The sequence below is a fragment of the Streptococcus sp. oral taxon 061 genome (genome assembly GCF_013394695.1).
Classification (GTDB): Bacteria; Bacillota; Bacilli; order Lactobacillales; family Streptococcaceae; genus Streptococcus.
Genome location: NZ_CP058258.1, coordinates 1,650,001 through 1,706,170 on the forward strand (window position 1 = coordinate 1,650,001; position 56,170 = coordinate 1,706,170).

The window sequence follows — 56,170 nt, forward strand, 5'->3', positions numbered from 1 at the left end:
TTGAATGTTTGATATTTCATTGGGAAGTGTTTTGGGGCTTTTTAGGATATAAAAAAGGCAAGAGTTTTGCTCTTGTCTTTTAAAAATTTATTGGAACAAATCTACAATTGTATCCCAGACAGTTTTTGCCTTTTCTTTAATTTTTGCATCTGAAATAGCTTTTTCTGCTTCATCAATAAGATTCTGGGCTCGATCTCGGATATCAGTTATAGAATCACTTGATTGCACACCACCATTGTCGGTTGCTTGATTTTGAGAATTTCTAGGAGCTATACCGTTTAGTTCATAAGCATTCTCAACAGTAAAGGTACTTCCTGGCGTATAAGGAAGAATTGTTTCTGCCATACTTCTAAAAATATGAGCGGCGCCATTTGATGTCGAACCTGCTAGATAATGGTTTTCATCGGTAGTTGGGAAACCAAGCCAGTGACTAATGACTACATCAGGTGTATACCCAACAACCCATTGGTCACTCGTATATTCTGGGTTAAAAGCAGTCTCTGTCGTTCCAGTTTTTCCGGCCATAACATAACCATCAGGCGAAGAACTTATTCCTGTACCATTTGTGAAGGTTCCTAACATCATGCTAGTCATTTTATCAGCTACAGACTTGTCTATCACACGTTTTTGAGAATTCTTATGTGTAGCAATGACTTGACCACTTGCATTTTCAATACGTGTAATAAAATGCGCTTCAGGCATCAAACCTTCATTTGCAAATGCTGCATAAGCTTGTGCCATTTGTAGTGGACTAGTTTCCACACCACCACCCAGGGCAACACCCAACACACGATCCACATTCGTTAAATCAAGTCCAAATCTTTCACCTGATTCAAAAGCCTTGTCGATGCCAAGTTGTTTAACTGTTGCTACGGCAGGGAGGTTTAGGGACTCAGCTAAAGCTTGGTACATTGGAACTTCAGGAGATGTTTTGATTCCTGCGTAGTTATCGACCTTGTAATCACCATACTCCATAGTATGATTATCCAACTCTTTATTTAGAGCCCAACCAGCTTCGACTGCTGGGGTATAGACAACTAAGGGCTTAATAGTTGAACCTGGACTTCTTTTTGATTGAGTTGCGTAGTTGAAATTTCGGAAGCCCGCTTTATCATCTCCTGCTACACGACCAACAACTCCTCGAACTCCTCCTGTTTTTGGTTCTAGAGCAACACTGCCAGACTCAGCATGAGTTCCATCTTCTGCGGTTGGAAAGAGAGCTGTGTTTTCATAAATGACTTGCATATTAGCCTGGTAATTCTGATCTAATTCCGTATATATACGATAGCCGTTGTTCACAATTTCTTCTTCAGTTAAATTATACTTTTCAATTGCTTCATTAACAACAGCATCAAAATAGGATGGATATCGGTAGTCTGAAACTTTACCTTTATAAGCATCCTGCAGTTGAGATGCCATATCAACACCCGAAGCTTCCGCTTCTTTGTCCTTATCAATATAGCCAGCAGCGACCATGTTTTGTAAGACGGTGTCTCTACGGTTAGTAGAATCTTCAATAGAATTCAAAGGGTTGTATAATTCCGGTCCTTTCAGCATTCCTGCTAAAGTCGCAGCTTCATCAAGCGTCAGTTGAGAAGCTGAAACCCCAAAGTATTTTTTACTTGCATCTTCAACACCCCAAACCCCATTTCCGAAATAGGCATTGTTCAAGTACATGGTTAGGATTTCCTTCTTGCTATATTTTTTGGTTAATTCTAGAGCTAAGAAGAATTCTTTGGCTTTTCTTTGAACAGTCTGATCTTGAGAAAGATAGGCATTCTTTGCCAACTGCTGAGTAATCGTAGAACCACCACCCGAGCGACCTGCTGTAAGAATGGCCAGGAAAAAGCGTCCATAGTTAATTCCACTATTTTTATAGAAACTTCTATCTTCTGTCGCAATAACAGCATTCTGCAAATCTTCACTAATATCCGAAAGTTCGACATAGGTGCCTTTTTGACCTGACAGGGCGCCTGCTTCTTTTTCTTCTCTGTCAAAAATCAGAGTACGTGTTTTTAAAGCATTTTGTAAGTCTGTAACATTCGTCGATTTTGCTAGCGCAAATAGATAGACCCCAACAAAAAGGCTGGCACTTAGTCCTATAATCAGAAAGATTTTTGTCAAATGATAACGGCGCCAGAATTTTCGAATAGGACCAACTGCCCCAGATTTCTTTCGCCCTGCTCTTGAACGTCGTAAGTTGCTCGACACATTTTCTTCTTGTTCGACTTCATTCATTTCTGTTTCTTCAATTTCGGATTCTTCCTTTTTAAATAAAGAAAGAAATTTTTCAAATAAGGTATCTAATTTCATGCGTATATTTTATCATCTTCCCCATAGGAAGACAAGAATTTTGCTAGTTCCCCTGTCCAAATAAACTGATTTTTGTTACAATATCAGTATGAAATTTACCTTTACTATCCCTGAGTCTCTACCTGAAATGACAGTTAAACTTTTTCTGGAGGAACAGCTGTTAATCCCTCGAAAAATAAGGCACTTTTTGAGAACCAAGAAACACATCCTCATTAATCAAGAAGAGGTGCATTGGCATCAAACGATCAAGTCTGGGGATGAATGTCAATTGATTTTCGATGAGGAAGATTATCCTACAAAAGAAATTGCTTTGGGCAACCCCAAACTTGTAAATGAAATCTATCAAGACCAACATTTAATTATCGTAAATAAACCCGAGGGCATGAAAACACATGGGAATCAGCCCGATGAGATTGCTCTTCTTAATCATGTCAGCGCCTATGTTGGTCAAACTTGCTATGTTGTCCATAGACTAGATATGGAAACAAGTGGTCTCGTATTGTTTGCTAAGAATCCATTCATTCTTCCTATCCTTAATCGCTTATTAGAAAAGAAAGAGATTTCCCGAGAATACTGGGCTCTAGTTGACGGAAAAATAGAGGCTAAAGAGCTTGTCTTCCGAGATAAAATTGGTCGCAATCGTCACGACCGTAGGAAACGGGTAGTGGATCAAAAAAATGGCCAATACGCTGAAACCCAAGTAACTCGTTTGAAACAATTTGCAACGAACAAAACTAGTCTTATTCGTTGCAAATTAAAAACGGGACGAACCCATCAGATCCGAGTTCACCTATCTCACCACGGACATCCAATTCTTGGAGACCCTCTCTACAACTCACATTCAAAAGTTAGCAGACTGATGCTGCACGCATTTAAACTATCCTTTATCCACCCTCTAACTTTAAACAAATTAAGCTTTACTGCACTTTCAGATACATTTGAAAGAGAATTAAAACAAAATGGATGATAAAATCATCCATTTTTCTTCACTAATACTAAAAAAGCAAGACCAATAGGTCTTGCTTTTTCGACTCAGAAATTATTTAGCAATTTTTGCGAAGTATTCAAGAGTACGAACAAGTTGTGCAGTATAAGACATTTCGTTGTCATACCATGAAACAACTTTAACCAATTGTTTACCGTCAACGTCAAGAACTTTAGTTTGAGTTGCGTCAAACAATGATCCGTAAGACATACCTACAACGTCTGAAGAAACGATTGGATCTTCAGTGTAACCGTATGATTCGTTAGCTACTGCTTTCATAGCTGCATTTACTTCATCAACAGTAACGTTCTTTTCGAGAACAACTACCAATTCAGTAACTGATCCAGTTGGAGTAGGAACGCGTTGTGCAGCTCCGTCCAATTTACCGTTCAATTCAGGAATAACCAAACCGATTGCTTTAGCAGCACCAGTTGAGTTAGGAACGATGTTTGCAGCACCAGCACGAGCACGACGAAGGTCACCTTTACGGTGTGGACCGTCAAGGATCATTTGGTCACCAGTGTAAGCGTGGATAGTAGTCATCAATCCTTCAACAACACCGAAGTTATCTTGAAGAGCTTTAGCCATTGGAGCCAAGCAGTTTGTAGTACATGAAGCACCTGAGATAACTGTTTCAGTACCATCAAGAATATCGTGGTTAGTGTTAAATACGACTGTTTTAACATCTGATCCACCAGGAGCAGTGATAACAACTTTCTTAGCACCACCAGCATGCAAGTGTTTTTCAGCAGCTGCTTTAGTAGCAAAGAAACCAGTTGCTTCAAGAACGATTTCTACACCGTCGTTAGCCCAGTCGATTTGTTCTGGATCGCGTTCAGCAGAAACTTTAACGAATTTACCGTTAACTTCGAATCCACCTTCTTTAACTTCCACAGTACCGTCGAAACGACCTTGAGTTGTGTCATATTTCAACAAGTGTGCAAGCATAACTGGATCTGTAAGGTCGTTGATGCGAGTAACTTCAACACCTTCTACGTTTTGGATACGACGGAAAGCAAGACGACCGATACGACCGAAACCGTTAATACCAACTTTAACTACCATTAGTGATTTCCTCCTTATGAAAATCATGAAAATTTTATTGTGAAAAGAGTAACTTGAATCACTACAAATCACCTTTCAACAAACCTATTATATAACTATTTTAGTTTTATTGCAAGTGCGGGCGTTGATTTTCACTTTAGTTTTATACTTTTCAATTCCTCTTATTTTACTAAGACACCTTAGTAAAAGCCTTCACTCTATCCACATCATGATTCCTTATAAAATTTTGGTTCCATGAAAAATCAAAAAAGAGACAGGATAACTCCTGCCTCTAGGCTGATAATCTATTATTTTCGACGTCCTGGACGTTCTGCATAACCATAGTAAGCATCTGCCATGATTTCTTCCATGTCAGCTACCATTGGCAAGCGTGGGTTCGCAGGTGAACATTGGTCTTCATATGCGAGCAAGGCAATTTCATGCAAGCTGTCTTTCCAAGCTTTTTCATCAATTCCTTGATCCTTGAAGTTCATCTTGATACCTACTGCAACACCAAGGTCGTAAACAGCTTTAGCGTATGCTTCAACTGCTTCTTCTGGAGTTGAGTGAGGCAAGCCAAGCATTTTCGCGATATCTTGGAATTTCTCATCAGCTTTCCAGTAGTTGTATTTAGGCCATGTAGTAGTCTTAGATGGACGAGTTCCATTGTAACGGATTACGTATGGAAGCAAGATTGCATTTGTACGTCCGTGAACAGTGTGGTGAACCGCGCCAATCTTATGGGCCATTGAGTGACTCATCCCAAGGAAGGCATTGGCGAAGGCCATACCAGCCATTGTAGAAGCATTATGCATTTTTTCGCGAGCTTCTGGATCAGCTGTCTTAACTGATTTTTCTAACCATTCGAAGACAAGCTTGATTGTTTGAAGAGCGATACCATCTGTATAATCATTAGCAAAGTTTGAAGTGTAAGCTTCGGTAGCGTGAGTCAACACGTCCATACCTGTATCGGCAGCGATGAAGTCAGGAACTGACTCAACCAAAGCAGGGTCAACAATCGCAATAGTTGGTGTCAATGAGTAGTCAGCCAATGGATATTTACGGTTGTTTTTCTTATCAGAGATAACGGCAAATGGTGTTACTTCTGAACCTGTACCTGAAGTTGTTGGAATACCGATGTATTTCGCTTTCTTGCCAAGCGATGGGAAGCGGAAGGCACGTTTACGAATATCCATGAATTTTTGAACCAAGTCACGGAAGTCGATTTGTGGTTGTTCGTAGAAGAGCCACATTACTTTAGCCGCATCCATTGGAGAACCACCACCAAGTGCGATAATTGTGTCTGGTTCAAATTTTCGCATCACTTCAGTTCCACGTTCTACAGTTGTGATATCTGGATCTGGTTCAACATCTGAGAAGACTTGGACAGTTACACGGTTGCTACGTTTGTTCAATTGGTCGATAATGCGTTGAACAAAACCAAGTTTTTCGATAGATTTGTCTGTAACAATCATTACGCGTTCAATATCTTCACATGTTTGAAGGTATTGGATAGAATTGCGTTCGAAGTAAATTTTTGAAGGAACTTTAAACCATTGCATATTATTTCTACGTTTCCCTACTTTCTTGATGTTTAGAAGGTTAATTGCACTCACGTTATCACCGACTGAGTTGTGTCCATAAGAACCACATCCAAGTGTCAATGATGGAATGAAGGCATTGTATACGTCACCGATACCACCGAAAGTAGATGGAGAGTTCCAGATAATACGCATTGCTTTGATTTCTGTACCAAAACGTTTAGCAAGTTCTTCGTCTTTTGTATGGATAGCTGCTGAGTGACCAAGTCCATTGAACTCAACCATTTGACGAGCTTTTTTAAGACCATCTTCAGTATCTTCAGCTTTAAGAACTGCAATAACTGGTGATAATTTTTCACGAGTTAATGGTTCTTTTGGTCCTACTTCTGCACATTCTGCTGCCAAGATATTTGTTCCTTCTGGAACAGAGAATCCAGCTTGTTCAGCAATCCATGCAGCTGGCTTACCAACGATGTTTGCGTTTAGTTTAGCACCAGCACAGTTTTTGCTGTTAGCTTTCACACCGAAACAGAATTCTTCAAGAAGAGCTTTTTCTTTCTTGTTTACAAAGTAAGTGTGATATGACTTGAATTCTTCTACAAATTCATCATAAACTTCTTTATCAATGATAACTGCTTGTTCTGACGCACAGACCATACCATTATCAAATGATTTAGACATAACGATATCATGAGCAGCTTGACGGAGGTCAGCAGATTTTTCTACATAAGCAGGAACATTCCCGGCACCTACCCCAAGTGCTGGCTTACCGCATGAGTAAGCAGCTTTAACCATGGCATTACCACCAGTTGCGAGGATAGTCGCAACGCCTTCGTGGTTCATAAGTGCTCCAGTTGCTTCCATTGATGGTTCTGTAATCCATTGAACACAGTTTTCAGGAGCGCCAGCTGCGATTGCTGCATCACGAACGATTTGTGCTGCGTGAGCTGATGATTCTTGAGCTGATGGGTGGAAAGCGAAAACGATTGGATTACGCGTTTTCAAAGCAATCAATGATTTGAAAATAGCTGTTGAAGTTGGGTTTGTTGTTGGAGTGACACCGCAGATTACACCTACAGGTTCTGCAATTTTAGTCAGACCTGTAATTGGGTCCTCTTCAATAACTCCAACTGTTTTAACGCCACGCATATTGTTTACTACGTGTTCACAGGCAAAAAGGTTTTTTGTTGCCTTGTCTTCGAATACACCACGCCCAGTTTCTTCAACTGCATGTTGTGCAAGAATTCCGTGTGCATCAAGAGCAGCAACAGATGCTTTTGCTACGATGTAGTCAACTTGCTCTTGGTTCAACTTGCGCATTTCGTCAAGTGCAACCAAAGCTTTTTGTACTAATCCATCTACATGCTTTTCAGCAGCGAGTTGTTTTTGCTCAGGTGTCAAAGTTTTTTTATCAGCCATATTTTCCTCCATAGCCTTAAAGGTTTAAACCTTTGTTAAATTTTTCACAAGTATATTATAACTCTTTTTTTTTACTTTGTAAACAGTTTCATAGATATTTCACAAAGAATTTTCATATTTTTGTGATTTTTTTCTCAAATTCGCGTTATAATGCATTCTTTCCCCGAGGTTTGTGAAAATCTTATTATATTTTTTTTTTTCACAAACTTGTTTTTAGTTTATTTTTCCACTCTTAAATCAAGGAAGCGTTTTCTTTATTTCTTGAGAAAAGACCTCCTTGTTAGGAGGTTATTGTGCCTGTTGGAAGAGTCCTTGTTTAAAGTCGCCTTCATAGACAACTTCTTGCTCGGTAGTTAGTTTCCCTTTTCCTTCAGCTTGGCCATTCACAAAATCACCTTCATAAACCCATCCATTCTTAGCTTGGTAGGTTCCTTTCCCATTAAATGCGCCATTTTTAAACTGTCCGGTGTAGGTATCTCCATTAGAGAAGGTCATTGTTCCTTGGCCGTTCATCTTCCCACGAACAATACTTCCGTCATATACTAGTGAATCGCCATCCAATTTTAAAACTCCTTGCTTAGGCATATTCCCCACAAATACAAATATAGCACAAAGAGCTATGACTACTATCGTTGCAATTTCCAAACGAGGACGCGTTATATAGACACTGTATTTATCATAGAATTTCTTTAAATTATCCATTTTTTGCCTCATTTTCTAAACGTGTTAGCCAAGCTTGGCAACCAGTTAAAACTCGATCATAAGTTTCATCAAAATCACCTGTATACCATGGATCAGGAACATCCTCAGAAGCAAATGCCTCTAGCTTATGTAGTTGATCTTGAGGACACATCTGATGCAAATCAGCGAGATTAGACTCATCCATCCCAATGATATAGTCAAAATACTCAAAATCTTTTTTAGAAATTTGTTGGGAAGTTTTCGAAGTATCATAAGGAACGCCATGACTTCGAAAGATGCCTTGCGTCCCTTTGTGGATTGGATTACCGTGTTCCCAAGAAGAAGTTGCTCTACTTTCAATCTCATAATCATCGGTTAAAGATTTCATAACAAATTCTGCCATAGGACTTCGGCAAATATTACCAAGGCAAACAAAAACAACCTTTTTCATCATTGCTCCTCATTATCATAGAAAAACGGGAATGAGATTCACCCCGTTTTATTCTTCAATAGCACTGCCTTCTTCGATAACAGCGCCTTCAGGTGTGACAGCTTCTTTGACTGGCAAAACTGTTCTAATTGCGCCTAATTCAAAAGTCAAGTATACTCCGTCTACATCAAGTACAATCGTTTTGTTTTCAGTATCAACTTCGTCGACTGTACCGTAGAGACCACCGATAGTGATTACTTCGTAGCCTTTTTGAAGTTTGTTGAGGCTCTCCATGCGTTTTTCAGCTTGTTTCTTTTGAGAACGTTGCATGAAGAACATCAAACCAAACATCAAAACAAGCATAATCAAGAATGTTAAATTCCCACCCATTATTTTTTCTCCTTTGTAATTCAGATAAAACTACTATATCAAATTTCACTTGTTTTTACAAGATTGCACCTTGATTTTAGGTCAATAAAAAACCAGAGCAAATGCTCTGATTTTTCTTACTTCAAGTTGTTTACAATTTCAACTAATTTTTCAACTGTAAATCCATACTCTGCTAAAACTTTTGGTGCTGGGGCAGATGCTCCAAAGGTATCAATACCGAGAACTGCTCCATCAAGACCAACGTATTTGTACCAGTTTTGAGTCGCTCCCATTTCAACCGCCACACGGTGACGAATCGCATTTGGTAGGATTTCTTCTTTGTAGGCTGCATCTTGTGCGTCAAAGACATCCGTAGATGGCATGCTGACTACGCGAACTTTTCCACCTTGACTTGCCAATTCTTTAGCAGCTGCAACAGCCAGATTAACCTCTGAACCTGTTGCAATCAAAATAGTGTCAAAGTCTGCTGCATTTTCATAGACAACATAAGCACCTTTGGTAACCTTATCAAAGTCTGTTCCTTCCTCAACAGTCAAGTTTTGACGAGTCAAGACGAGGGCAGTTGGTGTTTTCTCACTCTTCACTGCAAGGTACCAAGCTGCTTGAGTTTCACGCGCATCTGCTGGACGGAAAACATTGAGGTTTGGAATTGCACGAAGACCTGCCAAGTGCTCTACTGGTTCGTGAGTTGGTCCATCTTCACCAACTGCGATTGAATCGTGAGTAAAGACATAGGTTACAGGAAGACCTTGTAGAGCTGACAAACGAACTGCTGCTTTAAGGTAGTCTGAGAATACGAAGAAAGTTCCACCGTAAACTCGAAGTCCACCGTGAAGAGCCATTCCGTTCAAAACGGTACCCATTGCAAATTCACGAACACCAAATTGGATATTACGATTCAAGCGATTTGCATCATCTTGGAGTCCATCTGTTTTGATATAAGTCATATTTGAATGAGCAAGGTCTGCTGATCCACCAAGGAAAGTTGGCAATTTAGCAGCCACTACATTCAAAGCATCTTGACTTGAGTTACGAGTTGCTTGAGAGAAGCCATTCTCTAAAGCCGGGAAGTCTTCTGGAGTCACCTCAACTGGATCACGCCCTTCGATGATTGCTTCCACTTCTGCAGCAAGTTCTGGGTGAGCTTCTTTATAATCTGCGACTAGTTTTGTCCATGCTTCATATGCCGATGCACCACGATCTGCAACATTTTCTTTGAAATCGGCATAAACTTCCGCTGGAATTTCAAATGGTTCATAGTTCCAACCAAGTGCTTGGCGAGTTGCTGCAGTTTCATCTGCTCCAAGAGGGGCACCGTGTACGGCATTGGTTCCTTGTTTGTTTGGAGAACCATAACCAATAACAGTTTTCACTTCGATCAAAGATGGTTTTCCTGAAGCCTTAGCTTCTTCGATAGCAGCATGAATCGCTTCTAAATCTGTTCCATCTTCTACCAAAGCTGTATGCCAACCGTAGGCATTGTAACGATCGCGAACACTTTCTGTGAATGAATCTTTTGTCTCACCATCCAAGTTGATATCATTTGAGTCATAAAGAACAACCAACTTGTCAAGCTTTTGCAAGCCTGCATAAGAAGCAGCTTCACTTGAGACACCTTCCATCAAGTCGCCATCTCCACAGATAACATATGTGTAGTGATCAAAGATGTTATAACCTTCACGGTTGTACTTAGCTGCAAGGAAACGTTCTGCTTGTGCAAAACCTGTCGCAGTCGCAATCCCTTGTCCTAGAGGACCTGTAGTTGCATCAACCCCTGCTGTATGACCAAATTCTGGGTGACCTGGAGTTTTAGAACCCCATTGACGGAAGTTCTTCAGTTCATCCATACTCACATCTTCAAATCCAGAAAGGTGAAGAAGGGCATAGAGAAGCATTGACCCATGACCTGCTGAGAGAATAAAGCGGTCGCGGTTAATCCAGTTTGGTTGAGCTGGATTGATACGAAGTTCTTTAGTGAAAAGGCTGTATGCCATCGGTGCAGCTCCCATAACCACCCCTGGGTGACCTGAGTTCGCTTTATTGATAGCGTCAATACCTAGAAAACGAATCGCATTAACAGATAGATTTGACATAGAATTTCCTTTCTCTTTGAGGTGATAAGTATACCACTCATCCTATTTTACTATTATATGAAAAAATACCTAGAATAGCAATAAAACAATTTACTATAAAATGACTCAGCCGATTAGATTAATTTCTGGTCGCTTGATAGTAAGGCAAGAATTTTTCAAAAGCCCTATCCAGTTCATCTAAAATCTTATCTAGAGTTTCTTCATCAGTCACTGGAACATCAGCTTTTATTAATACTTTGCGAATCTCTTGGTTAGATAACTGTTGTCTCAAAAGTTGTCTATTCTCCTCAGTAGCCTGCACTCTATAACTCTCATCGTTTTTCTGAACCCAATAATAGATTCCCTCAACCACTGGCACATCCAAAACTTTAGCCTGTTTTGATAAGGTAGCTTCATCTTTCTTTCTCTCTATAAAACTAACTTCTAAAGAGATTCCCCAATTTTTCTGACTTCCATACAAACGAAGAGCCATCATGGGTTCCGCAACTGAACCTTCTGCCTGTAAATAAGCCCAAAAATGAGGGCGAAGACGTTGAGCTTGATTCATCCATTGACTGGTTGGGTGTAATTTCCAATCGGAATGCCTAGCTTGAAAACATTCAGCTAGGTGAGTAAATGACTTTCGTGCTCCCTGCCCTTTGCTACGCATGGATAACATTTTATCTCTTTCAACTCCTGCTTTGTCAGGATTCCGGTACTGTTCTCCTTGATAAGCAAGATAATCTTTGATTTCTTTCATTTGATTCCTTCTTTAGTTAGAAAAAAATCAGGAAAACCTGATTTTTCATTTATCTTATTCAGTATCTACGACAACATAACGATTTGGTTCGTCGCCTTCAGAGTAGCTCGTTACACCTTCCATTCGCGAAATGATACGATGGATAATTTTACGCTCGCTACTTGACATTGGATCTGTCATCTGACTACGACCTTCTTCCAAGACACGTGTAGCCAATTTCTGTGCGTAACTCTGCAAAACTTCTGCACGATGTTCCACATAGTCATTCACATTGATCGTGATGTAGAAAGTTTTTGAATAACGATTGTAGAGGTAATTTTGCGCTAGAAGTTGAAGAGATTTCAAAACCTTACCGTGGTAACCGATAATACGACCCGGCTCATTCGTATCGATTTGCATGTTGATAGAACGACGGTTAGAAGTACTAGAAATAGTTCCCTCAACATCCATATCATCAATGATTGCTTGAACATAGTCCGTCACTTCTTCAACAACCTTTTCTGTGTCGTAAGTCGGCTCAACTTTCAAACCAAGGTTTTCTAAATCACTACCTTGCTCTTCGTCAGCATTTTCTTGAATTTCTTCAGGTTGCAATTCTTTTAAAACAGCAATGTGCCCTGTTTCCTCTAAAATAGTGCTTGCTTCCTTATCATTCTTGAGAATTTCAGCCTTGACTTCTTCAGAAATTTCTTGGCCTTCTTCTTCAATCTTCTTGATAGCTGCAACTACATGTCCCAAATCGACTGTTGCTTCACTGACTGTTTTAACTGGATCATTTTGATCATTAATTTCTTTTGGAACGCCTTTGATCGCTTGCTGATTTGCTTTTACAACCGTTGTTTCACTGATTGCTTCGATATCAACTTGAGCTGGTTTTTTTCCAAAAAGTCCAAAAAATCCTTTTTTCTCTCTCGAAACAACTTTGATATGAGCTTTCATTCTCGGAATATTTAATTCATTCAATCCATTTTGGATTGCTTCTTCAACTGTTGAACCTGTAAATAATACCATTATCAGATTTCTCCTTACTTTTTCTTTTTCTGTGCTTTCTTTAGAGCTTTTCTTTTCTTAACTTCTAAATCCTTCTTAGCTTGCACATCTGCTTCACGCTCTGCAATAATTTTGAAGGGATTGTTCAAAAGGTAAGTTTGCAATACTTGATAAGCATTTGAAACCGCCCAGTAAAGAGCGACACCACTTGGAGCAGATATTGCAAAAAAGAAGATTATAACAGGCATGCCATACATCATACCTGTCATTGCACCATTTTTCTCAGGCAAAGCTTTGTTTGAAAGCCAGCTACTGAGGAAGGTGAATAGGGCAGCTAAAATAGGTAGTACGAAAGTGGTATCAGCTCCACCTAGATTGAACCATAAAAAGTGGCCTGTCTTCAAAAAATCTACGTTTGATAAAGCTTGGAAAAGAGCCAATAGAATTGGCATTTGAATCAAAAGCGGCCAGAAGGATGCAGATTGCTTAATGCCTAATTCTTTAAATAGTTTACGTGTTTCCTGATCTAGCTTAGTACGACTTTCCATGTCGCGACCTGGATAACGTTCGCGCAATTCTTTGATAAGAGGTTGCGCCTCTTGCATTTTTCTGGAAGCCACCATTTGTGTTTGAAAGACTGGTAACAGTATTGTTCTAATCAAAACCGTGAAAAGAATAATCCCTAAACCAATGCTTACATTAAAGGACAAAAAACGAATGGTTTCAGCAAAAAAATAAACAAGTTTACTCCAAAAGTCTGCCGAATCAGCAGACACTTCACTAGTTGCACAAGCAGTCATTACCAACAAGGACAAACCTAAAAAACTAGTCAATTGTAATTTCTTCTTCACTCTTATTTCCTTCCTGGTAAATCTTTGCTAATCTCAAAACATGAAGTAAATTTTTTTCAATTTCTGCATATTCTAGTAGTTCAACGCCTTTTCGAGCAATCACAACAAAATCGACATTATCAACAATTTGATTGCTATTTTGAATGAGAACATGCCGGATTCTTCTCTTGATTTGGTTTCTTGTTACAGCATTTCCTAATTTTTTACTGACTGATAAACCTACTCGAAAATGTGTTTCATTGTTTTCTAATCGATAAATAACAAATTTTCGATTAGCTACACTTGCTCCCTTTTTAAATATGGCGTCGAAATCTTTCTCTTTTTTTACACGAAAGCTTTTTCTCAAAAATCATACTCCATCTAATAAAACTACTACTATTATACCATAAAATTTCAAAAAGCCAATCATGGCAAGGTTTTAGGCTGGTTTGGCTTCGAAAAAAGTAGCCATTCTTAAAAAATTTGACCAGAATCAATGATATTTTACTAGTTTTTTTGAGAATACAAAACAAAAGCCACTCTTACGAGCGACTTTTGTAGGAGATTATTATGAAAAAGTTTAGGATTTCTATTAAATAAAGTTAGGAGGTCTTCATTTAATGATTATAGTATACACACTCATCCTTAAATTGACCTTAAACCATTTTATTTTTTTATTAATTTTTAAAACTATGGATTGGAGCTGGAATTTGACCTCCACGAGCAATGAAATCAACTGAAGAAGCACCGTTGACCTTCATTACTGGCGCCGTCCCCAATAGGCCTCCAAACTCAATCATATCGCCTTCTTTACCCTTTGGAATAATACGAACAGCCGTTGTCTTCATGTTAATGACACCAATTGCTGCCTCATCCGCAATCATAGCTGCAATCGTCTCTGCAGGAGTATCTTCTGGAATGGCAATCATATCCAAACCAACTGAACAGATAGCTGTCATTGCTTCTAATTTCTCAAGATTTAGGGAGCCATTTTGCACTGCTGCTATCATACCCTCATCTTCTGAGACTGGGATGAAAGCACCTGACAATCCACCGACTTGGTTGCAAGCCATTACACCACCTTTTTTTACTTGGTCATTTAAAAGAGCTAAGGCTGCAGTCGTCCCATGAGTCCCAACTGTTTCAAGACCCATTTCCTCGAGAACCCGAGCTACAGAATCCCCCACTGCAGGAGTAGGTGCTAAACTCAAATCAACAATCCCAAAATCAACTCCTAGTCTTTCACTAGCCATCTGGCCAACTAATTGACCAATCCGAGTAATCTTGAAGGCTGTCTTTTTAACAGTTTCAGCAACTACATCAAAGCTTTGGCCGCGAACTTTTTCTAAGGCACGTTTGACTACACCAGGACCTGAAACACCAACATTAATAATAACATCAGCTTCGCCAACACCATGAAAGGCTCCGGCCATAAAAGGATTGTCTTCAACTGCATTGGCAAATACAACTAATTTAGCAGCTCCCATATCAGAAAAACTAGCAGTTTCCTTGATAATTCGACCCATATCAGCTACAGCAGTCATGTTAATTCCTGACTTGGTTGAACCGATATTGACAGAAGAGCAAACTTTATCAGTTTCAGCTAAGGCACGCGGAATCGAGTTGATGAGTATTTCGTCTCCTTTTTGGTAGCCTTTCTGAACTAAGGCAGAAAAACCCCCAATAAAATCTACACCAATTTCTTTTGCTGCTCTATCTAAAGCTTTTGCTAACACTACATAATCTGTCGCATCTGTTGCTGCTCCAATCAAAGAAATAGGCGTTACCGATACGCGTTTGTTAACGATTGGAATCCCAAGTTCAGCTGCAATTTCATCCCCGACAGCAACTAAATTTGCGGCCTTGCTAGTTATCTTATCATAAATTTTATCTGCAGCCTTATTAATATCTGGATCTATACAATCTAGAAGTGAAATTCCCATGGTAATTGTTCTGATATCAAAATTCTGCTCTTCAATCATTGAGATTGTTTCAGTGACTTGTCTAATATCCATACACGCCTCCTAGATATTATACATAGCATCAAAAATCGCAGCACTCTGAATATTGATTTTGACATTCAAAGTCTGACCAAAAGCCTCAAACTCATTTCTCAAATGAGTAAAATCTTGTTTTTCTTCACTAGATACCACAGCCATCATTGTGAAGAACTCGTCCAAGACAGTTTGTGAAATATCATCAATATTTAATCCTAATTCAGCAATCTTAGTCGCAACACCTGCAACAATCCCACCTTTATCTTTTCCAACTACAGTTATGATAGCTTTCATATCGACCCTCCATTTTTAAACTATAGAAAATCTAATTTTGTGATTTTCTTTTTTCTCAGTATAGCACATTTACAACAAAAAAACTAAAAAACGCCTGCTTACGAAATTGTTCTTAAAAGAAAAACAATTTCGTAAACAAGCGTCTACCGACCATCTTATGATGAGTGTTCCCGCTAGGACAAAAGTCCTAGCGGTAGACCAGAGCTAGACTAAGAGCACAGGGCTCCATCATCATAACACTCAACAAAATTGATGATTTTATACTAATTCAATGATCGCCATTGGCGCTGCATCACCACGACGTGGTTCAGTTTTAAGGATACGAGTGTATCCACCGTTACGGTCTGCGTAACGAGGTGCGATTTCTGAGAACAATTTTTGAAGAGCTGTAGTAGAAGTGTACTTGTCAGTTGCTTCATCATAGTTTTCAGATGCGATTTCATTACGTACGAAAGCAGCAGCTTGACGACGTGCATGCAAATCACCACGTTTACCTAGAGTAATCATTTTTTCAACAGTTTTACGGATTTCTTTAGCACGAGCTTCAGTTGTCACGATTGATTCGTTGATCAAAAGGTCAGTTGTCAAATCGCGAAGCATTGCTTTACGTTGTGAGCTAGTGCGTCCTAGTTTACGGTAAGCCATGTATTCCTCCTTTATTTATCTTTTAATCCAAGACCCAAATCAATGAGTTTGAGTTTCACTTCTTCCAAACTCTTGCGTCCAAGATTTCTTACTTTCATCATCTCTGCTTCAGATTTTTCTGTCAAATCGTGCACAGTATTGATACCAGCACGTTTCAAACAGTTATACGAGCGTACAGACAAGTCAAGTTCCTCAATCGTACGTTCCAAAATACGGTCGTCCGATTCAGTATCAGCTTCTTTCATCACTTCTGCAGATTTAGCAATCTCTGTAAGATTTGTAAACAAATCAAGATGTTCTGTCAAAATACGTGCTGAAAGCCCTAAAGCATCTTCTGGAATAATAGTTCCATTTGTCAAGATTTCAAGGGTTAATTTGTCGAAACCATCATTGCTTCCTACACGAGCAGGTTCAACTTGATAGTTAACTTTTGTAACTGGTGTATAAATAGAATCTACAGCAAGTGTTCCAACTGGGGCATTATCTTTTTTATTTTCATCTGCAGGTACATAGCCACGACCAGTGTTTACAGTCATAGTTGCTTTAAATGAAGCACCTTCTCCGATTGTGAAAAGATAATGATCTGGATTTACGATTTCAATATCACTATCAGTTAAAATATCTCCGGCTGTCACTTCAGCAGGACCTTCAACATCAAGTTCAATAGTCTTTTCGTCTTTTACATATGATTTAACTGCAATACCTTTAATGTTCAGAATGATTTGCATCACGTCTTCGCGAACACCAGGAATTGTATCAAATTCATGTAATACTCCATCGATATCGATAGATGTAACAGCTGCTCCTGGAAGAGAAGCAAGAAGTACACGACGAAGAGAGTTACCAAGTGTTGTACCGTATCCACGTTCTAGTGGTTCGATTACAAACTTGCCATAATCTTTATTTTCATCAATTTTTGTTATATTTGGTTTTTCAAACTCGATCATTTAGTTACTCCCTCTTAAACGAAAAGCAGTGTAAAGGTAATGATTATACACGGCGACGTTTTGGAGGACGAGCACCATTGTGTGGCACTGGAGTCACATCACGAATTGCTGTTACTTCAAGACCAGCGGCAGCAAGAGCACGAATAGCTGACTCACGACCAGAACCTGGACCTTTTACAGTAACTTCAACTGATTTAAGACCGTGTTCTTGTGCAGATTTAGCAGCAGCTTCTGAAGCCATTTGAGCAGCAAATGGTGTAGATTTACGAGAACCTTTGAAACCAAGAGCACCAGCTGATGACCAAGCGATTGCATTACCATGCACATCAGTAATCATAACAATAGTGTTATTAAATGTAGCGTGAATATGAGCAATACCAGATTCGATATTCTTTTTCACACGACGTTTACGTGTTGGTTTAGCCAAGACTTTTACCTCCTATATTATTTTTTCTTACCAGCAATCGCAACAGCTTTACCTTTACGAGTGCGAGCGTTGTTTTTAGTGTTTTGTCCACGGACAGGAAGTCCACGACGGTGACGGATACCACGGTATGAACCGATTTCCATCAAACGTTTGATGTTCAAGTTCACTTCACGACGAAGGTCACCTTCAACTTTAATTGCATCCACTTCACGACGGATAGCATCTTCTTGATCTGATGTAAGGTCACGAACACGAATATCTTCTGAAACTCCAGCAGCTGCCAAAATCTTTTGAGATGTTGCAAGTCCGATACCATAGACATAAGTCAATGAGATAACTACGCGTTTGTCATTTGGAATATCAACTCCAGCAATACGAGCCATGTTTTCTCCTTTCTATCTTATCCTTGACGTTGTTTGTGTTTTGGATTTGCTGGGCAAATTACCATAACACGACCATTACGACGAATTACTTTACAGTATTCGCAAATTGGTTTGACCGATGGTCTTACTTTCATTTCTTATCCCTCCAAGTTTTTCGATTATTTAAAGCGGTAAGTGATACGTCCACGTGTCAAGTCATATGGACTCATTTCAACAGTAACACGATCTCCCGCTAAAATACGAATATAGTTTTTACGAATTTTACCAGAAACTGTTGCTAAAATCTGATGTCCATTTTCAAGTTCAACCGTAAACATTGCATTCGGCATCGTATCGACTACTTTGCCTTCAACTTCAATCACATCGTCTTTTGCCACGCAAAAGTACCTCCCTAAATTTCGATTTGATGCCTCTAGACACAGAGACAACAATTATAAGTCAGACTAACTCAGTATAACATTTGTCAAGACATTTTGCAAGCCTGAAAAACGCTTTTATTTCAAATTTGTCAATACCTTTTCGATATCTTTAAAGACATCATTGATATCTTGGTTGCCTTCGATATCATGTACTAGACCTTTAGCTCGATAGTGAGCAATGATTGGTTCACCTTGAGCAATATTGACATCCAAACGACGTTTAACTGTCTCAGGTTTATCATCCTCACGTTGGTAGTAATCTTCCTCTTTGTAATCAACTGGTGGGTTGAATACTTTATGGAAAGTTTCGCCAGTTTCACGGTGAATGATACGACCACTCAAACGTTCAAGTAGGCATGATGGATCTACTTCGATGTTAATAACACCTTCAAGTTCAATTCCAAGTTCAGCCAATGTTTTGTCTAAGGCATGAGCTTGCTCAATTGTACGTGGGTACCCATCCAACAAGAAGCCAGTTTCTTTAATATCATCTTGAGAAAGACGTTCTTTAACAATTCCATTTGTAACTTCATCTGGAACCAATTCGCCTTTATCAATATAAGACTTAGCTAATACACCCATTTCAGTTTGGTTAGCCATTGCTGCACGGAACATGTCACCTGTTGAGATGTGGGCAACGTGAAACTGTTCAACAATTTTCGCTGCTTGTGTCCCTTTACCTGCACCAGGTAAACCCATAATCAAAAGATTCATGATTCAAACTCCTTTTTTGTATTTAAATAGAAGCAAAAATTCATTTCAACTCCTATTTAAAAACAAAATAGAAGAGAGGAGATAAAAATCTGACAATGTCTTTGATTTTTACACTCCACTCTCTGAGCAATAGTGAATTTTATTTTCTATTACAATTATTCTGTTGTATCTAAGAAACCAACATACTTACGTTTCAATAGATAACCTTCCAATTGTTTAATTCCTTCGATACCTGTAGAGATAATGATTAGCAAACTTGTTCCCCCAAAAGCGACAACTTCTGAAAGACCAAATAAATCTTTAGCTACAATAGGTAGGATAGAAATCACACCTAGGAAGATTGATCCGACTGTTGCGAGACGACGAAGAAGTTTTGACATATATTCTTCTGTCCCTTTACCAGGACGGACACCATGGATATAAGCTCCACTCTTTTGTAAATTTTCTGCTGCTTTCTCTGGATTGATCTGTACAAATGTATAGAAGAATGTAAAGAGAATAATCAACAGAGCATACAAAGCAACACCTGTTGGGGTTGAAGTAGATACCAACTCTTGAGCTGTTTTTACCCATTCCCAATTAAGACCAGACGCACTTACGAATTGTAAAATTGCTGCCGGTGCTGCTGTAATAGAGCTAGCAAAGATAACCGGGATAACCCCAGCAGGGTTAATCTTCAATGGAAGATAGGAGCTTGACGGCGCACCTTGAGCTACCTTTGTATACTGAATTGGAATCTTGTATTTAGCTTGTTCAACGTAAGTTGTAAAGTAAACAATTAACAAAACAGCAATGATTAAGATAGCAACGAAAATGAGAGACGATGTCAAACGACTGCTTGGTACATTGACAAAGTAATCTACATAGATGCCCTTAATCATATCAGGAATTGAAGCAACAATCCCTGCAAAGATAATCATTGAAACACCATTTCCGTATCCCTTATCTGTGATTTGCTCTCCCAACCAGGTTACAATCATGCTTCCTGCGGTTAAAATTCCACCAATTACAAGGAATACTTGTGGTGTAAGTGGTACAGTCAAAAGTTTAGCTCCAGACAGAGCGTTAAAACCAGCAGTAATCCCGACTGATTGAACAAATGCAAGCACAAGGGCAATGTATCGAGTCGCTTGATTTAACTTTCTACGACCTACTTCCCCTTGTTTGCCCCACTCTACAAATTTTGGCAATAAATCCATTTGCAAGAGTTGGACGACGATTGAGGCTGTGATGTAGGGACTAACACCAAGTGCAAAAACTGAGAAGTTTTTCATGGCATTCCCTGACACCAAGCTCAACATATTCAAGAAGGATAGTCCACTCAAAGCGTTCAAGCTATTTGCATTTACCCATGGTACAGTAATGCTTGTACCGATACGGAATACAAATACGATAAAAATTGTAAATAGAATTTTTGATCGAACTTGTTTAACTTTGAATGCTTCTCTCAATAATTTAAAAAACATAGGTCACCTCACTTAGATGACTTCAACAGAACCACCTTTAGCAGTGATAGCTTCTTCAGCTGATTTAGAGAATTTAGCTGCTTTAACAGTCAATTTCTTAGTCAACTCACCGTTACCAAGAACTTTGATACCTGATTTTTCAGATTTAACAATTCCTGATTCTACAAGTACCACTGGAGTTACTTCAGCACCGTCATCAAAGGCGTTCAATTGATCAAGGTTTACAATAGCATATTCTTTAGCGTTGATGTTAGTAAATCCACGTTTTGGAAGACGACGGAACAATGGAGTTTGTCCACCTTCAAAACCAAGACGTACACCGCCTCCGCTACGAGCTTTTTGACCTTTTTGACCACGGCCTGATGTTTTACCGTTACCTGATGAAGTACCACGTCCAACACGGTTACGTGACTTACGAGAACCTTCTGCAGGTTTCAATTCATGAAGTTTCATTTATTTTTCTCCTCTTTTGTAAAATGCTAGCGCCGATAAAGGAGAAAAGGTTGTCTCCTTTATCAACTCGCCTATACTGTGTCATCTAAGATGACTATATCTAGTTTTAGGGGATGGTCATATGCACATCCCCTAAATAATCATTAGTTTACTTCTTCAACTGTTACCAAGTGAGATACTGCAGTAATCATACCACGGATTGCAGCGTTATCTTCTTTAATAACAGAGCTGTTCAATTTGCCAAGTCCAAGTGCTACAACAGTTTTACGTTGTGATGGAATGCGTCCGATTGGAGACTTAGTCAAAGTAATTTTAATTTGAGCCATTTTATCCCCTTTCTTATGCCAAATCAGAAACTGAAATACCACGAAGGGCAGCAACTTCTTCAGCGCGTTTCAATTGTTTCAAACCTTCAACAGTTGCGCGAACAATGTTGATTGGAGTGTTAGAACCAAGTGATTTAGATGTAATATCTGCCACACCTGCCAATTCCACAACGGCACGAACTGCACCACCTGCGGCAACTCCAGAACCTTCTACAGCAGGTTTCAACAATACTTTAGCTCCACCGAATTCTGAAAGAACTTCATGTGGAATTGTTGTTCCGACCATAGGAACTTCGATCAAGTTTTTCTTAGCATCTTCTACTGCTTTGCGGATTGCTTCTGGAACTTCTTGAGCTTTACCAGTACCAAATCCTACACGACCGTTGCGGTCACCAACTACTACAAGAGCTGCGAAACGAAGACGACGTCCACCTTTAACAACTTTTGTAACACGGTTAACAGCAACTACGCGTTCTTCAAGTTCTACTGCATTGTCTTTAAATGCCATTTTCTAGTGTCCTCCTATTAGAATTTCAATCCGTTTTCACGAGCTGCATCAGCCAAAGCTTTCACACGTCCGTGATATAGATATCCACCGCGGTCGAACACCACTTCTGAAATACCTTTAGCACTTGCACGTTCTGCAACGAGTTTACCGACAGCAACGGCTTGTTCAGTTTTAGTTCCTTTTGAAACTTCTTTGTCAAGAGTTGAAGCACTTGCGAGCGTTACACCCGCTACGTCATCAATCACTTGAGCGTAGATGCCTGTATTAGAACGGAATACGTTCAAACGTGGGCGATCAGCAGTTCCAGAGAGTTTTCCGCGTACACGACGGTGGCGTTTTTGGCGGAGTTTGTTTTTATCTGGTTTAGAAATCACAGTTTTCACCTCTTTAATTTTAAATCATGTGCTATGCACAAAGTTGGTAATGGGGTTGGTGGTTGAAAATCAACCACTCAACATTATTTACCAGTTTTACCTTCTTTAAGACGAACATATTCGCCAACGTAACGGATACCTTTACCTTTGTATGGTTCTGGTGAACGAAGGCTACGTACGTAAGCAGCTGTTTGACCAACTACTTCTTTTGAAATTCCGCTGATAACGATAGTCGTTGGGTTTGGAAGTCCAAAAGTAATTCCTGCTGGAGCTTCAACTTCGTCTGGATGTGATTTACCAACAGCCAAAACAAGTTTGTTTCCTTGAAGTTGTGCACGGTAACCAACCCCACGCATTTCAAGTTCTTTCTTGAATCCTTCTGAAACACCAATAACCATGTTGTTCAAAAGTGCACGAGTAGTTCCGTGGATAGTTTTCATTTCTTTTGAATCGTTTGGACGGTGAAGAGTTACTTCAGTACCTTCCACACGGATTTCAATATCTTTTGAGAACTCACGAGTAAGTTCTCCTTTAGGTCCTTTTACAGTTACAACGTTGTCATTGTTAGTGAGTTCAACACCAGCAGGCAACACGATAACTTTATTACCAATACGTGACATGTTTTTATTCTCCTGTTAAATTGTCAGGCCATAAAGGCCAGTTTTCACGGGGTTAAGATACTTATTTAGTTCAAGATCTGAACTGAACACGCTCTAAGAACTGTGCAAAATAGATAAGTTGGCTTGTTTGTAAACAACCTGCTCCAACTTCCTAATTTTGCTTTGTTCTTTACGAGCTTTGTATCTTGATTTTACCAAACGTAAGCGATAACCTCTCCACCAACATTCTTTTGGCGAGCTTCTTTATCAGTAAGCAAACCTTCAGAAGTTGAAAGGATAGCAATTCCAAGACCGTTAAGTACTTTTGGAAGATCTTCACGTTTTTTGTAGACACGAAGTCCTGGTTTAGAAACACGTTTCAAGTTAGTGATAACTCGTTCACCGTTTGCTCCGTATTTAAGGAATACACGGATGATGCCTTGTTTGTCATCTTCGATGATTTCTACGTTCTTAACAAAACCTTCGCGTTTAAGGATTTCAGCAATCCCTTTTTTGATGTTTGATGCAGGTACTTCAAGTACTTCGTGTTTTGCTTGGTTAGCGTTACGAATACGAGTTAGGAAGTCTGCGATTGGGTCAGTCATAACCATTTTATTTTTCTCCTCTTACTAGTAGTTTGCAAGTTGCACTTGCTAGTTAATGATTGAGCTGGGCTCAGATAGTATTGACACATTCAAACAAGATAATCTCATTTGAACACGAGCTACAACCTGGGCAAAAAAGATAGATTTGTCTTGGAGCATTGCTCCTGCACCAAATCTCCTATTTTTGCTGGGGTTGTTACGCTCTTTGTATCATGTTATTACCAAGATGCTTTTGTTACACCAGGGATTTGACCTTTGTATGCCAATTCACGGAAGCAAACACGGCAAAGTTTAAACTTGCGGTAAACTGAGTGTGGACGTCCACAACGTTCACAGCGAGTGTATGCTTGAGTAGAGAACTTCGCTGGGCGTTTGTTCTTAGCAATCATAGATTTTTTAGCCATTAGTTATACCTCCTATATTATTTTGCAAAAGGCATTCCAAGGCCTGTAAGCAATGCACGTGACTCTTCGTCTGTGTTAGCAGTAGTTACGATAACGATGTCAAGACCGCGAGTTTTGTCAACGTCATCAAAGTTGATTTCTGGGAAGATTAATTGCTCTTTCACACCAAGTGTGTAGTTTCCGCGTCCGTCAAATGATTTTGTTGGAACACCGTGGAAGTCACGTACACGTGGAAGTGATACTGAAACCAATTTATCCAAGAATTCGTACATACGTTCACCACGAAGGGTAACTTTTGCACCGATCGCAACACCTTCACGAAGACGGAAGCCGGCGATAGATTTTTTAGCTTTAGTGATAAGTGGTTTTTGACCTGAGATAAGTGCTAATTCTTCAGCAGCTTTTTCAAGGCTTTTAGCGTTTGATACAGCTTCACCAACACCCATGTTCAAAACGATCTTATCCACTTTAGGAACAGCCATCACTGATGAGTAGTTGAATTGTTCTGTCAAAGCAGGAACTACTTCATTAAGATATTTTTCTTTTAAACGATTTGCCATTATACTTCTCCTTTCCTTCGTGATTAATCAAGCACTTCGCCTGATTTTTTGTTGTAGCGAACTTTTTTACCGTCTACAAATTTGTAACCAACACGACCAGCTACACCATTTTTGTCCAAAACTTGAACGTTTGATACGTGGATAGCTGCTTCCTTCTCGATGATACCACCTTGAGGAAGTTCGTTAGTTGGACGTTGGTGTTTCTTAACGATGTTAACACCTTCAACGATAACTTTGTTTACTTTTGGAAGGGCAGTAAGGACAACAGCTTCTGTTCCCTTATCTTTACCAGCGATTACGCGAACTTTGTCGCCTTTTTTTACAAACATTTTTTTCTCCTTTTATTCTTACGCCCAATGGGCACCCTGGCTAAGCCAGGGGACTGTGTTTGTTTTTATTGATTAAAGTACTTCTGGAGCAAGTGACACGATCTTCATGAAGCCACCTTCACGCAATTCACGTGCAACTGGGCCAAAGATACGTGTTCCGCGAGGAGTTTTGTCGTCACGGATGATAACTGCTGCGTTTTCGTCAAATTTGATGTATGAACCATCAGCACGACGAGCACCTGATTTAGTACGAACGATAACTGCTTTAACAACGTCACCTTTTTTAACCGCACCACCAGGAGTAGCTTGTTTTACAGATGCCACAATAACATCACCGATGTTCGCAAATTTACGTTTAGAACCACCAAGAACTTTGATAGTCAAGATTTCGCGTGCACCGCTGTTGTCTGCGACTTTCAAACGAGTTTCTGTTTGAATCATTTCAGTTTTCTCCTTTCAGGCTTGATTAGATGATAACCGCTTCTTCAACAACTTCTACAAGACGGAAACGTTTTGTAGCTGAAAGCGGGCGAGTTTCCATGATACGTACGATATCGCCTTCTTTGGCAACATTGTTTTCATCATGTGCTTTGTATTTTTTAGAGTAGTTAATACGTTTACCATAGACTGGGTGGTTACGTTTTGTTTCAACTACAACTGTGATTGTCTTGTCCATTTTGTCAGATACAACACGTCCAACAAGAACTTTACGATTATTGCGTTCCATTGAAATTTCTCCTTCCCTAGTCTATTATTTCGCTTCAGATTGAACTGTTTTGATACGAGCGATTTGTTTTTTAACTTCTTTCAAGCGAGCTGTTTGTTCTAATTGACCAGTAGCAGCTTGGAAGCGAAGTTCAAACAATTCTTTTTTCAATTCGTTTTCGCGCTTCGCGAGTTCTTCTTGAGAAAGACCACGAAGTTCTTTAACAAATTCTTTTACTTCATTAAGTTTCATGCCTTCTCCTTATTCTGCTTCACGTTTTACGAATTTACATTTAACTGGCAATTTGTGGCTTGCAAGACGAAGCGCTTCGCGAGCGATCTCTTCAGATACACCAGCAACTTCGAACATTACTTTACCACGTTTAACTGGTGCTACCCAACCTTCAGGTGCCCCTTTACCAGATCCCATACGAACCCCGATAGCTTTAGCTGTGTATGATTTGTGTGGGAAGATTTTAATCCAAACTTTACCACCACGTTTCATGTAACGAGTCATGGCGATACGAGCAGCTTCGATTTGGCGGTTAGTGATCCAGTGGCTAGTTGTAGCTTGAAGACCGTATTCACCGAATGCCACTTCTTTTCCACCTTTAGCTTCACCGCGCATTTTACCACGGAATTCACGACGGTGTTTAACACGTTTAGGTACTAACATTGGTTATTTACCTCCTTTAGTGTTTTTACGAGCTGGAAGAACTTCACCACGGTAGATCCATACTTTAACACCAAGTTTACCGTATGTAGTATCTGCTTCTTCCCAAGCGTAATCGATATCTGCGCGAAGTGTGTGAAGTGGAACTGTTCCTTCAGAGTATCCTTCAGCACGGGCAATATCTGCACCGTTCAAACGACCTGATACTTGAGTTTTGATTCCTTTAGCTCCAGCACGCATAGCACGTTGGATTGCTTGTTTTTGTGCACGACGGAAAGCAACACGTTGCTCCAATTGACGAGCAATTCCTTCACCAACAAGGTGAGCATCCAAATCAGGTTGTTTGATTTCGATGATGTTGATGTGTACTTGTTTTCCAGTCAATTTGTTAAGTTTAGCACGAAGTGCATCAACGTTAGCACCACCTTTACCGATAACCATACCTGGTTTAGCAGTGTGAAGTGAAACGTTAACTTTGTTTACTGCGCGTTCGATTTCAATAGTTGAAACTGCTGCGTCAGCAAGTTCTTTTTGAACGAATTTACGGATTGCAAGATCTTCATGAAGGTAATCCGCGTATTCTTTTTCAGCATACCATTTGGCATCCCAATCACGGATGATGCCGACACGCATACCAATTGGATGTACTTTTTGACCCACGATTTTACCTCCTTATTTTTCTGCAACAGCTACAGTGATGTGAGCTGTACGTTTGTTGATTGGTGAAGCTGAACCTTTCGCACGTGGACGGAAACGTTTCATAGTTGGTCCTTCGTTTGCGAATGCTTCAGATACTACCAAGTTAGCTTTATCCAAACCAAAGTTGTTTTCAGCGTTAGCTACAGCTGAGTTCAACACTTTCAAGATGATTTCAGCAGCTTTGTTTGGAGTGAATGTCAAAATTGCGATTGCATCGGCTACGCTTTTACCACGGATGTTGTCAAGAACAAGACGTGATTTACGAGGTGAAACACGTACTGTGCGAGCCATTGCTTTAGCTGAAGTAATTTCTGCCATTTATGTTCTCCTTATTTTCTACGTGTCTTCTTGTCGTCTGCGGCGTGACCTTTGTAAGTACGAGTTGGTGCAAATTCACCAAGCTTGTGACCTACCATGTCTTCTTGGATGTAAACAGGTACGTGTTTACGTCCATCATAAACTGCGATAGTGTAACCAATGAAACTTGGGAAAATCGTTGAACGACGTGACCAAGTTTTGATAACTTTTTTCTTTTCGTCGTTAGCTTGAGCTTCAACTTTTTTCATCAAATGCTCATCGACGAAAGGTCCTTTTTTAAGACTGCGTCCCATTTTAATATTTTCTCCTTTAAATATAGTACCACAGCGGCTTGCGCTCACGAGGAGCGCTACCGAGCTGGCGGATTATCTAGCACTTAAGCGACTAGTTTAAAATTATTTCTCGTTGCGACGACGAACGATAAGTTTGTCAGATTTCGCTTTTTTGTTACGAGTTTTAAGACCAAGAGCAGGTTTGCCCCATGGAGTAGATGGCGCTTTACGACCAACTGGTGCTTTACCTTCACCACCACCGTGTGGGTGATCGTTAGGGTTCATTACAGAACCACGAACTGTTGGGCGGATACCTTTCCAACGGCTACGTCCTGCTTTACCAAGGTTTACAAGTCCATGTTGTTCGTTTCCGACAACACCAACTGTTGCACGACAAGTTCCAAGAATCATACGAACTTCACCTGATTGAAGACGAACAAGAACGTATTTACCTTCTTGACCTAAAACTTGAGCAGAAGCTCCAGCAGCACGTACCAATTCTCCACCACGACCTGGTTTCAATTCGATGTTGTGAATCAAAGTACCAACTGGGATGTTAGCAAGCGGAAGTGCGTTTCCGACTTTGATATCTGCTTCAGGACCTGAAACGATACGTTGACCAACTTCAAGACCTTTTGGAGCGATGATGTAAGCTTTCACACCGTCAGTGTAGTGTACCAAAGCGATGTTTGCAGAACGGTTTGGATCGTACTCGATAGTTTTAACAACTGCTTCAACGTTGTCTTTGTTACGTTTGAAGTCAACCAAACGGTAGAAACGTTTGTGTCCACCACCTTGGTGACGAACAGTGATACGACCGTTGTTGTTACGACCAGCCTTGTTCTTCAAAGCAACAAGCAAAGTTTTTTCTGGTGTGCTTGTTGTGATTTCAGCGAAATCCAAAGAAGTCATATTACGGCGACCGTTTGTTGTTGGTTTATAAACACGAATTCCCACGATATTTCCTCCTTAGATTATTCAGCTTCAGCTGCAAACAACTCGATTGCTTTTGAATCAGCTGTAAGAGTGATGATAGCTTTTTTAGTTTTGTTAGTAAAACCAGTGTAACGTCCAACGCGTTTAGCTTTTGGTTTTACGTTGATTGTGTTAACATTTGCAACTTTAACACCTTCGAAAGCAGCTTCAACAGCTTGCTTAATCAAAAGTTTGTGTGCGCGAGTGTCAACTTCAAATACATATTTCCCTGCTTCAAGTTGAGCCATTGAGCTTTCAGTGATTACAGGTTTTTTGATAACATCATACAAATTCATTATGCAAGAACCTCCTCGATTTTAGAGATAGCTGCTTGAGTAACAAGAAGTTTGTCACTATTTGCGATGTCAAGAACACTTGCAGTTGTAGCAGTCGCAACTTTCACGTTTGGAAGGTTACGAGCTGAGAGAGCTGCGAATTCGTTTCCTTCTTCAAGAATAACAAGGACTTTAGAATCGATGCTCAAAGCTGCAAGAACTTTTGCAAATTCAGCAGTTTTTGGAGCTGTAAATTCAAGAGAATCAACGGCTACAAATTTGTTTTCAGCAACTTTTTCTGAGTAAACAGATTTAAGCGCAAGGCGACGAACTTTTTGAGGAAGTTTGTACGCATAGCTACGTGGAGTTGGTCCGAAGACGATTCCACCACCACGCCATTGTGGAGAGCGGATAGAACCTTGACGAGCACGTCCAGTTCCTTTTTGACGCCATGGTTTGCGTCCGCCACCTGAAACAGCTGAGCGGTTTTTAACTGCGTGAGTCCCTTGACGAAGGCTAGCACGTTGGCTGATGATCACATCAAACACAACAGATTGGTTTGGTTCGATACCAAAGATTGCATCGTTAAGAACAACTTCGCCCGCTTGTTTACCAGTTTGGTCGAATAATGTTACATTTGCCATTTTGACTGTATTCCCCTTTCCTTATTATTTACCAGCTTTAACTGCTGACTTGATAGTGATAAGAGATTTCTTAGCACCTGGTACGTTACCTTTGATAAGGATAACGTTCTTTTCTGGAACAACTTGTACAACTTCAAGGTTTTGAATTGTTACGCGGTCGCCACCCATACGTCCTGCAAGGTTTTTACCTTTGAATACGCGGTTAGGTGCAACAGGTCCCATAGAACCTGGACGACGGTGGTAACGAGAACCGTGAGCCATAGGTCCACGTGATTGCCCGTGGCGTTTGATAACACCTTGGAAACCTTTACCTTTAGATGTACCAGTTACATCAACAATGTCTCCAGCTGCGAAAGTTTCAACTGTGATTTCAGCACCAACTTCCAAGCCTTCAACGTTTTTGAATTCACGAATGAAGCGCTTAGGAGCCGTGTTAGCTTTTGCTACATGTCCTTTAGCAGGTTTGTTGCTCAATACTTCGCGTTTGTCATCGAAACCAACTTGGATAGCGTTGTAACCATCTGTTTCAACAGTTTTAACTTGAAGAACAACGTTTGGAGTTGCTTCGATAACTGTTACAGGGATCAATTCGCCAGCTTCAGTGAAGATTTGAGTCATTCCCACTTTTTTCCCTAAGATTCCTTTTGTCATGAGAAAATAGTTCCTTTTCTATATTTTTTATTCAAAAAGTTTTTAACGAGCGTTTTTTATGCTCAAGGTATCAAGCTTTAAATTAAAGTTTGATTTCTACGTTTACACCACTTGGAAGATCCAATTTCATCAAAGCGTCAACTGTTTTTTGAGTTGGGTTGATGATATCGATCAAACGTTTGTGTGTACGCATTTCGAATTGTTCGCGAGAATCTTTATATTTGTGAGTCGCACGAATGATTGTGTAGAGGCTACGCTCAGTTGGAAGTGGGATTGGACCCGCAACTTGTGCACCTGTACGAGTAGCTGATTCTACGATTTTTGCAGCCGCTGTGTCAAGCGTACGGTGTTCGTAAGCTTTCAAACGGATACGGATTTTTTTGTTTGCCATCTTTTTCTCCTTTTCGTCTATTTAAGATAATAGGCTAGCTCCACAAGAAAACCGACGCGCGTTGCGTGGCAATGCAACCGAGCGTGTCGCAACCTCTTGCATCAAAGCTAAGGCTGTAATTTACAGCACCATAATAGAATAACACAAAGCCCCTGCGATTGCAAGGGATTTGACAGGATTTTTTAAATTTTTTAGATGAAACTGTTTTCTTATTGTCCCTTATCTCAAAAAGGCATAAATGAAGAGCAAATTTTTATTTTTTCTTCTATATAATATTCATAATATTCGTTTCGATCTGAAATTTATCATTCGATTGTTTTATCAAGATATCTGTTTTTGACTCGGTTTCTTTATAATATTGCAGATACTGTTCTCGTCTCATTTGCTGACTAGCCAATATAAAGGATGCATCGCCATTTCTCACAGCCGTATCTCGAGCTAGACGCCTCTTTAATTCTGTCTCTTCATCCGTATAGAAACAAATGGTTTTGTCAAAGAGTTCCTTGGGTAGAAAACCCACAGACATCCCTTCGACTATCAGAATTGGTTTTGCTCCCGATAATACCTCACTAGCCTTCCAAGGTTCTTCGATAGTCAAGACATCCATACCCGCTTGCAAGGCTAGAATATCTCTCTGTAAGCTTACCAGTTCATGTGCCACTGGTAAACATGCTGTCACCTTTTGATCCGGTGTCTCTTTAGGCACCACCAAATGTCGTCCCGAAGTAATATAGGGATCTGTCTCTAGTAAATTTACCTTTTTAGAATCAAGTTCTTGGTACAATTCTTGAGCAAAAGTTGATTTCCCTGAAGCTCCATGACCGTAGATACCCAGCGTTTTTACTTTTCCCGACTCTATTTCAGATACTAGTCTTTTTATTAACTCTTTTTTCTTCATTCTCTCTTGACCTGTTCATAGTTTTGCTTGCCATCGTTAAGCTTGTCCCAAATAACTACTTTTCCACTTTGCAGAGATTTTTGTACATCGATGATTCGTTGATTGGAAGAACCACGAAACTGGAGCATGAGATTGCGCTTGTTTTTGTCATAGCGACCATCGACTAGGATATCAATCAGCGATAAAAGCTCCAATTTGTCAGGCGTCTCCAACATCATTTCTTCCCAAGTGTAGCCCGTCCAAGACCAGATATCTTTTTCTGGTAACTCTTTTCGAATGCGTTTAACGAGAGGCAAAAGAATTCCAGTATTGAGGAATGGCTCTCCACCGAGTAGGGTCAAACCTTGAACATAAGGCTGGGCAAGATCTGCCATAATCTGTTCTTCCAACTCTGGTGTATAAGGAATCCCGGCATTAAATGACCAGGTCGCTACATTGTAGCAACCTTCACAGTGAAACATACATCCTGCTACATAAAGAGAATTGCGCACCCCTTCGCCATCGACAAAGTTAAAAGCCTTATAATCAATAATACGTCCCTGACTAAGCTCCTCACTCTTCCACTCGCCTGGTTTTGGTGTATTCCATGTCATACTTTCTACTCCAACTCTATCCAATAGCGCTCCGTTCCATTTCGAACATCCTCTAACTTCCCACCATTAGCTAAGATAACAGCTCGGCTGGCAGGATTTTCTGTGCTACAAGTCACAAGCGCTCGTTTGATATTCTTTTCCTTGGCAATTTGTAGACCTTGTCGGAGGGATTCTTTGGCGTAGCCTTTGCCCCTTTCAGAGGGACGGATGGAGTAGCCAATATGGCCAGCATGATTCAGCAATCCCTCATTTAGTCTCAGCCGTAAATTTAAAAAACCTAAAGCATGATCTGATTTATCAAACAATACGAACTGAATTGATGGAACACGATTTTTAGGCAATTTTATTCCCATTTCTTTATTAAGGTTAGTTTCTAGCCACTCCTCATAATCAAAGTTCTCAGCATCCCAAAATCCACCATCGTGGGCTGATTGAGTCTGTTCAAACTCTGCCATCATGTTTAGAATGGTTTCTTTATCTGCTAATGTTGGTCTGCGTAATTCCATGTATTCCTCCCGCTATGAGAAAAGTGAGAGGGGACTCTCACTTTTTCTTGTTCTTATTCAAAAATTGTTCTCTAAGGCTGGCTACTCGATCTTTTTTATTGACTCCACCCTTTGAATGCTTTTCGTGGAATCGTTGAACCAAGGCCTTACCCTTATCGTCTAATTGATATTTTCCCATGCTATCTCTTTCTAATTTCTTACTTCATGCCCTGCTGTTTTGATAGTAGAACCGTTCATGTGTTTGACACGCGCAGCAATTTCCTTGTGACGACCATTCACCATCGGACGTGCTTGAGGATTCCCTAAATAACCACAAGTTCGTTTAACAACATCTACTGTTTTAGGATCATTATTACCACAGTTAGGACAAGCAAATCCTCTCTCAGTTGGTTCAAAATCTCCTTCAAAATCACACTTGTAACAGCGGTCGATCGGAGTATTAGTTCCGAGATAACCTACACGGTCATATGCATAGTCCCACACAGCTTCCAAGGCCTTTGGATTTTGTTGGAGAACTGGGTACTCGCAGTAGTGGATAAAGCCACCAGATGCACCCGCTTCTGGGTAGACTTTCTCAAAGTCCAATTTTTCAAAAGGTGTTGGATTTTTGCGGACATCATAATGGAAGGAATTTGTGTAGTATTCTTTATCAGTAATGTCTGGAATAGAGCCAAATTTCTCTGTATCCAAACGACAGAATCGGTCCGTCAAACTTTCAGACGGTGTAGAGTAGATAGAGAAGTGATAGCCATATTGGTCTGACCACTCTTCTACTCGATGTTTCATGTCTCGAATGATATCAAGGGTGAATTCTTTAGCTTCTGGATTGGTTTCCCAATTGTTGCCAAAGAAGACTGTCGCCACTTCATAGAGCCCGATATAGCCAAGCGAAACAGTAGCACGGCGATTCTTAAAGAGTTCGTCAACACTTTCTTCCTTACCAAGGCGGCGTCCGAAGGCTCCGTATTGATAAAGAATTGGTGCATTAGCTGGAGTGGCTTCCTTGGTCCGCTCTACACGATAGACCAGTGCATCTTCTGCGATATTCATCCGCTCATTGAAGATTTCCCAGAACTTGTTCATGTCGCCTTCAGACTCGAGGGCGATACGAGGAAGATTGACTGTTACCACACCTAGGTTCATACGACCAGAATTGACTTCTACTCCATTTTCATCCTTCCAACCTTGGAGGAAAGAACGGCATCCCATCGGAACCTTGAAAGAACCTGTCAACTCGACAATCTTATCATAAGACAAGACATCTGGGTACATGCGCTTAGTTGCACACTCAAGAGCCAACTGCTTGATGTCGTAGTTAGGTGAGCCTTCCTCTAAGTTAAGACCTCTTTTAAGAGTAAAGATGAGTTTAGGGAAGATGGCTGTACGATGTTCTGAACCAAGCCCCTTGATACGAATGTTCAGGATTGCCTTTTGAATTTCACGTTCAAAACGACTGGTCCCTAAACCGAAACCAAGAGAGGTAAATGGCGTTTGCCCATTTGATGTAAAGAGGGTATTAATCTCGTACTCTAGAGATTGCATAGCATCGTAGATGTCTTTTTGGGTTTTCTTCCAGGCATATTCTTGGCGCTTGTCAGGCAGAACCCATTCCTCCGCATCCTTGAGGTGCTTTTGGTAATTTTTCTCTGCATAAGGAGCCAAGACTTCATCGATACGGTCAGCTGAACAGCCTCCATACTGGCTAGAAGCAACGTTTGCGATGATTTGTGAAATCTGTGCTGTCGCAGTTTGGATAGATTTGGGGCTCTCTACCTCCGCATTTCCAATCTTAAAACCATTTTCCAACATGCCCTTGAAATCAATCAAACAACAGTTGGTCATTGGTGTGTAGGGGCTATAATCCAAATCATGATAATGAATCTCACCTTTTTGATGGGCATTAGCCACATGTTTAGGAAGCATTTGAAGTCCGATGGATTTTCCAACAATCCCTGCAGTCAAATCACGCTGGGTATTAAAAACATCGCTATCCTTATTGGCATTTTCATTGACAACTGCCTGATCTTTACTGAGAAGTTTATGAATACTAAAGTTGATATCTGTCGCTTTTGAGCGCTCAAAATCCCTTTGAGTCCGATAGGTGATATACTCCTCAGCCAAGGCGTATTCTTTTGCTTCCAACAACTCGTGTTCTACGATATTTTGGATTTCATAGATTTTTACACCTTGTGGGAAACGGCTATGAATCTCTTCGACGATACGTTCAACTAGAGTACTAAGTCGTTTTTCAACCAAAGGGGTTACATCCATAACCTTTTCAGCAGCCTTATGAAGCGCTTTGTCAATCTTGTCTACATCAAAAATTACACGTCTGCCGTCACGCTTTTCGACGAATAAAGTCGGATCAGGGACAGCCTTCTCTTCCAATACAATCATATCCATACCCTTTTCTTAAATATAATATTGATTCTAAAAAGTATTATATCACTAAAAAAATAAAAATCAATATCTTGTGTCAAAAAATAAAATTTTTTTAAAATTACACAAGATATTGATAGTTTTTATTTTAATTTATAGAGTTTAAAATCTTTGAATTCACTTTGAACCGCTTGATAATTTTCAGCTAAAAGCTGCTCAACTTCTGTCCAAAGAGTTGTTTTTGTATTTACTACAATCATCTTTGGTTGATTATCTCGTAGATCATTTACAAGCTTAGTACGATTTGCATCAAGTCCTGTATGCAATCTAGGCGATAGCAACTGACTAGCTGACAAGCGTTCGCTAGCTTTATAGCTACTTGTCAGATTATCCCAAACATAGATACGATCTGTAGCTTGAGTTTCCCCTTTGACCTTAGATTCAATGCTTGTACGTTCTTGATATTGTTCCGCATGGAGCAAATATCGTGATACTACAGGTGCTAAAAATAGGTAAGCCAGAGCTAAAATTGGCAGATAGGCATTTCCTTTTAGAAAAGCTCCCCATACCGAAGTTTCTTCTCTAGATCGTCTACGGCGATTCGCTCCTTCTGGCTTCTCTGTTGAAATTCGTGTCAGCAAAAGAAGCGACAAGAAAGGAAGGAACTCAACCATACGACTACCATTGATAAGATCTGTAGAAAAAATTTCTAAAACTAATACCAAAATGACAGCTATTGCAGCAGAGATTGATAAGACCGATTGCTTCAATGGTTTATATTTGAAGAGACCTGTCAATGCCAATGTCAATACTCCGAGACCTATCGACAACAATCCATAGAAGAGGATATTGTCGAATAATCCTGAGTTAGACGTAAAGTTTAAACTATCTAATGGATAGAGGATTTGACTAATGGCATTTCCGAAACTGCCTTTATAAGCTGTATAATATCCGATTGGATAAAAGAAGATTGAAAAACCAAGGCCCGCTGCAAAAAATTGATAAACACCATGAGCTAAATTATTGCGACCAACATTAAAAGCTGTTACAGCAAAAAACAAGACAAAGGCGTATAAAGTTGTGACCAAAGGTGCAAAGAAAAATGCTAGAGCTAAGCTAGCTCCAATACGGATAAATCCTTTGTCAAGGCTTGGTTCTGCCAAATAAGATGTTACTAAACTTAAGGCATAAAACAAGAATGGGAGTGCAAGAATAGTTGCATAGCCTCCACCAAAACTAAGAGCACTAGCCAGGACATAAAAGACTGTCAATACTTGTTGCGATTGCTTATCTTGTCCAGTCAGATTGAAAGCAGAACGGAAAAGAAAGAATCCGGCACCTACTAAGGCTAACCAATTAAAGACGGCAAACAAAATACTGCCCTTGGTTAAATACTGTAAAAAGTAATAGAGGAGGCCACTAGTCCCAAAATAATCTGCGTAGATATCCCCACTCTGATGCATAGCCCATCCAATATAGAAATCTTGAGCCTGCTCTGGACTAGTCAATCCTAGCACAAAAGGAAGAGCTACAGACACAAGTACCGCTAAAGTGCTCCAAATTAGGATTTTGAATAATGGTAAGCGAGCAGATTGTCGTGTTTCAAACTCTTCTCGCACCTCTCCCCCACCTGAATTATCTTGATTTCCAGTCCAAGTTGGGATTGGTTCGTCTTCTAATCTGCCATATACGTTCATTCGCTCTCTCCTATATTTTAATTTGTTCTAGTATATCAAAAAGTCTAGTTCTTGTCAGCCTGCTGAGGGCATTTGTTCAGCTTTTTACAGAGATTAGCGAAGTATTCAATCTCATAAAAACGATGATAAGACGCTTTTTTATAGGCTTCTAAAAAAATTTTTTCTTCTACTGTCAGCATAGTCATTTCTCCTTTTCTCTTAATTCGAAAAATGAAGAAAAAACTAAAAAAGCTGAAGCCCTCAATAGAGAATTCAGCTTTTTATTTTTAGTCAGCTTTTTTTTCTAAGTTTTTAGAAATACTTCGATTTTTACCTTCTAAGTACACCATAAGAATGGAAATATCTGCTGGGTTTACACCTGAAATACGGCTAGCTTGGCCGATGGTTTCTGGATTGATAAGCTTGAACTTCTGACGAGCTTCAGTCGCGATAGAGTCAATATCATCCCAGTCAATATTCGCTGGAATTCGTTTTTCTTCCATGCGTTTCATCTTGGCAACCTGATCCATGGCTTTTGAGATATAGCCTTCGTACTTGATTTCGGTTTCAATCAATTCGATAATCTTGTCATCCAATTCTTCGGCAGCAGGTCCGATGAAGGCTACCACATCTTGGTAAGAAACTTCAGGACGACGAAGGAATTCCTTGGCAGTCACCGCATCTGTCAATGGCTTGAAGCCCATCGCTTCAACCTTAGCGTTAGTTTCCTTGACCGGCTTGAGTTTGATGCTATCCAAACGCTTCATTTCATTTTCAAATTGATTTTTCTTGATTTCAAAACGAGCCCAACGTTCATCGTCCACAAGACCAATCTCGCGCCCCATTTCTGTCAAACGCATATCAGCATTGTCATGACGGAGGATGAGGCGGTATTCTGCACGACTGGTCAAGAGACGGTAGGGTTCAATGGTTCCCTTGGTCACCAAGTCATCAATCATCACCCCGATATAGCCGTCACTGCGCTTCAAAATTAACTCAGGCTTGCCTTGGATTTTCAGAGCCGCATTGATACCTGCGATAATCCCTTGGCCTGCTGCCTCTTCGTAACCAGATGTACCATTTGTCTGACCAGCTGTGAAAAGTCCTGAGATTTTCTTGGTTTCCAGAGTCGCACGCAATTGATGAGGCAAGACCATGTCATACTCAATAGCATAACCTGTACGCATCATCTCTGCATTTTCCAAACCTTTGATAGAATGAACCAGATCACGCTGGACATCCTCAGGAAGACTGGTTGAAAGTCCTTGGACATAAACTTCTTCTGTGTTTCGTCCTTCTGGCTCAAGGAAAAGTTGGTGGCGTTCCTTGTCTGCAAAACGCACAATCTTGTCCTCAATTGATGGACAGTAACGAGGTCCCACTCCCTTGACCACACCTGTAAACATAGGCGCACGATGGAGGTTGTTTTGGATAATCTCATGACTGGTACCATTGGTATAGGTCAACCAGCACGGCACTTGGTCTTTAACATAATCCTCATCACGTGAAGTATAAGAAAAGTGATTTGGTGTTTCATCTCCTGGCTGGATTTCTGTCACATCATAGTTGATAGAGGAAGCCTTGACACGTGGAGGTGTTCCTGTCTTGAAACGACCGATCTCGAGGCCCAATTCCTTGAGATTGTCAGCTAGGTTAATCGAAGCTAAGCTGTGGTTTGGACCTGACGAGTACTTGAGGTCTCCGATGATGATTTCCCCACGGAGGGCTGTCCCTGTAGTCACAATAACAGCCTTTGCAGCATACTCTTGATGGGTCGCTGTACGAACACCGACAACCTTACCATCTTCCACCAAAATCTCATCAATCATGGTTTGACGAAGGGTGAGATTTTCTTGATTTTCAACCGTTTTGCGCATTTCCTTAGAGTAAAGTTCCTTGTCAGCCTGCGCACGAAGAGCACGAACAGCAGGTCCTTTCCCAGTGTTGAGCATCTTCATCTGGATATAGCTTTTATCAATAGTCTTGGCCATTTCGCCGCCCAGGGCATCTACCTCACGCACAACAATTCCCTTGGCAGAGCCACCGATAGAAGGATTACAAGGCATGAAAGCCAACATTTCGATGTTGATAGTCGCAAGCAAGACCTTACAACCCATACGGCTAGCAGCTAGAGAGGCTTCTACCCCAGCATGTCCCGCACCAATTACAATAATATCGTATTCTTCTGTAAAATTATAAGTCATTTTCTCTCCTATTCCTCAAGATGAATGTGTCTTAGTTGTCCGTTCCAATCAGGCAGGGCTGTCTTTAAAAAGGCTGGAACCAGCCGAATATCCTCAAGCTTGTCCAAGTCAATCCACTCACAAGGCTGCGTTTTTTCGTCTTCCTGCATAGTCAATGGAGCATCTTCAAGCAAGTCTACTAAATAATGAAACTCGATATTGTGATAGTGAACACCGTCTTCCTCAAAACGATTTTCAACCACGAAAGCTAGTTGTCCAGCTTGAGCTTTGACACCCAGTTCTTCCCTCACCTCACGGACTACCGCATCTTCCGTTCTTTCGTTGACTTGAATAGCACCGCCGATGGTGTAATACTGGTCCTTATCTTTGGTGACTAGGAGCTTATGATTTTGGAGAATCAAGGCTGTTGCCCGAACACCAAAAACAGTGTTTCCCACCTTTGTCCGAAAGTCTTGTTGAGTCATTTTTGTCCTTTCCTTTAAACGACACAAAAACAGTCAAAACTCGTAAGAAGTGCAGGACAAAAAAGCCTGCAACATCCATGAGCTTTGACCATCATTTCTATTGCTTTTATTATTGTAGCAAATTGAGAAAATTTGTCAATCTAAATGTACTGACAAACCTTGCCATCACGGTAGGCATTGTCAATCAAACCACCACCGAGACATTCTTCACCATCGTAAAAGACAACTGCCTGTCCTGGTGTAATGGCGCGTTGTGGTTCTGCAAAAATGACCTCTGCCTTGTCTCCTTTGACATGTACAGTCACCTTCGAGTCTGGCTGACGGTAGCGGAATTTAGCCGTACATTCGAGCGTAAATTCCTCTGGCATGTCACGAGTAAAGTGGACTTGACTAGCCTCTAAACTGGTTGACATGAGCGCTTCATGATAGAAACCTTGTCCTACATAGAGGATATTTTGGCTCAAGTCCTTTCCAACAACGAACCAAGGGGCATTATCCCCACCGTGTTGACCACCGATACCAAGTCCTCCACGCTGACCGATCGTATAATACATCAGTCCTGCATGCTCGCCCATATCGCGACCATCTACAGTCATCATGCGACCAGGCTGGGCTGGTAGGTAGTTGCTGAGAAATTCTTTAAAGTTCTTTTCTCCGATAAAGCAAATCCCTGTCGAGTCTTTCTTCTTAGCAGTCGCAAGTCCTGCTTCTTCAGCTATTTTTCGTACTTCAGATTTTTCCAAATGTCCTAGTGGGAACATGGTTTTTTGGAGTTGTTCTTGCGAAAGTTGGCTGAGGAAATAGGTCTGGTCCTTGCCATTGTCCACGCCACGAAGCATGTGAACAGTGCCATCCTCATCACGCGCTACTCGAGCATAATGCCCCGTCGCTACATAGTCTGCACCCAAGGTCATGGCATAGTCCAAAAAGGCCTTGAACTTAATTTCCTTGTTACACATAACGTCTGGATTTGGCGTGCGTCCTGCACGGTATTCCGCTAGGAAATACTCAAAAACGCGGTCCCAGTACTCTTTTTCAAAATTGACAGAGTAGTAAGGAATGCCAAGTTGATCTGCCACCGCAGCCACATCCTTGTAATCCTCGGTCGCTGTACAGACGCCGTTTTCATCTGTGTCATCCCAGTTCTTCATGAAGATGCCGATCACATCGTAGCCCTGCTCCTTGAGCAAGAGAGCCGTCACCGACGAATCAACACCACCACTCATCCCCACGACAACACGTGTTTTAGAGTTATCACTCATGGTAAGTCTCCCATCTATTCGTTTATTCACGATTGAAGGTCGTGTGTGCTTCAACGATTGAAGGTCGCTTGAGCAAGATTCATTATAGCATGCTTTAAAAAAGATGACAAGGAAGATGGAGACAAATCTAGCAATCTCTTCTGTAAATACATAAAATTAAGAACTCAAAAAAGTAATTCATGCCTAAACCTCTATTCACTTTAAAAATTTATTTTTAAAATCAACTAAAAATGATATACTGTAATGAGGAGGAATGCGCACATGATTCCATACATATACCTTTATCCACGTGCGTAGAACTATTGTGAACAACTACAAAGATATACTAAAATCAAAAAATACTATTTTCATTATTACACTTATTGCAGGTATTGGACTTTTGACAGGCTTAGTCCTCCATCAAGAAAAAATCCAAGCAGAGAGAGGGAACGTTGCTCTCATCAAACAACAAAAAAATCAACAAGATGTTGAACAAGTAAAAAATGCCATTAAAGACTTCAACATCGATTCTGAAAGCATAATAGATGATTGGAAAAAGATTCAGGAATTGAAACCAACCACTGATGCGGGTAAAAAGACACTAACAGACTTTCTTACTTCTACTGCCGATAAAGTCACAAAGCATTATACTGAAAAAGCTTTAAAATTAGATATAAAGGACTCTGATAGCCAGTTTCAAGATAAACAAAAACTTGAAACGACCATCACTTCTTTACAAAAAATACTAGAAATCATTAAAGATATTAACTCTACTAACGAACAAACTTCCATTGAAGAAAAAATAAAACCAATTCAAGAACTGATCTCTAAATTCCAAAAACAAGTTGAAGTTTTGACCAAAAAAGAAGAAACTACCCAAACAGAAACGACTACTAGAGATGCCGAACTCGAAGCCAGCCGTTCAGAAGATAGTAGCTATATTCAAAGCTATCCGGAAACAAATGGAAGCATATCTAATTCCCAAGCACCTGCAACAGACCAATACTCCACTGATAGTGCTAGCAGTGGAGGAGATACTGGTGCCAATACAGGAGGACAAGCTGCTGATTCTTCAGATTCTCAATCAGAGTCTAATAGCGATACAACCAGTTCGTCTAACTAATCTAGATGGCGAAATCCCATAAACTTGTAAGCCCTCAACACCAATGTTTATAATGATCTCTCATCAAATGTAAACACACAAAAAGAGCCTTAAACGGCTCTTTTTTAGGGCTCTATGATATTGGTAGCAGGTTAATTCCCTATAGATATTATGGAGCCAATTATTGATAAAAACTTTAGTCATCTTCGTCTCTATAAAAATATTTTCTATACAACCAAAATTAATGCCCATATCGTACTAAGAGCTATAATAATAATAGAATTTATTGGATTTATTTCAGTATGTCCAATCACTAGTCCAATTATTGGACTAGTAGACATGCTTAGATATAATAAAAATGACAAAATATGATGTTGCTGCTGAATCTCTCAACTCTTTATCTTTACAATGGTGATAAGTTGCTTTGCAAACAGCTTTACTACACTCTCTTGGAGGAAGCAAAAATAAGCAGACAGTACGACACACTTGCGTTTTCCTATATTCGTATAGGCATTTGTACTAATGATGCTCAGTTGGTCAAAATGGACTCTCCTTAGCTAAGCTAGTAGAAGACGAACACTTACTAACAGAACTAGAGCGAGAAGTTGATATCTTTGTAAACAAAAAAAAGAAAGTCTTTGAGACTTCCTTTTCTATATCTTCTTAATACCAACCGTTGTTAAGCCAGAAGTTCTTAGCAGCTGTCCATGAACCGTAACGTCCTGCAACATAAGCGTCTGCTACACGTTCTTGGTTTTCAGCTGAGTAGTCACCGTTCAAGTAAGAATCTGTCAATTGGTAACGACCGATGTAACGTCCGTTTGTAGCTGTGTAGCTACCGCCTGATTCTTTTTGAGCGATCCATTCTTTAGCTTCTGCTTCAGATCCGCTTACAGTTGCAGCTGGAGCTGAGTAGCTTTCTGTCGCTGCAGGTGCTGGAGCTTCGTAAGTAGCTTCATATGTAGTTTCTTCTACAACAGTTTCAGCAACTGCTGGAGTTTCTTCAACTTCTGCTACAGGAGCTTCTGTTGTTGTAGTTTCAGCAACTGGAGCTGCCCCATCGATAATCAATACTTGGTCAATAAAGATAAGGTCAACATTTTTAATGTTGTTCAATTTAGCTAACTTTTCAACTGTTGTGTTGTAAGTTTCAGCAATTTCTGAAAGAGTGTCTCCAGGTTTAACTGTGTAAGTTTTTGTTTCTTGTGCAAAAGTTAGTGATGGTGCAAGGAAAGCAAGTACAACTGCAAATCCTGCAAGTTTAGTCTTAATGTTTAATTTCATTTAAAAAAGTTCTCCTTTTTTCTTATACTACCATGATACCTTTCTAATGTTACTATTTGTTAACGAATTTGTGTAGAAATGTTACAGAACTGTGATTTATTTACCTGAAAAAAGCGTTTTTTGTTACAAAACCCTTAGTATTAAAGGTTTTTGCTATTTTTATATATTTCAGAATGTAAATAAGCACTTACATCCAATCTTTGATATAATAGAAGTAAGAATCTTTTTAAGGGGAAACAGATGCAATCACTTCGTTTTCAATCTGTCTTTGATATCATTGGACCAGTCATGATTGGGCCATCTAGTAGTCACACGGCGGGAGCTGTTCGTATCGGTAAAATCGTTTCATCTATCTTTGATGATACTCCAACTGAAGTTGAATTCCAGCTTTTTAACTCTTTTGCAAAAACCTATCGTGGACACGGGACAGACCTTGCCCTTGTAGCTGGGATATTAGGAATGGATACCGATGACCCTGAAATTCCAAATAGTTTAGAAATTGCTCATAAGCGTGGCATTAAAATCGTATGGACCATCCAAAAGGACAGTAATGCTCCCCACCCAAATACTACGAAAATCACTGTTAAGAACGATCGTAAGACTATCAGCGTAACAGGAATTTCAATCGGCGGTGGAAATATCCAGGTGACAGAACTCAATGGTTTTGCGGTATCCCTCAACATGAATACACCTACTATTATCATCGTTCATCAAGATGTTCCAGGTATGATTGCTCATGTGACAGAGGCCCTATCACGCTTTGACATTAACATCGCTCAAATGAATGTGACCCGAGAAAAGGCCGGGGAGAAAGCCATTATGATTATCGAAGTTGATAGTCGCAACTGTGAAGAATCTATCGAAGAAATTCGTAAAATTCCTCATTTGCACAATGTCAATTTCTTTCAATAGGAGAAAATATGTTTTACTCTATCAAAGAATTAGTCGAACAAGCCGAACTAGATTTTCAAGGAAATGTTGCTGAACTCATGATTACAACTGAGTTTGAGCTAACTGGTCGTGAGCGAGAAGAAGTTCTCCTCCTCATGGAACGCAATCTTGAGGTTATGAAAGCTTCTGTTGAACTTGGCCTTAGTGAAAAGAAATCTCGTAGCGGTTTGACAGGTGGTGATGCTGCCAAGCTCGACCACTACATCAAAAAAGGAAAGACGCTGTCTGACTTCACTGTCTTGTCTGCCGCCCGTAACGCTATCGCCGTTAATGAACACAATGCCAAGATGGGATTGGTCTGTGCAACTCCTACTGCTGGTAGTGCCGGTTGTCTTCCCGCAGTCCTCACAGCTGCTATTCAAAAGTTGGGTCTAACTCATGAACAACAACTAGACTTCTTATTTGCTGCGGGTGCTTTTGGTCTCGTCATTGCGAACAATGCTTCTATCTCAGGTGCCGAAGGTGGTTGTCAAGCCGAAGTTGGTTCAGCTTCAGCCATGAGTGCTGCTGCCTTAACCCTAGCTGCAGGCGGAACCCCTTATCAAGCGAGCCAGGCCATCGCCTTCGTTATCAAAAACATGCTTGGTCTTATCTGCGATCCCGTTGCAGGTTTGGTTGAAGTTCCATGCGTTAAGCGTAACGCCATGGGAGCAAGCTTCGCCTTTATCGCAGCCGATATGGCCTTAGCTGGTATCGAATCAAAAATCCCAGTTGATGAAGTCATTGATGCCATGTACCAAGTGGGCTCTAGTCTTCCAACCGCCTTTCGTGAAACTGCCGAGGGAGGCCTTGCTGCCACACCGACAGGTCGTCGCCTTCAAAAAGAAATCTTCGGTGAATAATTTCATCATTATGAGGAGAATCAATGTCATCTCTATCAGCCATCTTTTTCGATCTAGATGGAACCCTTGTAGATAGTTCAATCGGTATTCACAATGGGTTCACCTATACTTTCGAACAACTGGGAGTCCCTAGTCCAGATGCAAAAACCATCCGTGGCTTTATGGGGCCACCATTAGAAACAAGTTTCGCTAGTTGCCTCCCAGCAGATCAAGTTGAAACAGCTATCCAGCTTTATCGTTCCTACTATAAGGAAAAGGGAGTTTACGAAGCCCAGCTCTTTCCACAAATCAAAAACCTGCTAACTGAACTAGCTCAACAATACCCACTCTATATCACTACTACGAAGAATACACCAACTGCAATTGATATGACCAGCAACTTTGAGATCAATCAATTCTTTGATGGTATCTATGGTTCTAGCCCTCAAGCATTGCACAAGGCAGATGTTATTCGTCAAGCTATAACAACACATGATTTAGCTCCAGAAAAAGTGGTTATTGTTGGAGATACCAAGTTTGATATGATTGGCGCCCAAGAAACTGGCATTAAAAAACTAGCGGTTACTTGGGGATTTGGCGATGAAACGGAGCTCATGACCTATCATCCTGACTGGATTGCTCACCACCCAATAGACATTTTACAGCATCTACAATTAAAACGTTAAACAAAAGACTCCCAGCCTAAAAGTTAGGTTTGGGAGCTTTTTGTCTGATCATAATGAGGAGAATGACATTCCCCATATTCGTCCAATTATTCAAAAGGGGAAACTTCTTCGCTTTCAACTTCTTTAGGCCTATTGGTTGTTACTATTTCTACTTCCTTACTTGGCATAGCTAGCAGAACTAATAGAGCAAAACGTCCGACCATTGGAACAAAGTGAAGGAAGATAAAGGCCCAGTGGAATCCAGCATCACGCAAACGGCGAACCGACAAAGCTAGTGTTGGCACTAAGATTGCTAGGTAGAAAACTGCATAAATAATAACAACTAAGCCAAATACCATAAAAGTCGCTTCGCTCACTGAATCGTTTATTGAATCCATCACGGCACTAAGAAATACGGTGTAGAAATAGATAATCCAGAAAGGAATAGAAAGAATAAAGTTTCCTAGCCAAACCCACCAGTAATCTGGCCGCGTTGAACGTCCAGTGAACTCTGCATAATTCTTAAAAAAATTTTTATACGCATTAATCATAGGATACTCCCATTTTTTATTTTACTAGTAGATACTGTACAGTTATAGAACACTCCCAAATCTAGTAAAAGACCTGGGAGTGTTAGCAAATTGTTCAATAATATTCAAGAAGTCCTATGCAAGATTGAAACTTCTTAGTCCTTGTAGCATTCTTCAGATAGTTAATCTTATAGTGTTTCCTTTGTTGGCATAGCGAAAAGTACTAGAAGAACAATACTACCTAGTGGAACGAATAAAATAAAGATCAATGCCCAGTGGAAACCAGCATCACGAAGGCGACGGACCATCAAAGCAAGTGACGGCAATAAAAGTGCTAGGCCAAAAATAAAATAGATAATAGCGATAAAGCCCAAAGATATAAGAGCACCCTCGTTTCGCGAATTAGCCAGAGCATTTCCGTATGTTAAGAAGAAAGGAATATAAAGAATAATATTTCCAAGCCAAACCCACCAATAGTCGGAACGTGTTGAACGGCCTGCAAAATCTACATATCCTTTAAAAAAATTCTTATAAGCGTTAATCATAAGTTACTCCCTAATTTTTTATTTACTATAGTTTACCATATCTGTTCAATAATAACAAGTTTGTTCAAAAAACTCTGAAAGTCTCTCGAAATCTAGAAAAAAGAGATTATCTATATTTAGTCAACATGTGTTGTTTCGTTAGCAAAGCTAATAATAGCTCTCTTCAACTCAGAACCCTGCATAGTACGGAACTCTTCAATCTTCTGATTGATTATTTCAAGAGGCATCACATTTACCTTACCAACAAAGATTTTGTCCATTACTTGATTGTCAACTAATTCAGTTGATACAAGTAACTCTTCATATAGTTTTTCACCTGGACGGATCCCTACTTCTACGATTGGAATTTCATTTTCAGTATGGCCACTGAGTAGAACCATTTTCTTAGCCAAGTCGTAAATGCGTACTGGTTTGCCCATATCAAGGATAAAGACCTCCCCATCCTTGGCATAAGCGCCCGCATGAATCACCAAACGACTAGCTTCTGGAATAGTCATAAAGTAACGAGTCATTCGGAAGTCTGTCACCGTTACAGGACCACCTTCAGCAATCTGACGTTCAAAAACAGGAATCACACTACCACGACTACCGAGTACGTTACCGAAACGCACCGCACAATAGGTTGATTGGCTACGTTGGTTAAAACCTGTAACAATCAACTCAGCCACACGTTTAGTTGCTCCCATTACGTTTGGTGGATTAACGGCCTTATCTGTCGAAATCATGACCATTTTTGGAACTCGAGCAGCGTCAACTGCCTTAGCAACATTATAAGTTCCAAGGATGTTATTCTTGAAGGCTTCTTTTGGATTACGCTCCATCATCGGAACATGTTTATGGGCTGCAGCATGGTAAACAATAGCTGGTTCGTACTGCTCAAAAACTTGAAGCAAACGATCGTAATCTTGAATATCAGCAATGACAGGAACAAAATCAATTTCCTGGAACTTGCGAATCAATTCATGGTAAATAAGATAAATAGAGTTTTCTCCATGACCGAGCAGAATGACACGTTCAGGATTGAAACGACTAACCTGACGACAGATTTCTGAACCGATTGATCCTCCGGCACCGGTCACCAAGATGGTTTTACCAGTGATTTCAGAACCCAGACGTGATTCATCAAGCTGAATCTCCTTACGTCCTAAAAGGTCTGTGATATCAATCTTCTGGAAACCACCTGCTTGAGGTTGGATGCCTTGCACAACTGACTCAATCATCGGCATCTTATAGCATTTTACACCGATATGGTTACACATTTGCAGGATTCGCTCATATTCAGATGGATCTAGTGACGGAATCGCAACGATAACTTTTTCAACTCTATAGCGTTTAGCCAATTCTGGTAGATCATCATAAGAACCCAAAACTGGGATTTTCCCAAGCTTTTGTCCTTTTTTCTTTTCATCATTATCCAAAATCCCAACCAGTTCAAGGTCACTAGTAGGATGTTGGTAGCTGTCCATAAAGAGCGCACCACCATCGCCTGCACCAATCAAGAAGGTACGACGGTGTTCTCCTTCGCCATTTCCCTTTCTACGTCTTGAGTAAATCAACTGCCAAGTGATACGAGGAAGTAGAATCAAGAAAGTTGTTAATAGGATAAAGAGTACGATAAAGCGGACAGAAAAGAGTGGCAAGAAAGCATAGCAGATCACATAAGAGAAGATACTACTGATAGTCACTCCGAAGAAAATCTTCATAAAATCTGTGATTTTGCTATATCTACTAATACTAGCATTCAGCCCCCAAAATCCAATCATAAGCTGGTAGAAAAGGAAGGTTAGGCCTGTGTAAATGACATAGTCTACCGGGGCTGGATTAATCAAGCCATAAAATAGAATATAGGAAACAATAATTGATAAGACCATACTGGCAATATCAAAAAATCCCCAAAATATTTGTTTCTGTTGTTTATTTAATACTTCAACCAGATCAATTACGTAATCTGTTATTTTTTTATTCATGTGAATGGTATCCTCCTACACAAAATCACATTTTCTAGTAATCTTCAGATAAATTTTTAAAATCCAATTGGCTACAATTACTTGCTTTTTCTTAGAAGTTTTAAAAATATAAACTGTCGTATAAAGCCTGGACAGAGGGCAACAACAACTTGGATTAAGACACTTTTCAGATATTCACCGTAAGAAATCTGTCCACGCTCGTGCATTCTCTTTCGTGCTTGGCGATAGAGTTTTAGATAGCGAAGGCCACCACGACGTTCAAACATCCCTGCTCCCACTCGCACCTTACATAGAATCTGATCCACATTCCCAGTTCGAGCTCCTGCACTAATCATATTGAGCCAAAGGAGATCATCTTCCATATAGAGACCGTCTTCGTAGTTGCCAGCCTTTAGAACCATCTTTCTTTTGAACATAACAGTCATGTGATTAAAGGCACTTCTCATACGTTGGTAGGCAACGATATCCTCATGCTTAATCGGCACACGACGGTAAGACACAATCTCATCTGGTTGGTCGATAAACTCTGCGATATGACCACCTAGCAGGTCCAAGTTTTCTTTTTCCATCAATTCAAACTGTTGTTCGAAACGGTCTTCGACAGCAATGTCATCTGTATCCATACGGGCAATAACGTCATATTGGCACTGTAAGACACCAAACTGAAGCGCCAAACCTAGACCACGATTTTGAACAAGCGGACAACGTTTGATTGGAATACTTGACTGTGCTTCCAATTTTCCCAAAACTTGATACAGTTCAGGTGTCAGTGGACCATCTTCGACGATTACCACTTCGCTAGGTTTGAGCGTTTGATGTAAGATACTCTCTACTGCCTCTTCTAGAAAGGCTGGATTTTCTTTAACATAGACTGACATCAATACGCTAAATTTACGATTTTCAGACACAGTACTTCTCCAATTTATAGATTTTCTTTCACTATTTTATCACAATTTTTCAGACTTTCCTATTTTTATTTGAATCCCAGAAAAAAACTAGTAAATCTATCAAACTTTTTTCAATGATTTTTCGCAGCTAAAAGACGGATTCCCTCACGCCATCTTGACATCTATAGGAAAAAGCCTTAAAATAAGCTGTTATCAAAATCAGCTTATTGAGGTCCACATGAAAAAACGATCACTCTTTTTTATTCTAGGAATTATCTTAATTGGAGCGGTCTTAAGAGCTCCTTTTACGGCCTTACCGACTATTTTAGGAGATATTGCTCAAGGTTTAGGAGTTGAGGTCAGTTCACTTGGTGTTTTGACGAGTCTTCCTCTCTTGATGTTCGCCCTTTTCTCCTCTTTTGCGACCCGTTTGGCTCAAAAAATTGGACTTGAGCACCTTTTCACCTATAGTCTTATCGTCTTGACCGTCGGTTCAGTGATTCGTATCTTCAATCTCCCTCTGCTCTATCTGGGAACCTTACTTATCGGAGCAAGTATCGCTATTTTCAACGTGCTTCTTCCTAGTGTCATTCAGGCAAACTACCCGCAAAAAATCAGTTTTCTGACAACACTTTATGTGACTTCTATGGGGATTGCAACTGCCCTCTCCTCTTACATCTCTGTCCCTATCACTCAAGCTACTTCTTGGAAAGGTTTAATCCTTTGTCTAAGCCTTCTCTGCTTGCTAACCTTCTTCATTTGGTTACCCAACCATGGGTACAACCATTTTCTGGAAGGGCATGAGAAAAAACAAAAGAAAGAGAATATCTTAAAAAACAAGCAGGTTTGGGCTATCATGATTTTTTGCGGTCTCCAATCCTTACTCTTTTACACTAGTATGACCTGGTTACCTACCATGGCAATCAGTGCTGGTTTATCTCACACAGATGCCGGTCTTTTAGCTTCTATCTTTTCTCTGACTAGTATCCCCTTCTCCATGACCATTCCAAGTCTAACGACTCGTTTGTCCAATCGTCACCGTCAAATCATGTTAACAATCGTCTCTCTGGCTGGAATGCTTGGAATTGCTATGCTTTTATACCCGAGCAACAGTTTCCTCTACTGGTTGGTGGCCCATCTCTTAATTGGTACTGCCTGTAGCGCACTTTTCCCCTATCTCATGGTTTGCTTCTCTATCAAAACAAGCTCACCTGAAAAGACGGCTCAATTGTCTGGACTTGCCCAGACCGGTGGCTACATTTTGGCAGCCATCGGCCCAGCCCTCTTTGGTTACAGTTTTAACTTTTTCCAATCTTGGGTCCCAGCCGTACTGGCTCTTCTAATTATTGATATCATTATCATTATTTCAGTCTTTATAGTGGACCGAGCGGATAAAATCCTTTAAAAGGTTGAAATTCAACTCAACGAGAAATACTTTTCAAGTCAGACGGATGTCTGGCTTTTTCTTTTAAAAATGTTTGATAAGACTCTTCACAAGACTTCCCTGAATCCTAAACATGCTATAATATACCTATGATGGAAACAACTATACAATTTATCTCTCAAAGAAGTCGAAACTCTCTCAATTGAAGGGGATTGTTTTGCCCCTAAAAACATCCATGTAGATTCCTCTAACTTTTTAAATGATATACCATAGTTACGCTATTTCAACTTTTTTACTGGTATCCAAAAAAGTAAGGACGCAACTTCAATCATTAATCTGATAAAGCTAGAATATCTAACAATCAAACCTTCCAAGGAGGTTAAACTTTTGCATCATAAAATCCTTCAATTACCAAAATTGAAGTATGGCTCAGTCATTGAGAAACCAGAAATCTATCTAAAATAAAATCTTAAAGAACTTTACTTGTTTTAACTCAATTACAAACAAGTATTTGTTTAAAAGTCTAAAAAGACTATTGAAAATGTAGTAACATTTAAGGAGAAATTTATATGCTAGCAAAAGCAGGGGACGTCTATTGTGTTTACAATACCCATCTAAAAAAATACATAGCTTGCCAGATAACCAAGATCGAAGAGGGGGAGAAAAAGCCTCAGGCTGTCCTGCTGTCATTAGACTGGTCAGGAGAAGAACCTCTTAGAGAAGAAGAACTATCTTCTTTGAAGCCACTCTATATAGATTTTATGTACTGGGAAAGAAACTTACATCTTAGTAATGTTGATATTCATGTACCGTCACATTATATTTTTATTGGTAATACAACACCATTAACAACTGAAAGCACAAACACATATGCTATGTTTTGGGGAAATGGTTACGATATTTATAGGCAACTGAAATGGCAAGAAATACCAAAAGAAAAAAGAGATTTATTTAAGAAAGCAGATAAAAGCAAGGAAAAAGTTTCATTTGCAGGAAATGAGTATCGTATTTCTAAACACAATATCAATGACGAGTGGACGCCTTTTGAAGACGCATCAGAATTAAAAGTATTTCCTTGCTTATCTAAGTTGGCATTAACTAAATGGCACAAAAATATATATGAATATTTGCAGTCGACTCCTTTTATTACAGAACTAGTTCTTGAAAAGCATGGACAAACAAAACTGGATTTTTCTAAGACATCCATACATCGACTTTCCATTGATTTGACAGGTGTAGAGGAACTTATATTGAATGATGATCTGGAGGAGCTACTCTTATTAGGAGACATGAGCGACAATTGTCAGATACTTGTAAAGGATCATGGAGCCAGCTTACGATTACAACTTGATCGTTCTCTGCCTAAGGTACTGGGATTAAAGGATTTGGGAGCCATCCATTGTTCTAACATCCTTGAAATAGACTTTGCACAAATCTTGAATAACTATCCAAATCTTAGGGAATTAAGATTGTGGGGGAAACCTGGTCATATTCTTAATTTCCATAAATTATCAGAGTTCAAAGAGTTAGTCAATTTTTCAACTGTTGATTTGTTTGGCTTTACTGCAGAGGATATTCCCAAACCAGAAGATTTACCTCGATTAAGCATGTTTTGGATGAGCAGCTTACCAGAAGAGGCCGCTAAAGTGGCCAAAAAATATTATAAAAAACAGCAGGACAAGGGACTGAATCTTTGGATAACAAAACCGAGAAAAGCTGAATGGCTAGCCCAAAACCTAGACAATCCATTTCGCTCATGGGATGGTCAAGAGAATATTTCAACCGCAAACGCAAAAAAAGCAGCCTCTCTATATAGAAAGACTAGAGCAAGCCTTATAAAGCTTCTAGAAAACCCCAATGAGAACACTATGACAAACGTAGAAGTTCTCATAAGAGAATATACTCAAGGTTTCAATAAAATGGACAAACGTAACTGTTTTATTGAAACAATCGAGAGAGAGGATATCTATAGTGCTCTAGTTGAGATCTTAGATTTACTACCTGAAGATTTAGGGATGGACAAAGAAAAATTTATAGAAATCTTTGATGAGCTAAAAGATTTTTAAATGAGAAATCTTTCTAGTTCATTCTTGAAACGGAGATTATCATGACTAACTTTATACAAACTATCACAGTCGAAAATCGGCAGGTCGACAAAGAAAATTACTTTACAATTGGCTACTCTCCTGAGATAGAAAAATCTTTACTGTGTGTTTATATTTCTTGGATTGCTGGTTATGAACGCTATTACCAGTTAGATGATGGAGATTTGGCTCTCTTTGAAAGCAAACGAGAAGCATTTCTCAAAAAATATGAAAAAGAAATCAAGGCTTATCGGACTGAAAGATTGATTGGTTCTGGGGCTCTGAGGGATTACAATTTTAGTTCTTTGCCTGAGAATATCCTAAAAAACTTGGATAGCTATCCTCCATTTAACGGATATGTCTATCAAAACGGCATCCTCTGTGCCAAAATCAAGATTGAAGACAAGTATTTTTATCTTCCGCCCATTTATGATGAGGATTACAGATAAGCATTGCCTCAAAGTAATGCAAAACAGCCTCCAATCTTCTAGTTTTTACTAGGAGATTTTTATATATAAAAATTTTACACATATTACTTGACAGGGCTTTCATTTAGATGTATGATGTATGTGTAGAATAATTATATATAAAATTTTTACATACTAAAAAAGGAGGTGCCCCATGTATTTTCCAACATCATCGGCCTTGATTGAATTTCTCATCTTGGCCATTCTAGAACAAGGGGATTCCTATGGTTATGAAATTAGCCAAACCATTAAACTCATCGCCAAAATCAAGGAATCTACTCTCTACCCCATCTTGAAAAAACTGGAGACCAACCGCTATCTGACTACATACTCTCGCGAATACCAAGGTCGGATGCGCAAGTACTACTCCTTGACAGAAATTGGAGAGGAGCAACTATTTGTCCTTCGAGAAGAATGGACACTCTATACTGACACTATCAACGGCATCATAGAAGGGAGCATTCGCCATGACAAGAACTGAATATTTGAATCAGCTTGAAGCCTATCTGATGAAGCTTCCTCAAGCTGATCGCATCGAAGCCATGGATTACTTCAAAGAACTCTTTGATGATGCTGGTCCTGAAGGCGAGGAAGACCTAATAGCTAGCCTGGGAAGTCCAAAAGAAGCTGCCCATGATGTCCTGACTACACTTCTTGATAAAAAAATCAACGAAGAAAATTCCAATAAGAACAACCGTCAGGTTTTACAAATCGCAATCATCGCACTTCTGGCTGCACCTATTGGGATTCCAGTCGGGATTGGTCTTCTCATGGCTATCATCGGGATTTTTATCGCTGCGGTTAGTGTACTTTTAGCCTTCTTTGCTGTATCAGCAGCTGGACTAATCCTAGGAGGCGTTCTCCTATTTGAAAGCTTCTACGTCCTGGCTGAATCTACATCTGCTTTTGTGCTGATTTTTGGTGGAGGTTTACTAGCTATCGGGGCTTCGTCTCTAGTCTTACTAGCGACTTCCTATGTAGCACGTTTCTTTGGATTACTAATCCTTCGACTTATTCAGTGGATTCTTAATAGAGGAAAGAGAGGTGAAAGTCATGCGTAAATTAACAAAAGGATTTCTTATCTTTGGTGTTGTTACTAGTATCATTGGTTTTGCCATGATAATCATCGGCATCCAAACCGATGGTGTCAGAAGCCTCCTAGCAATGTCTCAAAATCCAGTCTTTGAAAGCCGAATGGAAGAGCTCGTTTTTGATAAAGATATTGAAAATCTAAACATCTCACTAACAGAACATTCGCTCGTCATTACGGAGTCAAACGATGATAAGATCCACCTCCAGTATCACCCGACCATCTCTGAAAAAGAGAACCTTCAACACTCTATCAAAGAGAAAAGTCTTGAAATAACTGATACTAAATCAACTACACGTCGCTCTATAGGTTCTAGTATCGAAGGTATCCTCTTTATCGCAAGCGGAATTTCTAGCCGCAATGATGAAATCGTACTCTCATTACCAAGAGGAAAGGACTTAAAAAATCTTACAGCTCAGGTTGACCATCGTATCCTTTCAATTTCCAATGCAAAAATCAACAATGCCAAGATTCTGTCAAATGGCTTTCTTCTTCGTATCACTGATAGCGAGATTAAAAATAGCCAACTGACTACAACTGGAATTGTCAATGTATTTGAAACCAGTCTAACAGATAGCCGCATCCAAGCAGATCATGAACATATCGAGGCAGACGATATCCAAGTGCATGGTCGAGTGGAATTCGAGGCAAGAAAAGATATCTCATTCGAGTTATCTCAAAAGGAACTTGATCGAATCAATGTTGAGTTTTCTGCTGAACATGGTGATATCTATCGTTGGCATCGAGACAGACGTGACATACCTACGGGAGGTAGTAAAGGTGAAGCATTAGCTAACCCTTACAAAACAGAAAAAAAAGATACGCAAGATCTCCTCGTCGCAAAATCGAATCAAAGTATCTATTTCCCATAATAAGGTCGCATGCTTTCTTATAGAAATCATGAATAAAGACAACTAGTAGTTACTACTCAAAAATTAATCAAAAAAGGGAGGTCTATTATGACTCAAGAATGGTTTGAAAGTGCTGATTTCGAAAAAACAGCCAACAATGATAAAAAAGATAGCCCATCCGACTCAGTTCTCCTTGAAGAAGATTCAGAGGCAAGAGAAGAGGCGCCAGTAGTTGAGGAAAATCCTCAAGCCAATCCTGAAAATCAGGAAACTGACCTAGAAAAAGTAGAGGCTGAAGAAGAAGAAACTGAAGAAGCTGAAGAAGAACTGGTAACAAAGACAGACAAGTCAGAAGAACCTGTTGAAGAAGTTTCTCAGACAAGCAAACCTTTAACCAGCAAATCTTTGGAAAGCCCATTTTTACCAGACCCTACATCTACAAAAACTGCAATCTTCAAAGAAGAATTGGCTGATTTTTGGATTTGGTTACAAGGTGCCCTTAAAGAACCGACAGCAAGTTTCGATACAGATAAAAAACACAGTTACACTGCTTTTGCGCTCCTAACTATCTTTTCTGCCACGAGTTTCCTCTTTACAGTTTATCACGCCAAGCAAGGCTACTACGGCCGCATGGCAGCCATCGACTCTAAAGCTCTCCAGCATCTCCCTTCACTAAATCTCTTTTCTATCTTCTCCATCCTGGTAGCGACAAGTTTGTTCTTCTTCTCTATCCTCATGGGTGGATTTGTAGTCAAACGTTTTGTCGATCAGGACAGTGATTGGACATTGGAAAGAGCCTTTCAAGTACATAGCAGACTCTTGGCTATCCCAATTCTCTTGACAGGTATTGCTAGCTTCTTTGCCTTCTTTAACGGTCTACGCTTTGCGGCTCTTCTCTGCCTCATTAGTATGGGCATGGTTCTACTTGGTAACCTCTATATCATTTCAAGACCTAGCAAGGACAGTCAAGTTGACTCCTTCTATCGCCTTCTCTTAGCCTTTCTAGTCAACGGAAGCATCCTATTTCTCTTTTTCCTAGCAGAAATGGCTCTTGTTTTTGACTATCTTCGAAT

At 40.0% G+C, this 56,170-nt stretch carries 69 protein-coding genes and 1 pseudogene (1 of these 70 cut by a window edge); 12 read left to right on the top strand and 58 right to left on the bottom strand.

The features are described 5' to 3' along the window. Positions 1-87: 87 nt before the first annotated feature. Positions 88-2,313, bottom strand: coding sequence for a penicillin-binding protein PBP2A (pbp2a, locus tag HW271_RS08135; RefSeq protein ID WP_178895560.1), 2,226 nt, complete (start codon positions 2,311-2,313; stop codon positions 88-90). Positions 2,314-2,401: 88 nt separating this feature from the next. Between pbp2a and HW271_RS08140 the strand changes: the two genes are divergently transcribed. Beyond that, entirely contained in the window at positions 2,402-3,280 is an 879-nt protein-coding gene (locus HW271_RS08140) for an RluA family pseudouridine synthase (protein ID WP_302851393.1), read from the top strand. A 72-nt stretch (positions 3,281-3,352) separates the two neighbouring features. On the opposite strand, the gene gap is transcribed toward HW271_RS08140, so the two are convergent. From gap to mnmA, 51 genes are all read right to left on the bottom strand, one after another. Further along, on the bottom strand, positions 3,353-4,363 hold the full coding sequence (gene gap, locus HW271_RS08145) for a type I glyceraldehyde-3-phosphate dehydrogenase (protein ID WP_006154814.1): 1,011 nt from the start codon (positions 4,361-4,363) through the stop codon (positions 3,353-3,355). 287 nt (positions 4,364-4,650) lie between these two features. Next, positions 4,651-7,302, bottom strand: coding sequence for a bifunctional acetaldehyde-CoA/alcohol dehydrogenase (gene adhE, locus HW271_RS08150; RefSeq protein ID WP_178895561.1), 2,652 nt, complete (start codon positions 7,300-7,302; stop codon positions 4,651-4,653). 288 nt (positions 7,303-7,590) lie between these two features. Then, the gene (locus tag HW271_RS08155) at positions 7,591-8,004 is read right to left on the bottom strand and encodes an MORN repeat-containing protein (RefSeq protein ID WP_178895562.1); all 414 of its coding nucleotides are present in this window, start codon (positions 8,002-8,004) and stop codon (positions 7,591-7,593) included. Next, positions 7,997-8,434 (bottom strand): low molecular weight protein-tyrosine-phosphatase, encoded by a 438-nt coding sequence (locus HW271_RS08160; protein WP_178895563.1) that lies wholly within the window; start codon positions 8,432-8,434, stop codon positions 7,997-7,999. Before HW271_RS08160 ends, HW271_RS08155 begins: the two co-directional genes overlap by 8 nt. 48 nt (positions 8,435-8,482) lie before the next feature. Next, entirely contained in the window at positions 8,483-8,803 is a 321-nt protein-coding gene (yajC, locus tag HW271_RS08165; RefSeq protein WP_000509386.1) for a preprotein translocase subunit YajC, read from the bottom strand. 116 nt (positions 8,804-8,919) lie between these two features. Continuing rightward, the gene (gene tkt / locus HW271_RS08170; protein WP_178895564.1) at positions 8,920-10,896 is read right to left on the bottom strand and encodes a transketolase; all 1,977 of its coding nucleotides are present in this window, start codon (positions 10,894-10,896) and stop codon (positions 8,920-8,922) included. 118 nt (positions 10,897-11,014) lie between these two features. Next, entirely contained in the window at positions 11,015-11,635 is a 621-nt protein-coding gene (locus HW271_RS08175; RefSeq protein WP_178895565.1) for a ribonuclease P, read from the bottom strand. A 54-nt stretch (positions 11,636-11,689) separates the two neighbouring features. Further along, a complete protein-coding gene (jag, locus tag HW271_RS08180) occupies positions 11,690-12,646 on the bottom strand; it encodes an RNA-binding cell elongation regulator Jag/EloR (protein ID WP_178895566.1) in 957 nt (318 codons plus the stop codon). 14 nt (positions 12,647-12,660) lie between these two features. Continuing rightward, on the bottom strand, positions 12,661-13,476 hold the full coding sequence (locus HW271_RS08185; protein ID WP_178895567.1) for a YidC/Oxa1 family membrane protein insertase: 816 nt from the start codon (positions 13,474-13,476) through the stop codon (positions 12,661-12,663). Continuing rightward, positions 13,451-13,822: a ribonuclease P protein component gene (rnpA, locus tag HW271_RS08190; protein WP_178895568.1), complete on the bottom strand. Its 372-nt coding sequence runs from the start codon at positions 13,820-13,822 to the stop codon at positions 13,451-13,453. The genes HW271_RS08185 and rnpA overlap by 26 nt, the downstream gene beginning before the upstream one ends. Before the next feature lie 310 nt (positions 13,823-14,132). Continuing rightward, positions 14,133-15,470 carry a PFL family protein gene (locus HW271_RS08195; RefSeq protein ID WP_178895569.1) on the bottom strand — a complete coding sequence of 446 codons (1,338 nt, stop codon included), beginning with the start codon at positions 15,468-15,470 and terminating at the stop codon, positions 14,133-14,135. A 9-nt stretch (positions 15,471-15,479) separates the two neighbouring features. Further along, positions 15,480-15,746, bottom strand: a complete 267-nt coding sequence (locus HW271_RS08200) for an ACT domain-containing protein (protein ID WP_006151049.1) — start codon at positions 15,744-15,746, stop codon at positions 15,480-15,482. Between the two features lie 258 nt (positions 15,747-16,004). After that, the gene (rplQ, locus tag HW271_RS08205) at positions 16,005-16,391 is read right to left on the bottom strand and encodes a 50S ribosomal protein L17 (protein WP_004251124.1); all 387 of its coding nucleotides are present in this window, start codon (positions 16,389-16,391) and stop codon (positions 16,005-16,007) included. An 11-nt stretch (positions 16,392-16,402) separates the two neighbouring features. Then, positions 16,403-17,338, bottom strand: coding sequence for a DNA-directed RNA polymerase subunit alpha (locus HW271_RS08210; protein WP_004251121.1), 936 nt, complete (start codon positions 17,336-17,338; stop codon positions 16,403-16,405). Positions 17,339-17,381: 43 nt separating this feature from the next. Next, complete coding sequence (rpsK, locus tag HW271_RS08215) at positions 17,382-17,765, bottom strand: 30S ribosomal protein S11 (RefSeq protein WP_001118385.1); 384 nt, start codon at positions 17,763-17,765, stop codon at positions 17,382-17,384. Positions 17,766-17,782: 17 nt separating this feature from the next. Further along, the gene (rpsM, locus tag HW271_RS08220) at positions 17,783-18,148 is read right to left on the bottom strand and encodes a 30S ribosomal protein S13 (RefSeq protein WP_004251117.1); all 366 of its coding nucleotides are present in this window, start codon (positions 18,146-18,148) and stop codon (positions 17,783-17,785) included. A gap of 17 nt (positions 18,149-18,165) precedes the next feature. After that, positions 18,166-18,282 (bottom strand): 50S ribosomal protein L36, encoded by a 117-nt coding sequence (gene rpmJ, locus HW271_RS08225; protein ID WP_001808836.1) that lies wholly within the window; start codon positions 18,280-18,282, stop codon positions 18,166-18,168. A gap of 24 nt (positions 18,283-18,306) precedes the next feature. Next, positions 18,307-18,525: a translation initiation factor IF-1 gene (gene infA / locus HW271_RS08230; protein WP_001029883.1), complete on the bottom strand. Its 219-nt coding sequence runs from the start codon at positions 18,523-18,525 to the stop codon at positions 18,307-18,309. A 117-nt stretch (positions 18,526-18,642) separates the two neighbouring features. Continuing rightward, entirely contained in the window at positions 18,643-19,281 is a 639-nt protein-coding gene (locus tag HW271_RS08235; protein WP_178895570.1) for an adenylate kinase, read from the bottom strand. Positions 19,282-19,436: 155 nt separating this feature from the next. Next, positions 19,437-20,747, bottom strand: coding sequence for a preprotein translocase subunit SecY (secY, locus tag HW271_RS08240; protein ID WP_178895571.1), 1,311 nt, complete (start codon positions 20,745-20,747; stop codon positions 19,437-19,439). Between the two features lie 12 nt (positions 20,748-20,759). After that, positions 20,760-21,200: a 50S ribosomal protein L15 gene (rplO, locus tag HW271_RS08245; protein ID WP_006151070.1), complete on the bottom strand. Its 441-nt coding sequence runs from the start codon at positions 21,198-21,200 to the stop codon at positions 20,760-20,762. Positions 21,201-21,343: 143 nt separating this feature from the next. Beyond that, positions 21,344-21,526 carry a 50S ribosomal protein L30 gene (gene rpmD / locus HW271_RS08250; protein WP_000057241.1) on the bottom strand — a complete coding sequence of 61 codons (183 nt, stop codon included), beginning with the start codon at positions 21,524-21,526 and terminating at the stop codon, positions 21,344-21,346. A 13-nt stretch (positions 21,527-21,539) separates the two neighbouring features. Further along, positions 21,540-22,034: a 30S ribosomal protein S5 gene (gene rpsE / locus HW271_RS08255; RefSeq protein ID WP_004251100.1), complete on the bottom strand. Its 495-nt coding sequence runs from the start codon at positions 22,032-22,034 to the stop codon at positions 21,540-21,542. A gap of 17 nt (positions 22,035-22,051) precedes the next feature. Further along, positions 22,052-22,408: a 50S ribosomal protein L18 gene (gene rplR / locus HW271_RS08260; RefSeq protein ID WP_004251098.1), complete on the bottom strand. Its 357-nt coding sequence runs from the start codon at positions 22,406-22,408 to the stop codon at positions 22,052-22,054. 83 nt (positions 22,409-22,491) lie between these two features. After that, the gene (gene rplF / locus HW271_RS08265) at positions 22,492-23,028 is read right to left on the bottom strand and encodes a 50S ribosomal protein L6 (RefSeq protein WP_178895572.1); all 537 of its coding nucleotides are present in this window, start codon (positions 23,026-23,028) and stop codon (positions 22,492-22,494) included. A gap of 191 nt (positions 23,029-23,219) precedes the next feature. Continuing rightward, complete coding sequence (rpsH, locus tag HW271_RS08270; RefSeq protein ID WP_004251095.1) at positions 23,220-23,618, bottom strand: 30S ribosomal protein S8; 399 nt, start codon at positions 23,616-23,618, stop codon at positions 23,220-23,222. A 212-nt stretch (positions 23,619-23,830) separates the two neighbouring features. After that, positions 23,831-24,016 (bottom strand): type Z 30S ribosomal protein S14, encoded by a 186-nt coding sequence (locus HW271_RS08275; RefSeq protein ID WP_001085699.1) that lies wholly within the window; start codon positions 24,014-24,016, stop codon positions 23,831-23,833. A gap of 17 nt (positions 24,017-24,033) precedes the next feature. Continuing rightward, on the bottom strand, positions 24,034-24,576 hold the full coding sequence (rplE, locus tag HW271_RS08280; protein ID WP_000013542.1) for a 50S ribosomal protein L5: 543 nt from the start codon (positions 24,574-24,576) through the stop codon (positions 24,034-24,036). A 23-nt stretch (positions 24,577-24,599) separates the two neighbouring features. Continuing rightward, complete coding sequence (gene rplX / locus HW271_RS08285; RefSeq protein ID WP_000497691.1) at positions 24,600-24,905, bottom strand: 50S ribosomal protein L24; 306 nt, start codon at positions 24,903-24,905, stop codon at positions 24,600-24,602. A 72-nt stretch (positions 24,906-24,977) separates the two neighbouring features. After that, positions 24,978-25,346 carry a 50S ribosomal protein L14 gene (gene rplN, locus HW271_RS08290; protein WP_000616547.1) on the bottom strand — a complete coding sequence of 123 codons (369 nt, stop codon included), beginning with the start codon at positions 25,344-25,346 and terminating at the stop codon, positions 24,978-24,980. 25 nt (positions 25,347-25,371) lie between these two features. Then, positions 25,372-25,632 carry a 30S ribosomal protein S17 gene (gene rpsQ / locus HW271_RS08295; protein WP_000440801.1) on the bottom strand — a complete coding sequence of 87 codons (261 nt, stop codon included), beginning with the start codon at positions 25,630-25,632 and terminating at the stop codon, positions 25,372-25,374. A 24-nt stretch (positions 25,633-25,656) separates the two neighbouring features. Then, positions 25,657-25,863 carry a 50S ribosomal protein L29 gene (gene rpmC / locus HW271_RS08300; RefSeq protein ID WP_000772918.1) on the bottom strand — a complete coding sequence of 69 codons (207 nt, stop codon included), beginning with the start codon at positions 25,861-25,863 and terminating at the stop codon, positions 25,657-25,659. 9 nt (positions 25,864-25,872) lie between these two features. Further along, the gene (gene rplP / locus HW271_RS08305; protein ID WP_000960948.1) at positions 25,873-26,286 is read right to left on the bottom strand and encodes a 50S ribosomal protein L16; all 414 of its coding nucleotides are present in this window, start codon (positions 26,284-26,286) and stop codon (positions 25,873-25,875) included. Between the two features lie 3 nt (positions 26,287-26,289). Continuing rightward, positions 26,290-26,943: a 30S ribosomal protein S3 gene (gene rpsC, locus HW271_RS08310; protein ID WP_000529936.1), complete on the bottom strand. Its 654-nt coding sequence runs from the start codon at positions 26,941-26,943 to the stop codon at positions 26,290-26,292. Positions 26,944-26,955: 12 nt separating this feature from the next. Then, positions 26,956-27,300, bottom strand: coding sequence for a 50S ribosomal protein L22 (gene rplV / locus HW271_RS08315; protein ID WP_000818137.1), 345 nt, complete (start codon positions 27,298-27,300; stop codon positions 26,956-26,958). Positions 27,301-27,311: 11 nt separating this feature from the next. Continuing rightward, on the bottom strand, positions 27,312-27,593 hold the full coding sequence (gene rpsS, locus HW271_RS08320; RefSeq protein ID WP_000533766.1) for a 30S ribosomal protein S19: 282 nt from the start codon (positions 27,591-27,593) through the stop codon (positions 27,312-27,314). 102 nt (positions 27,594-27,695) lie between these two features. Beyond that, on the bottom strand, positions 27,696-28,529 hold the full coding sequence (rplB, locus tag HW271_RS08325; RefSeq protein WP_006144707.1) for a 50S ribosomal protein L2: 834 nt from the start codon (positions 28,527-28,529) through the stop codon (positions 27,696-27,698). Positions 28,530-28,546: 17 nt separating this feature from the next. Next, positions 28,547-28,843: a 50S ribosomal protein L23 gene (locus tag HW271_RS08330; RefSeq protein WP_001055347.1), complete on the bottom strand. Its 297-nt coding sequence runs from the start codon at positions 28,841-28,843 to the stop codon at positions 28,547-28,549. After that, positions 28,843-29,466, bottom strand: a complete 624-nt coding sequence (gene rplD / locus HW271_RS08335) for a 50S ribosomal protein L4 (protein ID WP_000024549.1) — start codon at positions 29,464-29,466, stop codon at positions 28,843-28,845. The genes HW271_RS08330 and rplD overlap by 1 nt, the downstream gene beginning before the upstream one ends. 24 nt (positions 29,467-29,490) lie before the next feature. Then, positions 29,491-30,117 (bottom strand): 50S ribosomal protein L3, encoded by a 627-nt coding sequence (gene rplC, locus HW271_RS08340; RefSeq protein ID WP_004251088.1) that lies wholly within the window; start codon positions 30,115-30,117, stop codon positions 29,491-29,493. A gap of 82 nt (positions 30,118-30,199) precedes the next feature. Further along, the gene (gene rpsJ / locus HW271_RS08345; RefSeq protein ID WP_003009585.1) at positions 30,200-30,508 is read right to left on the bottom strand and encodes a 30S ribosomal protein S10; all 309 of its coding nucleotides are present in this window, start codon (positions 30,506-30,508) and stop codon (positions 30,200-30,202) included. A gap of 265 nt (positions 30,509-30,773) precedes the next feature. Beyond that, on the bottom strand, positions 30,774-31,406 hold the full coding sequence (locus tag HW271_RS08350) for a uridine kinase (protein WP_178895573.1): 633 nt from the start codon (positions 31,404-31,406) through the stop codon (positions 30,774-30,776). Then, entirely contained in the window at positions 31,403-31,999 is a 597-nt protein-coding gene (gene nrdG, locus HW271_RS08355) for an anaerobic ribonucleoside-triphosphate reductase activating protein (protein ID WP_178895574.1), read from the bottom strand. The genes HW271_RS08350 and nrdG overlap by 4 nt, the downstream gene beginning before the upstream one ends. Before the next feature lie 5 nt (positions 32,000-32,004). Further along, the gene (locus tag HW271_RS08360) at positions 32,005-32,505 is read right to left on the bottom strand and encodes a GNAT family N-acetyltransferase (RefSeq protein WP_178895575.1); all 501 of its coding nucleotides are present in this window, start codon (positions 32,503-32,505) and stop codon (positions 32,005-32,007) included. 37 nt (positions 32,506-32,542) lie between these two features. Then, positions 32,543-32,683, bottom strand: coding sequence for a hypothetical protein (locus HW271_RS08365; RefSeq protein ID WP_000521611.1), 141 nt, complete (start codon positions 32,681-32,683; stop codon positions 32,543-32,545). An 11-nt stretch (positions 32,684-32,694) separates the two neighbouring features. Further along, positions 32,695-34,902 carry an anaerobic ribonucleoside-triphosphate reductase gene (gene nrdD, locus HW271_RS08370; RefSeq protein ID WP_178895668.1) on the bottom strand — a complete coding sequence of 736 codons (2,208 nt, stop codon included), beginning with the start codon at positions 34,900-34,902 and terminating at the stop codon, positions 32,695-32,697. Between the two features lie 125 nt (positions 34,903-35,027). Then, positions 35,028-36,581, bottom strand: coding sequence for a damage-inducible protein CinA (locus tag HW271_RS08375; RefSeq protein ID WP_178895576.1), 1,554 nt, complete (start codon positions 36,579-36,581; stop codon positions 35,028-35,030). Positions 36,582-36,625: 44 nt separating this feature from the next. Next, entirely contained in the window at positions 36,626-36,760 is a 135-nt protein-coding gene (locus HW271_RS08815; RefSeq protein WP_259274709.1) for a hypothetical protein, read from the bottom strand. An 87-nt stretch (positions 36,761-36,847) separates the two neighbouring features. Continuing rightward, a complete protein-coding gene (mnmG, locus tag HW271_RS08380; protein WP_178895577.1) occupies positions 36,848-38,764 on the bottom strand; it encodes a tRNA uridine-5-carboxymethylaminomethyl(34) synthesis enzyme MnmG in 1,917 nt (638 codons plus the stop codon). 8 nt (positions 38,765-38,772) lie between these two features. Further along, the gene (locus HW271_RS08385) at positions 38,773-39,228 is read right to left on the bottom strand and encodes an NUDIX hydrolase (protein ID WP_178895578.1); all 456 of its coding nucleotides are present in this window, start codon (positions 39,226-39,228) and stop codon (positions 38,773-38,775) included. A 140-nt stretch (positions 39,229-39,368) separates the two neighbouring features. Then, positions 39,369-40,490 carry a tRNA 2-thiouridine(34) synthase MnmA gene (gene mnmA, locus HW271_RS08390; RefSeq protein ID WP_178895579.1) on the bottom strand — a complete coding sequence of 374 codons (1,122 nt, stop codon included), beginning with the start codon at positions 40,488-40,490 and terminating at the stop codon, positions 39,369-39,371. Positions 40,491-40,794: 304 nt separating this feature from the next. On the opposite strand from mnmA, the gene HW271_RS08395 reads away from it, so the two are divergent. Then, positions 40,795-41,592, top strand: a complete 798-nt coding sequence (locus HW271_RS08395; protein WP_178895580.1) for a hypothetical protein — start codon at positions 40,795-40,797, stop codon at positions 41,590-41,592. A gap of 175 nt (positions 41,593-41,767) precedes the next feature. Here HW271_RS08395 and HW271_RS08835 read toward each other — a convergent pair. Both HW271_RS08835 and HW271_RS08400 read right to left on the bottom strand, forming a co-directional pair. Then, a pseudogene (locus tag HW271_RS08835) lies at positions 41,768-41,957 on the bottom strand (hypothetical protein). Positions 41,958-42,234: 277 nt separating this feature from the next. Further along, a complete protein-coding gene (locus HW271_RS08400; protein ID WP_178895581.1) occupies positions 42,235-42,855 on the bottom strand; it encodes a LysM peptidoglycan-binding domain-containing protein in 621 nt (206 codons plus the stop codon). Between the two features lie 240 nt (positions 42,856-43,095). Between HW271_RS08400 and sdaAB the strand changes: the two genes are divergently transcribed. Genes sdaAB through HW271_RS08415 form a run of 3 tightly spaced genes read left to right on the top strand, consistent with a single transcriptional unit; the run spans position 43,096 to position 45,313 of the window. Further along, complete coding sequence (gene sdaAB, locus HW271_RS08405; RefSeq protein ID WP_006151069.1) at positions 43,096-43,767, top strand: L-serine ammonia-lyase, iron-sulfur-dependent subunit beta; 672 nt, start codon at positions 43,096-43,098, stop codon at positions 43,765-43,767. Positions 43,768-43,775: 8 nt separating this feature from the next. Beyond that, a complete protein-coding gene (sdaAA, locus tag HW271_RS08410) occupies positions 43,776-44,648 on the top strand; it encodes an L-serine ammonia-lyase, iron-sulfur-dependent, subunit alpha (protein ID WP_016466472.1) in 873 nt (290 codons plus the stop codon). A 23-nt stretch (positions 44,649-44,671) separates the two neighbouring features. After that, positions 44,672-45,313: an HAD hydrolase-like protein gene (locus HW271_RS08415; protein WP_178895582.1), complete on the top strand. Its 642-nt coding sequence runs from the start codon at positions 44,672-44,674 to the stop codon at positions 45,311-45,313. Between the two features lie 86 nt (positions 45,314-45,399). Here HW271_RS08415 and HW271_RS08420 read toward each other — a convergent pair whose 3' ends face one another. The 4 genes from HW271_RS08420 to HW271_RS08435 all read right to left on the bottom strand — a co-directional run bounded on the left by HW271_RS08420 (position 45,400) and on the right by HW271_RS08435 (position 49,242). Further along, on the bottom strand, positions 45,400-45,843 hold the full coding sequence (locus tag HW271_RS08420) for a DUF805 domain-containing protein (RefSeq protein ID WP_178895583.1): 444 nt from the start codon (positions 45,841-45,843) through the stop codon (positions 45,400-45,402). A 167-nt stretch (positions 45,844-46,010) separates the two neighbouring features. Next, entirely contained in the window at positions 46,011-46,367 is a 357-nt protein-coding gene (locus tag HW271_RS08425) for a DUF805 domain-containing protein (RefSeq protein ID WP_178895584.1), read from the bottom strand. Between the two features lie 116 nt (positions 46,368-46,483). Continuing rightward, positions 46,484-48,334, bottom strand: a complete 1,851-nt coding sequence (locus tag HW271_RS08430) for a nucleoside-diphosphate sugar epimerase/dehydratase (RefSeq protein WP_178895585.1) — start codon at positions 48,332-48,334, stop codon at positions 46,484-46,486. Positions 48,335-48,411: 77 nt separating this feature from the next. Beyond that, a complete protein-coding gene (locus HW271_RS08435; protein WP_178895586.1) occupies positions 48,412-49,242 on the bottom strand; it encodes a glycosyltransferase in 831 nt (276 codons plus the stop codon). A 217-nt stretch (positions 49,243-49,459) separates the two neighbouring features. Between HW271_RS08435 and HW271_RS08440 the strand changes: the two genes are divergently transcribed. The 7 genes from HW271_RS08440 to HW271_RS08470 form a co-directional block, all read left to right on the top strand. Continuing rightward, a complete protein-coding gene (locus tag HW271_RS08440) occupies positions 49,460-50,626 on the top strand; it encodes an MFS transporter (protein WP_178895587.1) in 1,167 nt (388 codons plus the stop codon). Between the two features lie 548 nt (positions 50,627-51,174). After that, positions 51,175-52,671, top strand: a complete 1,497-nt coding sequence (locus tag HW271_RS08445; RefSeq protein WP_178895588.1) for a gliding motility protein — start codon at positions 51,175-51,177, stop codon at positions 52,669-52,671. A 41-nt stretch (positions 52,672-52,712) separates the two neighbouring features. Next, positions 52,713-53,138: a hypothetical protein gene (locus HW271_RS08450; RefSeq protein ID WP_178895589.1), complete on the top strand. Its 426-nt coding sequence runs from the start codon at positions 52,713-52,715 to the stop codon at positions 53,136-53,138. A gap of 172 nt (positions 53,139-53,310) precedes the next feature. After that, complete coding sequence (locus HW271_RS08455) at positions 53,311-53,637, top strand: PadR family transcriptional regulator (protein WP_049526196.1); 327 nt, start codon at positions 53,311-53,313, stop codon at positions 53,635-53,637. Next, entirely contained in the window at positions 53,624-54,217 is a 594-nt protein-coding gene (locus HW271_RS08460) for a DUF1700 domain-containing protein (RefSeq protein ID WP_178895590.1), read from the top strand. Before HW271_RS08455 ends, HW271_RS08460 begins: the two co-directional genes overlap by 14 nt. Then, on the top strand, positions 54,210-55,118 hold the full coding sequence (locus tag HW271_RS08465) for a DUF4097 family beta strand repeat-containing protein (protein WP_178895591.1): 909 nt from the start codon (positions 54,210-54,212) through the stop codon (positions 55,116-55,118). Before HW271_RS08460 ends, HW271_RS08465 begins: the two co-directional genes overlap by 8 nt. A gap of 87 nt (positions 55,119-55,205) precedes the next feature. Next, a protein-coding gene (locus HW271_RS08470) for a DUF6574 domain-containing protein (protein ID WP_178895592.1) crosses the window boundary here: on the top strand, positions 55,206-56,170 show its 5' portion. 16 nt of this gene lie beyond the right edge of the window; 965 of the gene's 981 nt are visible here — the first part of the coding sequence; its start codon is at positions 55,206-55,208; the stop codon falls past the right edge of the window.

Coding starts and splice junctions, on each gene's coding strand:
- pbp2a (WP_178895560.1), bottom strand. CDS start 2,313: ATGAAATTAGATACCTTATTTGAAAAATTTCTTTCTTTATTTAAAAAG.
- HW271_RS08140 (WP_302851393.1), top strand. CDS start 2,402: ATGAAATTTACCTTTACTATCCCTGAGTCTCTACCTGAAATGACAGTT.
- gap (WP_006154814.1), bottom strand. CDS start 4,363: ATGGTAGTTAAAGTTGGTATTAACGGTTTCGGTCGTATCGGTCGTCTT.
- adhE (WP_178895561.1), bottom strand. CDS start 7,302: ATGGCTGATAAAAAAACTTTGACACCTGAGCAAAAACAACTCGCTGCT.
- HW271_RS08155 (WP_178895562.1), bottom strand. CDS start 8,004: ATGGATAATTTAAAGAAATTCTATGATAAATACAGTGTCTATATAACG.
- HW271_RS08160 (WP_178895563.1), bottom strand. CDS start 8,434: ATGAAAAAGGTTGTTTTTGTTTGCCTTGGTAATATTTGCCGAAGTCCT.
- yajC (WP_000509386.1), bottom strand. CDS start 8,803: ATGGGTGGGAATTTAACATTCTTGATTATGCTTGTTTTGATGTTTGGT.
- tkt (WP_178895564.1), bottom strand. CDS start 10,896: ATGTCAAATCTATCTGTTAATGCGATTCGTTTTCTAGGTATTGACGCT.
- HW271_RS08175 (WP_178895565.1), bottom strand. CDS start 11,635: ATGAAAGAAATCAAAGATTATCTTGCTTATCAAGGAGAACAGTACCGG.
- jag (WP_178895566.1), bottom strand. CDS start 12,646: ATGGTATTATTTACAGGTTCAACAGTTGAAGAAGCAATCCAAAATGGA.
- HW271_RS08195 (WP_178895569.1), bottom strand. CDS start 15,470: ATGGATATTAGACAAGTCACTGAAACAATCTCAATGATTGAAGAGCAG.
- HW271_RS08200 (WP_006151049.1), bottom strand. CDS start 15,746: ATGAAAGCTATCATAACTGTAGTTGGAAAAGATAAAGGTGGGATTGTT.
- rplQ (WP_004251124.1), bottom strand. CDS start 16,391: ATGGCTTACCGTAAACTAGGACGCACTAGCTCACAACGTAAAGCAATG.
- HW271_RS08210 (WP_004251121.1), bottom strand. CDS start 17,338: ATGATCGAGTTTGAAAAACCAAATATAACAAAAATTGATGAAAATAAA.
- rpsM (WP_004251117.1), bottom strand. CDS start 18,148: ATGGCTCGTATTGCTGGAGTTGATATTCCAAATGACAAACGCGTAGTT.
- rpmJ (WP_001808836.1), bottom strand. CDS start 18,282: ATGAAAGTAAGACCATCGGTCAAACCAATTTGCGAATACTGTAAAGTA.
- HW271_RS08235 (WP_178895570.1), bottom strand. CDS start 19,281: ATGAATCTTTTGATTATGGGTTTACCTGGTGCAGGTAAAGGGACACAA.
- secY (WP_178895571.1), bottom strand. CDS start 20,747: ATGTTTTTTAAATTATTGAGAGAAGCATTCAAAGTTAAACAAGTTCGA.
- rplO (WP_006151070.1), bottom strand. CDS start 21,200: ATGAAACTTCATGAATTGAAACCTGCAGAAGGTTCTCGTAAGTCACGT.
- rpmD (WP_000057241.1), bottom strand. CDS start 21,526: ATGGCTCAAATTAAAATTACTTTGACTAAGTCTCCAATCGGACGCATT.
- rpsE (WP_004251100.1), bottom strand. CDS start 22,034: ATGGCATTTAAAGACAATGCAGTAGAACTTGAAGAACGCGTAGTTGCT.
- rplF (WP_178895572.1), bottom strand. CDS start 23,028: ATGTCACGTATTGGTAATAAAGTTATCGTGTTGCCTGCTGGTGTTGAA.
- rpsH (WP_004251095.1), bottom strand. CDS start 23,618: ATGGTTATGACTGACCCAATCGCAGACTTCCTAACTCGTATTCGTAAC.
- HW271_RS08275 (WP_001085699.1), bottom strand. CDS start 24,016: ATGGCTAAAAAATCTATGATTGCTAAGAACAAACGCCCAGCGAAGTTC.
- rplE (WP_000013542.1), bottom strand. CDS start 24,576: ATGGCAAATCGTTTAAAAGAAAAATATCTTAATGAAGTAGTTCCTGCT.
- rplX (WP_000497691.1), bottom strand. CDS start 24,905: ATGTTTGTAAAAAAAGGCGACAAAGTTCGCGTAATCGCTGGTAAAGAT.
- rplN (WP_000616547.1), bottom strand. CDS start 25,346: ATGATTCAAACAGAAACTCGTTTGAAAGTCGCAGACAACAGCGGTGCA.
- rpsQ (WP_000440801.1), bottom strand. CDS start 25,632: ATGGAACGCAATAATCGTAAAGTTCTTGTTGGACGTGTTGTATCTGAC.
- rpmC (WP_000772918.1), bottom strand. CDS start 25,863: ATGAAACTTAATGAAGTAAAAGAATTTGTTAAAGAACTTCGTGGTCTT.
- rplP (WP_000960948.1), bottom strand. CDS start 26,286: ATGTTAGTACCTAAACGTGTTAAACACCGTCGTGAATTCCGTGGTAAA.
- rplV (WP_000818137.1), bottom strand. CDS start 27,300: ATGGCAGAAATTACTTCAGCTAAAGCAATGGCTCGCACAGTACGTGTT.
- rpsS (WP_000533766.1), bottom strand. CDS start 27,593: ATGGGACGCAGTCTTAAAAAAGGACCTTTCGTCGATGAGCATTTGATG.
- HW271_RS08330 (WP_001055347.1), bottom strand. CDS start 28,843: ATGAATTTGTATGATGTTATCAAAAAACCTGTAATCACTGAAAGCTCA.
- rplD (WP_000024549.1), bottom strand. CDS start 29,466: ATGGCAAATGTAACATTATTCGACCAAACTGGTAAACAAGCGGGCGAA.
- rplC (WP_004251088.1), bottom strand. CDS start 30,117: ATGACAAAAGGAATCTTAGGGAAAAAAGTGGGAATGACTCAAATCTTC.
- rpsJ (WP_003009585.1), bottom strand. CDS start 30,508: ATGGCAAACAAAAAAATCCGTATCCGTTTGAAAGCTTACGAACACCGT.
- HW271_RS08350 (WP_178895573.1), bottom strand. CDS start 31,406: ATGAAGAAAAAAGAGTTAATAAAAAGACTAGTATCTGAAATAGAGTCG.
- nrdG (WP_178895574.1), bottom strand. CDS start 31,999: ATGACATGGAATACACCAAAACCAGGCGAGTGGAAGAGTGAGGAGCTT.
- HW271_RS08360 (WP_178895575.1), bottom strand. CDS start 32,505: ATGGAATTACGCAGACCAACATTAGCAGATAAAGAAACCATTCTAAAC.
- HW271_RS08365 (WP_000521611.1), bottom strand. CDS start 32,683: ATGGGAAAATATCAATTAGACGATAAGGGTAAGGCCTTGGTTCAACGA.
- nrdD (WP_178895668.1), bottom strand. CDS start 34,902: ATGATTGTATTGGAAGAGAAGGCTGTCCCTGATCCGACTTTATTCGTC.
- HW271_RS08375 (WP_178895576.1), bottom strand. CDS start 36,581: ATGAACGTATATGGCAGATTAGAAGACGAACCAATCCCAACTTGGACT.
- HW271_RS08815 (WP_259274709.1), bottom strand. CDS start 36,760: ATGCTGACAGTAGAAGAAAAAATTTTTTTAGAAGCCTATAAAAAAGCG.
- mnmG (WP_178895577.1), bottom strand. CDS start 38,764: ATGACTTATAATTTTACAGAAGAATACGATATTATTGTAATTGGTGCG.
- HW271_RS08385 (WP_178895578.1), bottom strand. CDS start 39,228: ATGACTCAACAAGACTTTCGGACAAAGGTGGGAAACACTGTTTTTGGT.
- mnmA (WP_178895579.1), bottom strand. CDS start 40,490: ATGAGTGATAACTCTAAAACACGTGTTGTCGTGGGGATGAGTGGTGGT.
- HW271_RS08400 (WP_178895581.1), bottom strand. CDS start 42,855: ATGAAATTAAACATTAAGACTAAACTTGCAGGATTTGCAGTTGTACTT.
- sdaAB (WP_006151069.1), top strand. CDS start 43,096: ATGCAATCACTTCGTTTTCAATCTGTCTTTGATATCATTGGACCAGTC.
- sdaAA (WP_016466472.1), top strand. CDS start 43,776: ATGTTTTACTCTATCAAAGAATTAGTCGAACAAGCCGAACTAGATTTT.
- HW271_RS08415 (WP_178895582.1), top strand. CDS start 44,672: ATGTCATCTCTATCAGCCATCTTTTTCGATCTAGATGGAACCCTTGTA.
- HW271_RS08420 (WP_178895583.1), bottom strand. CDS start 45,843: ATGATTAATGCGTATAAAAATTTTTTTAAGAATTATGCAGAGTTCACT.
- HW271_RS08425 (WP_178895584.1), bottom strand. CDS start 46,367: ATGATTAACGCTTATAAGAATTTTTTTAAAGGATATGTAGATTTTGCA.
- HW271_RS08430 (WP_178895585.1), bottom strand. CDS start 48,334: ATGAATAAAAAAATAACAGATTACGTAATTGATCTGGTTGAAGTATTA.
- HW271_RS08440 (WP_178895587.1), top strand. CDS start 49,460: ATGAAAAAACGATCACTCTTTTTTATTCTAGGAATTATCTTAATTGGA.
- HW271_RS08445 (WP_178895588.1), top strand. CDS start 51,175: ATGCTAGCAAAAGCAGGGGACGTCTATTGTGTTTACAATACCCATCTA.
- HW271_RS08450 (WP_178895589.1), top strand. CDS start 52,713: ATGACTAACTTTATACAAACTATCACAGTCGAAAATCGGCAGGTCGAC.
- HW271_RS08455 (WP_049526196.1), top strand. CDS start 53,311: ATGTATTTTCCAACATCATCGGCCTTGATTGAATTTCTCATCTTGGCC.
- HW271_RS08460 (WP_178895590.1), top strand. CDS start 53,624: ATGACAAGAACTGAATATTTGAATCAGCTTGAAGCCTATCTGATGAAG.
- HW271_RS08465 (WP_178895591.1), top strand. CDS start 54,210: ATGCGTAAATTAACAAAAGGATTTCTTATCTTTGGTGTTGTTACTAGT.